Below are 57,671 nucleotides of genomic sequence, written 5' to 3'. Positions count from 1 at the left end.
TCTCCGTTTTTCCTGCACAATCATTGATTGGTGGATGCTTATGTTCTGGACACGTTTGATTTGGGAATAATACTAATTCCTTCGCACAATAATGATTATTATTAATATAAGTGATCAGCTGCAATCCTTGTCTATCTAATTGACCTAACCCAAAGTCCGCCACCTCAATAGCTGCTTGTTCTGATTCACTTAGTATGATTCCTGCCTGATTTAATAATGCAAGAGTACGCCTTTGTACATCTTTATATAAAGTTTTCGTCAACATTTTAACCACCCTTTTCAAAAAGATTGTTATTTGGAGGAGAAATCTCCGCTACCTTTCTTTGCGTGTTGAAGAATTCCTTCTCTTGTAAAATATGGCTCTTCTTTTGTAAATGGTAATTTAACTGCTTTTCCTGTATTTGCCGACTGTTGAACTACTCACCCCTTATCACCTTACGATCTGATTGAAGGGGGAGATTCCTACGAACACCAAAGTATCCTTCGCTTATCTTAGTAGGCTACCCCCGCAGTTCCTGCGGTTAGAAGTCTTAACGCTTCATTTTTGAGATTGATTGCTGCGTTAATTTTGAATCCAACAGCTGCTTCAATTTCATGATTGGATTGGTAAATCGATTTTAGGCAACAACCGATAAAATTCGTTTATTCTTCTTCGCAGCCTCATTCATTGCCTGGCATTCTTCATGAATTCCCCCCTTTTTTATAGAAGAAATTTTCTATCCTACAGACGAAAATATTACCTTTCATTAATATAGTAGGAAATTGGTGCTGCTTTATTGAAAATGAGACAGATTATTTTGTGTAATATCTTGATGGGAATATTAAATGCAACTTATATAAGAGAGGAAAATAATAAGGAATGGATTATATAACTTTAGATAATTTAATGGTTATTCATCTATTCAACACCTTTTCTGAAATGTTCGTAAAACATTTCTAATTTTTACTAACGCTTTAAATGGTAGCGATTACATTCATTAGAAAAAATTTTTCCTATTAATCTGCTAAAATGAATAAACACATTCGAGTCTTTATTATAGGAAGAATTTTCTTTCATTTCAAGCGAAAATGTAAACCTTTTCTCTTTTTACAGCTCTTTTCGTAAAGATTATTGCATATAATGAATACAAGGATAAATTTTCTTTATATGGTATAATTTTTACAGTAGATTATTCAGCAAACAGGCAGGATTGTGAAAGTCTTGAGTTTGGGCTATCTTGCTAAAAACCGTTCCTATATAAAAAGGATTACAAAATTATTATGTTGAATTATGGAAAAGTATGGTTAGTATACTTACTTGGAAGCAGAAGTCCGTTTAATTTATGAAATCCTTATCAAGGGAGTGAGGTAAGTGAAACAAAATATTTACGACAATCCAAATTTCTTCAAAAACTACACAGCCTTGCGTGAAAGTGGTATAAATGCAAATGAATTCATAGAACAACCAGCAATCAAATCATTAATCCCGTGTTTAAAAGGAAAATCGGTATTAGACTTAGGCTGCGGTGATGGTCATTTTTCAAAGTATTGTATAGAAAATGGTGCAAAAAACGTAATAGGTGTAGACATATCCCAAAATATGATTGAACGTGCTAAAAAGTTACATCAGGATGATAACTTAGAATTTATTTGTCTTCCTATGGAGGATATGGTACTAACCAATCAAAAGTTCGATTTGATTATCAGTTCCCTCTCTATACATTACATTGAAGATTACTCGGCAATGATTCAAAAAATTAATGAACTATTAAAAAGCAATGGGGAATTTATTTTTTCAACCGAACATCCAATAGCAACAGCTCGCAAGGGAAACAACCATTGGATAAAAACTAAGGATGGTAATAAATCACATTGGGCATTAGATAATTATCAAGAAGAAGGAATCAGAGTACACAACTGGTTTGTTGACGATAGGGTGGTTATTTATCATCGAACTATTGCCACATTAGTAAATACCTTGATTGAACATGGGCTTTCACTGGATAAAATAATCGAACCACAATCAACTTTGGCAGGTATAGAGAAAATGCCAGATTTAATAAACGAATCGCGAAGTCCATCTTTTATTATAATCAAGTCAAAAAAACAAAAATAGCAACAATCTATATGAAAGAACCTTTTAAATAAAGACAAACGGTTCTCACGCATCTTTTCAGATACATAAGAACCGTCCCTCTAATTACTTAAGCTGGGTTTACTTCTAATTCCACTTTAATTTTGATGTCTTTTCCTACTAGTACGCCACCTGATTCAAGTACTGCGTTCCAAGTAAGGCCAAATTCTTCGCGGTTGATTTTTGCTTCTCCCTCGAAACCGTAAACTTCTACGCCCCATGGGTTTGTGCCTTTTCCACCGTATTCTACGTCAAATGTTACTGGCTTAGTAACGTCCTTAATTGTTAAATCACCTGTTACTTTGTAGTCATCGCCATCTTTTGTAATAGATGTTGATTTAAAATCAATTGTTGGGTATTTTTCTGTATCAAAGAAATCACCTGATTTTAAGTGGTTATCGCGATCTTCGCTATGTGTATTAATACTTGCTACGTCAAATTTGAATGCAATACTAGCTGTTGTTAGGTCTGTTAAATCTGCAGCTTCTACATCTGCTGTGTAAGAACCAAATTGCCCCTTTACTTTTGAAACCATCATATGTTTCACTTCAAAACCTACGCTAGAATGTGATTGATCTACTGTCCATTTTGCCATTTTAAATTCCTCCCATTTCCCTTTTGTTTTTTTACTTTGAATTCAAGATATTTATTAAAAAAATTAGTCTCCTTAATCTTTTAGAAAGATTCAAGGCAAACTGATTAGAGATTGCTGTCGATAAAATACTTTGAAATAAATTATCTCTAATTAAAGATAATTTTAACACATCTATTTTTTTTGTCTATACTTTGGTGAAAAAATTTTTAAATTTTGGGAAGTAATTTTTCCCATTATAAATTCTCCTCTCCTAAAAGGTATCGTTCGTTTCCTTTTTCTCCTTTTCGAAGTCATGGCGGGCTCTGACCATCCACTCTACTTCTACTTAATTTTTTTCATTCAAAAAATAAAAAATTGTCCTTTTGTTAAAATAACTAGCACTTAACAAAAGGACTATTTTACTTGAAAATGTTTTTAAAATTAAGCCTTAGAATACTTCACCTTTCTAAATACAAGGAATGCAATACCTGCTACTAGCAAAATACCACCAACTACAAGCATTGTGTACATACTTGTAGCTGTATTCGGAAGAGCATTTCCACCAGAAATATTGGAAACTGTTTCTTTAGAGCCTTGATTATCATTAACATCCTGCACTAAATCAGTATCATTTCCAATACCAGATTCATCTCCATTATTCGCATTATCATTATCCGATTCTGAACCTGTTTCATCAGTTGAAGTATCTGTATCGTTATTATCGTCTTCATTGCCACCAGTTTCTGGATCATTCACTTCTGGTTCCTCTGTTTCAGGATTTTCTGCTTCGGGTTCCTCTGGTGTACCTTCTCCCTCTTCATCCCCTGGTGCTTCTGAATCTGCCCCAAGTAAATCAGTAATTCTTCCTTCAAGGACAGGATCTACCACTTTACCTAAATCCTCTACCATATATTTGCGCAGTTGTTCCCAATCAATTTCACCAATATCTTGGACTCTACCTTCTTGATATGCTTTAGCGAATACGTCAAATCCATCTCCGCCTTTAGCAGTAAAGTTATTTGTTGTTACAAGATATTTTTGATCTGCTTGGATCTCTTGATATTCCCCATTTACATTTACATACATGGATACAACACGAGAGCCAGACTCTTTTGTACTGTCATACGTAAATTTCATGCCTGCAACATGCAGGAAACCACCGCTTTCTGCTGGAGCTTGACTTACACTATGCTCAAGAATTTGCTTAATTTCCTCACCAGATAGTTCCACAACTACTGGGTCATTTCCAAATGGAAGCACTGCAATGATTTCTCCAATTGTAATTGGACCTTCCTCGATTGCCGCCCGGATTCCGCCACCATTTTGGAATGCAATGACTGTTTCTGGATATCTTTCTTTTGCTTTTGCAAGCATTGCATCTGTTACTAAATTTCCTAATTCAGTTTCATTTGCACGGACACTTACATCACTGTCTGTAAGACGTGGATTTACTAGCGTTTTCTTAGCGATTGCTCCAGATTCCTGTGTAGAAAGCTGGTCAATTGTTTCTTTATATGGAGCTAAAACAGCAGCAGCTTCTGAATCAGCTTCTTTACTAGCAACATCAATTAGCTGCCCAGCTTGCCCAATAACTACGCCATTTTCATCAAATTCCACCTGTAGTTTGCCTAATAATTGCGAATATTGATATGCTTGAACAACAACAGTTGGGTCTTTTTCTGAACCGTTCTCATCTTGTTTTACAACAACTGGCTCGGTCAACTGTGTATGAGAATGCCCTCCAACTACTACATCTATCCCATCTACATAGCTAGCTAACAGTAAGTCATTGCCAAAATCAGGATTGCTATCATAGCCAAGATGCGTTAACGCAACAATTTTGTTAATTCCCATTTCTTGAAATGCTTGTACAGCTCTTTCTGCCTCTTCTACATAATTTAAAAATTTAACATTTACCGGGCTTGAAATATTCGCTGTATCTTCTGTTGTTAAACCAAAAACCCCAATTTTCTCTCCATTTACTTCTTTTACAATACCATCAAAAATTTTTCCATCTTCTGGTGAATCGGTGAACTCATTTTTGAAAAGCGTATTCATAAAAGCGTCACCAGAAAAATCTACATTTGTGCCAAGCAATGGGAATTTTGCAGCTGACACAAACTCTGATAAGGATTTATGACCATTCTCACTAGATCCTAGGTCAAACTCATGATTACCAAAGACCATTGCATCCAAATCCATCATATTTAATAGCGCTAAATCTGCTTGTCCATGATATTCATTGAAATATAGTGTACCGGAAAAAACATCCCCTGCATTAAATAATAATGCTTCAGGATCTTCTATGCGAACGTCCTTTATCGCTGTAATCATATTTGGTAATAGCTCAGTATGTGCATGAGTATCATTCATATGCATAATAGTTAGCTTAAAGCTATCACTATTTTCCTCAGCATATGTACTAACAGGCAAAACAATAGATACTAAAAGTGCAAGTGTTGTAAAAGCGCTTAAAAGAATTGCAAACTGATTCTTCCTCTTCATTAAACAGTTCCCCCCAAATTAGTTCCGTTGACCGCAAATGAAGCTACTCGATTTATCACTGTTTTTGTCAACTATTCTACCTTATTGTAGAAATTCTCTGTTAATCTACTATTAAGTATTTGTAAATCTCTGTTAAACTAGCATTAGCAGCATGATGTAGTCCTAACCATTTTGCTGCGTTCAATTGATAGTGTGCAAATAACAAATACTGAAATCCCCTTGATTCAGTCACACTATCTATCCAATATCCTCCTCCCCTTTTCATTTCTCAAACCATCATATATCTTGTTAACCAAGAAGACTTTTAAAAACTTATGTAATAACAATGAATGGTCTAGCATTCTATTAGAAATACTATCTTTAAAATCTAGTATAAAAAAGATTAAATCCATTATCTACGGTTTCGAGTGAATTTTTTCAAAAATAAAAAAATTCCCACAAATACCAACTATAGTATTTGCAGGAATTTCTCATTTGTTCATATTTTGTAAAAAAACAGGTATGAAACTACTCTTTAATTAACAGAAAGAATCCTTCGACTTTGGTACAGAAAGTCCAAATAATGGACGAAGATACAAGGCTACAAAGGTTCCTGCCAATGCAAGAATTCCCCATACATAACCGTGAACACTAAAGGATGCGATGCCGCCAAAATAAGCACCTACGTTACAGCCAAATGCTAAGCGTGAACCATAGCCCATTAGTAATCCACCAATGATGGAAGCAAGCACGTTACCAAGTGTTACTTTTGAAAATTTGAAAAGACCGCCTGCAGCTGACGCTAAAAAGGCACCAAGAATTACGCCAAAATTTAGAACCGTTGTGGAATCAGCAAATATCGATGCTTCTAGCGTTTGAGCACTAGCTCCTTGCCAGAACCCCCAGCTTGCTACATCCATTCCGAAAAATTGCGCTACTTTTGAACCCCATAAAGCAAAAGCAGATGTAATTCCCCATGGTGTACCACGCGTCATTAAGGTTAAAGCGTTAAGTACAGCTAACACGATTGCTGCTGCAAATAATGGCCATGAACCACGAAAAATTCGCTTCCAGCCTGTTGTTGTTGGCAGTGGAGCCATTTTTGGTGCTTTTCTTTTTCTTTCCACCACTAATGTAATCCATGCAATTAAACCAAATAGAATAATCGATACAAGCCAAGCTCCACCATATCCAAGACCTGTTGATGTCGCTAATGAAATTGGTGCAAAAGATGGTAGTTCTTCTGTCCAAAATGGTAGATGAGCTGCTCCGATTGTTGAACCAATAATAAAGAATAATAACGTCACGAACGCGACAGAACGTCCGCCGCCTACAGCATACAATGTACCAGATGCACATCCACCACCTAGCTGCATTCCGATACCAAACATAAAGGCACCAACAACAAGACTAACACCGACTGGTGATACATAGCCAGTTGCTCCTGTTCCAAAGAAGGAAATGCCGTATGCTAAGATTGGTGCAAATAACGTTACTGCCACCGCTAGCATAAGCATATGTGCACGTAATGCTTGCCCATTGCCAACTGATGCAAGTCGGCGAAATGCTGATGTGAAACCAAAACGAGCATGAAACAATGTATAACCAAGTAATAGACCTAATACTAATAATATAGGCTGCATACTCTTTTGTGTCACCATTAAATAGATTAGCAGAATAGCTGCTACAATAAGTCCACCGATGATTAAAGGCATCTGTGGAGCATTTAAACCTTTTTGTTGCTCATTAAGACTCTTTGCATGTTGAGTCGATTGAATGTTTGCTGAAGTCGCCACCCCAAAACACCCTTTCCCTATTAATATAGTCGGATTTTACTTTTTTCATGATAATGTTATTTTGAGGTAGTGTCAATAATAAAATCTTACCTATTTCTCTTTTCTCATTAAATTCATTCATTAATAGCTGGATTTTTTTCTGCAATAAAATAAGCCAGGAGTAACTCACTCCTGGCTCTTCTTAAATGCTTCTAGGCAATTATTGATTTCCTTTTTTAACCCATTCCGCAACGGTAACAGTACGTTTAGCTTGGTGTTTTACAGCTCCTTGAACGTCTTCAATCATTTTACCATCTTGTCCAACTGTTACGCTTGTTCCATATGGATTTCCACCTGCTCCGAATAGAACTGGATCCGTGTATCCTGGAGTAGCAATAATAGCGCCCCAATGCATCATGGAAGTATATAGTGATAATAATGTTGCTTCTTGTCCACCATGTGGATTTTGTGCAGAAGTCATCGCACTGACTACTTTGTTAACTGTTTTGCCTATTGCCCATAGTCCACCTTGTAAATCAATAAATTGCTTCATTTGAGATGGCATTGTACCAAATCGTGTAGGTACACTGAAAATTATCGCATCTGCCCATTCAATATCTGCTGAAGTTGCTACCGGTACATCTTTCGTTGCATCAACTGTCGCTTTCCACGCTTCATGGCTATCGATAACCGATTGTGGAGCTAATTCTTGTACCTTCACTAATTTTACTTCTGCACCTGCTTCTTTTGCACCATCTGCAGCCCATTGTGCTAATTGATAGTTTGTTCCACCCATACTATAAAAAACTACTGCTACTTTAACATTTGACATATTTTCCATCTCCTTTGATTTTCCAAATAATTTGTTTAAAAATCCCATAAGTACACCTGCTTTATTTAATATGCTCGGAAACTTATAAGAACCACCTCTACTGAAATACCATTCCAATATTAGCTGTTCTTCTTATTCCCTTTTAATAGAAATATATGATTGTTTTTTCCGCTTTTTATCTGAAATTACTTACTTTCTAATGCAGAATACCATTTACCAGCTGCTTCTACTTCTTGTGCTGTTAATTGATGGCCTCTGTTTTCCCAATGCATTTCGACATTAGCATTTGCATTTGCAAGTAATGCCTGTAATTCATTTGATTCTTCTGGTGAACAAATTGGATCATTCGTTCCAGCTGCAATAAATACTGCTTTCCCTGTTAAATCAGGAAGTGCGATTCCTCTTCTTGGAACCATTGGATGATGAAGAATAGCTGCCTTTAACGCGTCCTGATAGTGGAATAATAAGCTTGCTGCAACGTTCGCACCATTGGAGTAGCCAATTGCAATAATATTATCTCGATCAAATTCATATTCTTTCGCTGCTTCATCAAGAAATTCATTTAATTCTTTCGTACGGAAGATTAAGTCCTCCTCATCAAAAATACCTTCAGCTAATCGCTTAAAAAAGCGAGGCATTCCATTTTCTAAAATATTGCCACGGACACTTAACACAGAAGCCTCATCATCTATCATCCCTGCAAGGGGCAATAAATCTAATTCTGTTCCGCCAGTACCGTGTAACAGCAATAAGGTTGGTTTTTTAGGATCTTTCCCTTTATTGAAAATATGTTTCATTCTTTCTCCTCCTCTAAAACTCTAATCTCCACTTTAGGCAATGCAGCTGTTAATTCTTCTCTTCTTTCTTCTAGCCACTCAGGTAACATAAGCTTTTCACCTAGATTGCTTAGTGGCTCATCTACTGCAAATCCAGGTCCATCAGTAGCTATTTCAAAAAGAATGCCACCTTCTTCGTGAAAATATAATGCTTTAAAATAGTTACGATCTTTAATTTCAGTTGGATAATATCCTTTTTCTAAAAGAGAAGCTCTCCATTGCTGAAGTTCTTCCTCATCTTTTGCTCGCCAAGCAATATGATGGACCGTCCCTGCCCCCATTAGACCACGAACAGTTGGAGTTAGTTTTATATCAATCACATTGCCTATCTGCTCTTCAGATGAAAAGCGGAGATAGCCTGCATCTTCGCCAACACATGTAAGACCTAATATATTTTCTAACACTTCTGCTGTTTTATTTGGTTGTGCAGAAAATAACGTTGCACCACCAAAACCTTTAATGGCAACAGATGGATTAATATCCCCCATTTGCCAAGTATTTATCGGTCCTTCCTTTCGTTCAGCCAATTCAATCAGAAGTCCATCTGGGTCAGCAAATTGCAAATAATTTTCGCCAAATCGAGTAGAACCTTCTACTTTCACCCCAAAGCTATGCAGACGCTTCTCCCAAAATTCACTAGATCCATGCGGAATCACATAACTTGTCACACCAACCTGACTTTTACCAATTCTCCCTTTCAGCTGTTTTTCCCATGGAAAGAAAGTAATAACCGTTCCTGGCTCCCCTTTTTCATTCCCAAAATAAAGATGGTATACTTTAGGTCGGTCAAAATTGATTGTTTTTTTCACCAATCGCAAGCCAAGAACACCGGCATAAAAATCGATGTTTCTTTGTGCATCATTAACCATTGCTGAAATATGATGAATTCCTGCCGTTTTTTGCATTCCATCCTCTCCATTCAAAGGAATTATTGTGGCCTTTCTTTCGTAAACATTTCCCCTATTCTGGCATAGTCATTTCCGGCTAATCTGCTGACGGCACTTAGCCCTCTTGGATTAATTCTGCCACTTTCGTAAATATTATTTTCAATGTGGTATTGAACTACTCTTCCAATAAGAAAATCACAGCCAGGCAGCGCATCATTGCCTCCCAATTCTAGTGAATGCTCTAATACACATTCCATGCGAACTTTCGCTTCTTTTACACCTGGTACAGAAATTTTGCTACTATCAATTGGCGTTAGCCCCGCCAGTTCAATCTCACTTTGGCTTGGGGATAGATTTGCTGCTGTTTGATTGATTTTATCAACGTTTTGCTCATCCACAATATGAATAACAAATTCCTTCTTCGTTAAAATGTTTCTCGCTGTATCCTTTTGTTTCCCATTGGAGCGTTGAATCGATAAAGAAACCATTGGTGGATTGGACGACACAATATTAAAGTAACTAAAAGGAGCTCCATTTAAGACGCCTTCTTCAGATAAGCTAGTAACAAAGGCAATGGGCCTTGGAATAATACTTCCGATTAGAAATTTATAATTTTCTCTTTCTGAAATCGTATTTGGATCAATAGAACGCATCGAACCATCCTTTCCAAAATCAATCGAGATTTCTTACTTCAATTGGTACTAATTTACGTTCAAGCTGCGCTCTATATTGCTCATATTGACTTGGCAACTTTAATTCCTCACCCATTGTTTGCTGAGATTCATCAACTGCAAAGCCTGGAGGATCTGTTGCAATTTCAAAGAGAATTTCTCCATATTCTCTAAAATATATTGCGTTAAAATAATTACGATCCTGAACGGGTGTAACCTGGTATCCATTTAACGACACATGCTTCTGCCAATCTAATTGATCTTGATCATCCACTGCTCTAAAAGCAATATGGTGAACAGTTCCAACACCCATTGATCCACTACCACTTGTCGCTAATTTTAAATCAATGATATTTCCAATATCGCTGAAAGAACGGAAACGAGCATATTCTCCTTCTTCCCCAACTTTTTCAAACCCCATCACTTTTTCTAAAACTTCAGCTGTCTTTTCTGGCTGTTTCGAAAACAGAGTAGCACCGCCAAAACCTTTAATCGCGTTTTCTGGCTTCACCTCACCAAACTGCCAGGTATTATTTTTTCCTTCTTCTCTTTCCACAATTTCTAGCTGTAATCCATGAGGATCATTAAATTTCAAGTATACTTCTCCAAACCGTTCTGTTTTGGAAAAAGCTATATTAAATTTAGCTAGTCTATTTTCCCAAAAAGTCATTGCCCCTTTTGGAACCACATAAGAAGTTACCCCAACTTGCCCATCTCCAATAACGCCTTGACGAGCTCCTACCCATGGGAAGAAGGTAATAATCGTTCCTGGATTCCCGCCTTCATCTCCAAAATATAAATGGTAGGTTCCCGGATCATCAAAATTGACTGTTCGTTTTACAAGACGTAACCCTAATACTCCTGCATAAAAATCAACATTCTCTTGCGGATGACCTACGATTGCTGTAATATGATGAATTCCACTTGTTTTTTTAGTCATTCTCTTTCACTCCTATTCCAATTATCAGTTGAACTATATTACTTAATATTAGATACATTGTGTAAAATCATTTATAGATTTCTGTATGATGCATTTTTTATTAAATGCATCATTACATCATCCTCTATACCGCTGCCGGACATTAGTACGAATTAAAATATTATTAATTCGAGATATTATCTCAAAAAAATTTACATGCTTTGTGCATGGAATCCTAATTTTTTGAGCTGCTCAATTAGCATTTCTTTCTCTTTCGTTTCTAATCCACCACATATCTCTTGCATCGCTGCCCTATGTTTTGGAAAGACTTTGTCCATTAGCACGGTTCCCTCTTCGGTTATGGCCGCATACGTTATCCGGCGATCTTTCGGACAAGGTTTTCTTCTGATTAATTTTTTATTCTCTAATTTATCTACAACATAAGTAATGCTACTACTAGCAATCAGCACTTTTTCACCAATTTTTTGAATCGGCTGCTCCCCTTTACTGTAGATCAATTCCAGAACACTAAACTCTGTTGGATTTAATCCAAGACACTTTATATCATCTTCTACTCGTTTCTTAATCGATTGCAAGGCTCTCGACAAAACGACAAAGACCTTTAAAGATAAATCCTCTTCATATTTTAATAATTCTTCATTATCCATGATAATCATCCTTTTTAATTATCTTGAATTCGAGATAATTATATACCATCTCATTTGTACATGTCAACTAGTTTTGTTCATTATGCTTTTTATAGGCAAAAAGTTAAAGTGGAGTAAGCAATTAATTAGCTACTGCAAACCCTATTTAAAATAGGAAGGCAGGAAATATGAGTTTGGATCATATATTGAATTTTTGGATCATATCCTTCTTCTTTTGGATCATATAGTTGGTTTTTGGACCATATCCTTCTTCCTTTCGATCATATAGTTGGTTTTTGGATCATATCTTCCTTTACACCATATTATTGAAACTCAAGATGTGCCAAATCTACACTAAAATACAAAAAACAGGTGGAATTGCTTCCGCCTGTTTGCTCTTTTTAATAATAATTAAGACTTCTTTTGTTTTTTTCGAGAAGAATCTGCTTTAGTTCTTCCTGTTTCCTTTGTAGTTGTTCCTTGTCCTTCAGGTTGAGTGGAGCTTAAACCAATTGTGGATGGATCTGCTTTTCTGTTAGACATGCTATTCACCTCCACTCTCTATTGTTCCTTGAAATAGTGAAGTTATGTATTTGCTAGGCTTGCTGCACATAAATTCATAAAAAAATACAGTCTTTAAATTCAATTCATATTTACATATAGTTAATGACACAGGGAAGTAACTTGAGAGGAGTAGTTAGATGAAAATGGAAGCACCGAAAATTCCAGCTGATTTACCTTCAAAGAATTTTCACGATATATTATATGAGGAGGATTTAGAGCTAGAGATGTGCCAAATTCAGCAATCCGTTTTTAATGATGAAGTGTTAAATAAAGTGCGCTTATCTAAAATGGTGCTTAAAAACTGTAAATTTATCAACACTGATTTTTCTGGTATTGAAATAACAGATGTTGTATTTGAAAACTGCGATTTCTCAAACGCGAAAATGAGCCTTTCTTCTATACACAAATGTACATTTAGCAATTGCAAATTATTAGGGGTCGATTTTACAGATTCTCGTTTTGGCAATGTTCAATTTACTGATTCTCTACTGAATTTAGCGGCATTCGGAAGCTCTAAATTAGAAAAAGTTCGGTTTCAAGACTCGCCAGTAGAATCATCTGATTTTTACGACTGTATCTTTAAAAAGGTTGAATTTAAAACATGCATAATGGACGGGGCGAATTTTGAAAGAACCTCCCTTAACGGTGTAGATATCAGTACATCTACTTTCCAATCGTTAATGGTATCCCCCACAGATTTAAGAGGCTGTAAAGTTTCTACTTACCAAGCCATTCAATTTTCTGCTCTATTAGGATTGGAGATTATTGATTGATTAATCATCAAAAAGCTCTAGCAAGTCAAAAAATGACTTACTAGAGCTTTTTACATTATCCCCAAACCTTCACATAATTCTTTCCTTTTTTCAATGTACTAATTGGTCCGAGCGCACTTTTCTCTTGTCTTTTTTCTCCTAAATAATCGGTATTAACTGCTACTTCGCTTCCATCAGGATTTTCAAAGTTTGCATCGACAATACGCACTCTTTCAAGGGTTTGCGTTGTTTGCACCTCACCAAGAATATTCTCGAAGTTCTCTGGAAGTTTTACTGATAGATATACTTCTGCTCCTTCTTCTACGATGCTTAAATTCGGATTAAATGTATCTTCTACTAATCTTTCCTCTTCTCTTTCAAAAGGTTCTGCACCATTTAAGTAAGTATTACGATTAATATAAACCGGTTGTTCTACTTTATTAAACGCTTCATGATCACCTGAATCGTTGTGAACGGTTTCAATATATTCCTCAAGGGAAGCTGTATAGCCATTGTAATGAGCTGTACCAACATCTTCTAGTGTCTCATCCCCAACAAAGATATTATTGTAAAAACGATCATCACCTCCATAAGTCACGGCAAATCCTGCAACCTCTGTGCTATGCGGATAATGATACGGCGTCGCACGATCAAGCATTTTTCGATGAACCATTTTTCCACGGATTAAATTATTAATGTAGGCACCGCCTTGGGCATGATTATCTAAAGCATAATCTGCTGTTAAAATATTATGATCAACGATATAAGGACCACTACTAACTTCTACAAATAAATCACGATTATTGCGATAGTAGAGATTACTGCTCACTCTTGTTCCTTGTGTCTGCCAATCTAGCCATGTTCCTAGTGAACAATCATGAATACGATTATGGTGGATTTGTACATCAATCGCAGCATGAAGCTTGATACCAGCAATCTCATGGCCGTAAAACTCTCTCTTTAAAGCAATATTATAGATATGATTATTATAAATTTCGCTAAATACACAGCCTAAATGCCCAACAATACCATTTTGACCGCAATCATAGATTGTATTGTTTCGGACGATATGGGAACCAATCTTCTCTTTGCTCCAGCCAGCTTGTCTAGCAAGGAATACAGATTCTAGTTGATATTGATAGCCTGGCTTATCTTTACGCTTGGAACGATAGTTGTTTCCAGTCGAGCCTTCCTTTCCAAGACTAATCCCGCTACATTTAGAGTCGTGGATAATATTGTCTTCAATAATCCAGCCTTTACTCCAATGAGGACCTAATAATCCTGGTTGATCAGCAGTAGGCGGTGTCCATGGAGTTGCTGCTTGGGCCATCTCAAATCCCTTTACTGTTATATAATTTATTCCTGTTTCTTCTGGATAAAAACAAGCTTTTCGAACATTTATTTCTACTAGCTCTTTATTAGGGTTCAAATCATGAAAATTAGCATAGATAGTCGTCGTATTGTCATTAACCACGCTAAACCAAACATATTCTGTTTGCTCAGGATTATGGACAGGAACAATCTTTTTTGTCCAGTGATCTAACACTTCTGTTTGTTTTTTGGGATTTTGAACTTGTTCTAACGTTTCTGCTTCGTAAAAGGAACTTCCATTTACGTATACGTCTCCTAGATGTCTTCCTGGATTATAGACAATCCAATCGCCAAATATTTCTTCTTTATATGGATTATATTCTCCAAAAAATGAATTCGGGAGTTCTGTTTTCCAAACATTACCTTCTACTTGCTCCCAATTTTGAATATGTTCCGAACCTTTGATGACTACTTTTTCACCGTCAGCAGCCTGATAGGTAATCCTTCTCGTATTGCTTAATCCAGCATTCTTTGGCTTTACCCATTCTCGATATTCCCCTTCATGCACAATAACGGTGTCTCCTGCTACAGCAACAGAAGCTGCTTTATTGATTGTTAAAAATGGATTCTGTTTCGTTCCTTCTCCAAGATCTGATCCAGTTTTAGCTACATGATATTCAACAGCCATTTTTTCTTCCTCCTCTATTGTGACTCTGACCTCATTATAGAAACTTTAAAGAGTTGATACTATTCAAAATATAGTATAATTTAAGACAATATTAGTGTTTTTGGATAGGAGGAAAAGAATTGGTTTTTTTTGAAGATCACGGCGTAGAAGAAAAAGAATCCTTTGAAACATTCACCCTCATAAATTTCAACTTTCCTCTCCACTTTCATCGGGCCTATGAATTAATCATTGTCAACGAAGGAGAATTATTCGTCCGAGTGGATCAAAAGGAGTATGTCTTGCAAAAAAATGATGTAGCCTTTATTTTCACGAACCAAATGCATGAATTCAAAACACTCAATCATTCCCATATTAGTGTCATTATTTTTTCACCTGAATTAATAGGACATTTTTTTATGAATTATAAAGGTTCTATCCCTGCAAATAATGTGATTCATTTAAAGGAAACACCTAATTTGCAAGCGCTTCACTCCATTTATCATCAAAAAAGTTTTCTTTATGCTATTTGTGGTAATTTAGTAGAAAATACAAAACTAACACCTGTTGAATACTCGACAAAGATGAAAGTATTTCATAAAATACTGCTTTATGTAGACACTCATTATAGCTATGATTGCACATTAAAAGCTGTTGCCAAGCATCTACAATATGATTATGCTTACCTTTCAAAGCTTTTCGTCCATATTACAAACATGACTTTTACCGAATATCTTACCCAATATCGAATATCACAGGCTTGTTATCAGCTGAAAAATAGTCAGCAGCCAATTGGCGACATCGCGATGAACTGTGGGTACAATAATTTGCGATCCTTTCATCGCAATTTTAAAAAGATCACTAACTTTTCGCCTCGAAAATATAGGGAGCTCTCGTAACGATCATGTATATTATGCTGATTTTATGTACACTTTATAGATACAATGTTTAAAGGTGGGATTTCTATGGAAAGCGCCTCAAGCAGATTGGAAATATTAATGGGCGACACACTTCAAATACTTGATCATATGATAGTAGATTCTGACAAAGAGGATATGCTTCAGCAAGTAAAAAACGAATTACAAGAACAATATAATAAGATAGACGGGCTTACAAAATCGGATGAGGAAATCATTAATACTGCGCTTTCTATGACACAAAACTTAGATAGAATAAGCAATATTGTCCAACAATTGGAAGTAAGCTTAATGGCTGATTATGAGAACTCAACTGGAAGTATCGATGAATATCAACATATGTCTATTGATGAGCAAAGAGAGCAGCCGGAAAGTTACCATGATAAAATTGATTATTTAAGCGCAGTAAAGATTCGCGAAAACTTGCATAAAATGAATGAAGTGCTAGTTAGCATAAGATCTTAATTAGAAAGGGGAGATTTTAATGCCTTTCGTTATAACGTCTCCATGTATGCATGAAAAAGCTGGTGATTGTGTAGATGTTTGTCCTGTTGATTGTATCGCAAAGGGAGAAGATCAATTTTATATTGACCCAGATATCTGCATTGACTGTGGAGCTTGTGAAGCAGTATGCCCTGTTACAGCTATTTATCATGAAGAAGAAGTGCCTCCTGAAGAGCAAGCCTATATTCAGAAGGCGATTGATTTTTACAAAACATATGAAGGATAAAGAGAGACAAATCAACTTTGTTTTGGTTGATTTGTTTTTTATTAGACTTCTTTACATACAGAAATGTACGAACTATTCTATTCACAATATAAAAACCTTGCCAGAAATATTCTGACAAGGTTCTTCATTAAATCTTTATAATTAGGTCAAGCACCTAAAATTACCGGATTAAAGAGCTTAAGCTCCCTCTTGTTCCACGTTAGCATCTATCTCTTCTTTTAACTTATTTACTTCATCTTCGATTTCAGCTGGAATATATTTTGATTTATTTAAGTATGTTTGGCTTAATGAATAATCAGGAACTGCTTTAAAAGCATTTGCTAGAAAATAAAAATTCACTTGTGCATCGCTGCCAAGGCCAATTGTTTCATCAATAATTGCTTGATAGTCGCCTTTTTCTAATAAGCTAATGAATTTCTTATCTTCCTCTGTTAATTCTTTTGCTTTTGTTTCTTGATTTGCATTACTCTCTTCTTTTACTACTTCTTCTTTTTTCTCTTCCGCTGCATTTCCACATCCTGCAAGTAAGAATAGGAACGCTACCATAAATAGAGAAAGATATCTCATTTTAACCTCTCCTTATACGCATATAATATAATTACTATTCCAAAAAGCGCTAGCACTTATGTAACCTATGTAGACACTTGGATAAAAAATAGAATCATAACATTTCTTAGACTGTTATGTATTATTAGAAAACTTAGAATATTATTCATTTTCAGCTGAATAATAGAGCGAATACTCACTATCAAAGATGCTTGACTGGAACATTTTAGCACATAGATTTTATTATATCAATATATTAAGATTTGTTTTTTAATTCTCAAAAATCAATTAATTATTCTTTTAAACTTGCTGTTATTTTCCAGAAAATAAAAACAGTACTCCTTCATGAAAAGAAGAAGTACTGTTTGGAATCTCCAATACTATAACCCTTGACCGTTAGTAGCAATCACCTGTTTGTACCAGTCAAACGATTTTTTCTTTGTTCTTTTTAATGTCCCATTTCCATAATCATCTTGGTCTACATAGATAAAGCCGTATCGTTTAGACATTTCAGAAGTACCTGCAGAAATTAGGTCAATACATCCCCAGCTTGTATAGCCGATTAAATCAACCCCATCTTTGATTGCCTCTTTCATCTGCTCAATATGTGCTCGCATGTATGCAATGCGATAATCATCATTAATAGAGCCATCCTCTTCTACCTTATCATATGCTCCTAATCCATTTTCCACAATAAACAATGGCACTTGATAGCGATCATACATTTTCTTCAATGTAATTCGTAATCCTTTCGGATCGATTTGCCATCCCCAATCAGATGATTCTAAATACGGATTTTTCACTCCAGAGAAGAAGTTTCCTTTTTCCTTTAGCTTATCTGGTGATCCACTCGCAACCATAGACATATAGTAGCTAAATGATAGGAAGTCTACTGTGTGTTGTAAAAGCAGTTCCTCATCTCCTGGCAGCATATCTATCTGAATATCATTTTCCTCAAAGTAGCTTAGCATAAAGCTTGGATAGTATCCGCGCACTTGAACATCTGTGAAAAATAAATTTTTCTGATCCTCTTCTAATGCTGCTAACACATCATCTGGATTACATGTTTCTGGATAGACTTCCATTCGTGCTAGCATACAACCAATCTGTGCATCTGGAATAATCTCATGACATGCTTTTACCGCTCTTGAACTCGCTACAAATTGATGATGCAAGGCTTGATAAATAGCTTGTTCCTTATTCTCTACTTCGTCAATTAAAATACCACTACCGATATATGGAGAAAGTGTCGAAATATTAATTTCATTAAAAGTTAGCCAGTATTTCACCTTGTCTTTATAACGATTAAAGACTGTTTCGGCATAATGGACAAAGAAATCAACTAAGCTTCGATCCATCCACCCATTATATTTTTGAACTAAGTGCAGTGGAATTTCATAATGAGATAGAGTCACTAATGGCTCTATTCCATATTTCGCTAACTCGTCAAATACTTTATCATAAAAAGCTAAGCCTTCTTCATTTGGCACCAAGTCGTCCCCATTTGGAAAAATACGTGGCCAAGAAATAGACATACGGAAAGTTTTAAAGCCCATCTCTGCAAAAAGAGCGATGTCTTCTTTATAGCGATGATAAAAATCAATCCCGCGACGTTTTGGAAAGTTATCTCCCTCTTCACCAGCTAATAGTGCTTCTAATTCAGCTTTGCTTTTGACATCCATCTCGATATCATTGCCGCGTTCTTCTTTTGGAACGAATGTAACCATATCAAAGATAGATAAACCTTTTCCACCTTCGTTATAAGCACCTTCTAATTGATTGGCAGCTGTAGCTCCCCCCCATAAAAACCCTTCTGGAAATCCATTTTTCTTCATTTATAATATCCTCCCTTTTCTTATCTCTATAGATAATGATACGCTTACAAAAGGGAAAAAACTGGTCTCTTTTAGACCAGCTTTAAGCAGGATATTGCTTTTGATATTGATAAACGAGCACATCAAATAACCGTAATAACGTATAGCTGCTAACTTCACTATTTTCGATTTCTCCACAGCGTAAGACCTCATCAAAAACATATTTATATCGCTCTGAATCCGAAAATGTAATCAATAATTTCTTTCCGTTTGCTTCCTTTATTTTATCATTTATAGCCAACTCTTCTGTGAGGATATTCCCTTGGATAGAAATCGTGATAATCATATCCTCCTCTGTTAAATGAGCCAATGCCTCCAGCTGTTTAAAGAAATTGGTATTGCATTCACATAGCTTTCCAAGAAGAAATAATTGTTTTTGAAGCTCCATCGCTTGAATTTGATGTTTTTCAAAGCCTAAAATAACAATCCTTTTAGATTCATGAATTTTTTGGATAATCCGTTCTAGTTGATCCTTTGGAATACCTTCAATAATCTCCACATTTTCCTTGAGCTTTGATTCAAATGAATCTGCATTCAACTGTTTTTCTCTCGCCTCGTACATTCCACCTTGAAAAGCAACACTGTTTCGGAGATTAGAAAAATTACGAAACCCTATTCGCTTACAAAAACGATTTATCGTAGAAGGGGCAACATTACATACTTCCGCAGCCATCTCTAAAGAATATCCTTCGATATGATGGATATTTTCAAGAAAACTATTGGCAATAGAATAATTGATATCTTTTTCCAGAGAATTATTTATATATGCTAAAAGTGTATAAATTAATTGTTCCAAAATTTCCACCTCAGGATGATCGTATCATATTTTTGTCAGAGAGGTTAAGAATTTGGAGAATAGATACCTATTTGTTAGATTCTCTAGTGATAAAAAGTCAAAATAATCAAGTTTGTGTATATTTTGTGTATATTTTGTGTATATTCATTGTTATCCATTTACTATTTTTTCTAATTATACTAAATTAACAATAACTTAAAATACCTATTGCCTTGGAAAAATCCTCTTGGAAGGTGAATATATTGATAAAAAGTATTAATAAAAAATGGATAATCATATTTATCCTTCTACTACCATTTGCTGCATTTGAAAATACCTTTAAAGCATTTGTTTTTAAAGAAGTTTTCGATTATTTTGAAGCAGCGAATAAACTTCCTCTTGTAAATTTAATCATCTTTACCATTAGCGGCTATTTTTTGATTATGATTAGTCAAACATTATATAACTTTACTGTACATCAAATAATTTTTATGAATATTACAGGCTTAAAACAAAGAATTTTCAAAGTTTTTATTCATTCAGATGATTTACTTCAAGAAAAGAATACTGCATCCTATGTTTCCTTTTTATTAAACGATTTAAAATTGGTTCAAACTAACTATTATGACTCCATATTAAAAATTATCTTAAACCTAATTATTTTTTTAATATCTATTAGCGCTATTTTTTTTCCTTAATAGTACGATGGCTATTCTATTAATAGTAGTATTTATCATTCCTAGTCTAGTACCACAATTATTAAAAAAAAGAATTGTTGACCAAACAGAAGACTGGACAAATAAAAATGAAATTTATACTGGAAAAGTGAAGGATGCTTTTACAGGTATAGATACTATTCGAGGATACGGTATGGAAAAGCGAATGACTGATGATCATTTTACATATAATTCAACGGTAGAAAGAAGTTTTGCGACATTAAACAATTGGCGTGTACTCTCAGATAATATTGTAGGTTTTTTTGGGCTTTGTGGCTTTTTCTTTGTTAATCTATATGGAATAATCCTCGCCACTCGAGGAGATATCACTATTGGAACAGTTCTTGCCATTATTCAGCTTTCTAATACGGTTATTGCTCCAGCACTTGATTCATTGGAGGAGTATAATAAGATATTAACTACCAAAAAAATTCGCGATAGAATACAAAAATTCATGACAAAAACACCCGATATAACTACTAATCATCAAGCAATCCCTTTTAAAGATTCATTAACATGCGAGAGTCTTACCTACAAAATAGGAGATAAAATGATTCTTTCTGATTTAAACCTTGAAATAAAAAAAGGGCAAAAAATTCTTATTACTGGTCCTTCTGGTTCAGGGAAAAGTACCTTATTGAAAATACTTCAAAAGAGAATTCAAAATTATCAAGGTACTATACAACTTGATGGTGTAAACTTTCTAGATGTTGATGCAATTTCTTTTTATAAAACCGTATCCATGATTAATCAAAAGCCGTTCTTATTTGATGATACGCTTCGAAATAATATAATACTTGGAGAGAAATACAGTGAAGCAGATATTTTGAATGCCTGTTATCGGGCTGGACTAACCGAAGTGGTTTTTGATAAAGGGTTAGATTATAGAGTTGGAGAAGATGGGAATAATTTATCTGGTGGACAGAGACAACGCATTGAAATAGCTCGAGCCTTTTTAAGAAATCGTGAAATCCTTCTTATGGATGAAGCGACATCCTCTTTAGATAGGGAAACTGCTAAGGAAATCGAACAAATAATCTTACTAGATAAAGAATTAACTGTTGTTTCTGTTTCTCATCATTTGGAAAAAGAAAACTTATCCGTTTATGACGAAATTATTGTTTTGATAGACGGGAATATAGTAGAATTCGGCTCTTTCGAACAACTTATGCACAGACCACATTCCTATGTGCATTTCTTAGCATGATTAGGAAGAAAATCAGAAACAAATATTTATTTAATGAAGGAAAAAGAGAAAGGGCAATAATTTGCTCTTTTTTTATTGATTTTACGAGCCCCCTCATTTGACTACTTGACTTAAACCGTAGTTTAAGTCGTATACTAGTTCTGTCGACAATGAATGGAGGTCTCCGAATGAAATTTTGTCATATCAGTGATGCATCAGCTAAATTTAATATTCCTGAATCAACGATAAGATATTATGAAAAGCAAGGACTGCTTCCATTAATAGAACGTGATGAAGCTGGAAGGCGGTTATTTTCAGAAAATCAAATGGAACTCCTCGGAACAGTTATCTGTTTAAAGAATACGCATATGCCTATAAAAAAGATTAAACAATATATTGATTGGATTATAGAAGGAGATAGCACCATTCAGCTACGACTTGCAATGATGGAAAATCATAAGCAAGATGTAGTTGCTGAAATATCGTTAATGGAGGAATCCCTAAAAGGAATTGATGTAAAAATAGCACGGTATACGAAAAAGATAGAGGAAAGTATATAGGAAGAAATTTGGTAGCTATATAAAGAGTATAAAATAATTCGAAAAGAGGAATCCAAATGAAACTCTCAACCAATACTATTCTAATCACAGGTGGAAGCGCCGGGATCGGATTAGCTTTTGCAGAACGGTTTATCAAAGCAGGAAATACAGTTATTGTTTGTGGTCGCCGAGAAGATGTACTTCAACAGGCGAAAGAAAAATTTCCTAGCCTCATTACATATGTGAGCGATCTAGCAGTAGAAGCTGACCGTATCGCACTATTCGATTGGGTAACAGCGAACTATCCAGAAATAAATGTGTTAGTCAACAACGCAGGAATTCAACAACGTTTTAATGTGTTAAAAGCAGACGCTAAGAATGATTGGAGCTATTTTAACAAAGAAATCACTATTAATATGGAAGCTTCTATCCATCTGTCTATGTTGTTTGCGCCATATTTTTCAGAAAAAGAAAATGCGACCATTGTTAATGTAACATCAGGCTTAGCCTTTACACCGATGGTAATTGCTCCAATTTATTCAGCAACCAAAGCGGCAATGCATTCTTTCACCATGAGTTTAAGACACCAGCTTTCTGACACTTCTGTAGAAGTAATCGAAGTTGCACCTCCAGCGGTGAATACAGATTTAGGCGGTGCCGGCTTACATACTAGCGGTGAACCATTAGATGCCTTTGCCAATGGAATTTTCCAAGGATTAGAAGAAGGAAAGCTGGAGATTGGATATGGTAGTTCTGTCAATCGCTTGCGCATGTCACGTGATGATTCAGATAAGCATGTTGAAAATATGTACAATGCTATGAAAAAGACAATCGAGTAAATTATTCATTACTGTTCAGAGAAAAAAACTCACCACGATTGGTGAGTTTTTTTCTCTCAATTTATATTCAACTTCTACTTTCTTCTCTTTCCAATAAAAAACATCACTAAACCAAATAAGACTGCTCCAATTATCCAAACCCATATTGGAATGCCATTATCTACTTTCACTTGAGTAGCTTGTGTTTTCTCTGCATATTCCGTTACATCTTTGTTATTAATGGTAAAGGGTTTAGCTGTGGATACCTCTTTCCCATCAACTGTCCCTTTTATATTTAATGTATAGTCGCCATCTTCAAGTGTTTCATCATTCCATTGGATTGGATATCTTATTTTTGTCTTAGGGGCCATTTTAAAAGGTCCATATTCCCCTTTAAACAACTCGTTTCCATCCTTATCTGAAACCGAATAAGTACCAGCTATTTTTTCTTGGATTTTTTTTGCATCGTTGCTCATTTCCATAAACACAAAACCAGTTTCGCCAATAAAACCTGCTTCTCCATATTGGAAGTTATCAGGCACTTCATTTGGTATATTTAGTTGAAGTGCAATGGCATAGACGGTCTCTGTTTTCAAAATAAAATTCGCAGTGCCCTCTTCCGCTTCTTGTTGTGTTTCCGTTTCCTCTCCTTGCGTTGTAAATAGAATACCTCCTAAAATATGCTGTCCATCTAATTCTGGAACTGTTAACTCAATGGGTACCTCCACAGATGTTGATGGAGGTACCTTTACAGTCTCTTCTACTTTAATAAATTCAGCCAATCGAACAGCATCCTCCAAAAGAACGGTATCGGCAGAGTCTAGCTCATCCTCATAGAGCATTCCACCATTTGGATTAGTATAAGCATTTGCTGGCTTAATACTTATCGTTACCTCTTTGTCCTCATTGTTGGTAATGCGCACTTGAAGTGTTTGTGCTTCGCTAGAATTTACAGACAGATCAAAGTACCCTTTTGTTTGAGGATTTTGATTTTCTGGATAGATTGACTCAATGGTTAAAGGAACGCTAGCTTCCTCTGCCTTCACATATATACTAACTAATGGAGATGCCATTCCAAATATGAGTATTAAAAATAAAATTCGAAACACTTTCATGCTTGTACCTCCCTATCGTTGGCTTATTTTAACCAAGTTAGAGAATTTTCATTAGAGCAGAAAAAGAAAAAACAATATCGATTGAACATGTCCTCCTTATCTTTGAATATTTAATGCTAAAAAGGGATTAATAATAAACAAAAAAACCATGCCTTATTAGACATGGTGATTCAGAATTCCTTTATATCATGGTCCAGTTGTAACAGTTACAGTAACAGTTGAAGTGTAATTTCCTTCTTTTACATCTTTCGGTAAAAGGTTTAATGTTAAAGTGTTTGCATCTACATTATACGTACCCATACCGCCACCTTCAGCAGCAGAAAGAATTTTTACGCCAGTAGCATTGTCGATTTTACCATCTGCTTTTGTTATAGTTGTTACATCACTAGCTCCAGCCTGCGCAGATACTGTTGGAAGAGCGATATCTATTGAATTGGTTGGTAATGTTAATCCATTAGCTGAATCCGAAAATTGATCAGCTTTCACCACAACGTTCCATCCATCTCCAGTTCCTGTTGCGTCAATTACAGTAAATGCACTGAGAGCAGCAGTACTATTTTGAACTTGTCCATTAAGAGTTACAGAGCCAAAGTTATCAACACTTGGTTGAGTACCAAATGATAATGGACCACCTTCGATTGCTGTTTCAGAAGCAAACGCTGATTGTCCACCCACAAACGCTGAACCCATAATTGCTAAAGTAGAAATTGTAGCAAATAATTTTTTAACCATTGAATTTCCCCCTTTAGACTGAGTGTTTAATTTATTTGAAAATAGCACGTTATTTTTATCCATTAAAAAATCCCTCCAACACAAATTTTTTGAATCGGAAGAAGCTTGAATTTCAACTCATAACACGAGTATCATTCTCCATTCTTCAGCAGCCCAGCCACCATCGTGAATCTCACGTTAAGGTCTGTAGCTTTGCGTCCCAATTTTTCAACTGGTTTGCCTTTGTTGCAGAATGAGAACGATTTTGACTCTCTGTATTTATTGTCGAATATCGTCGTCCATCACTCTCTGAAACTAACTATACTCTGGAATAAAAAAAAGAGATAGATATAAAATTTTTCCAGCATAGTTTTTAATGAGTTGTCACGAAGATAGTTTAGATAAAAATACAATAATTAAATATATTAATATAACTTCACTTCCTAATCAAACTTCCATTCTTCCCCAAAACACTTGGATTGGCAACAAACTTTGGTTCCTCTCCATTTAAGAAATTAATGACATTCTGTGCAACAGTAGTCGCCATACTATAATTACTTTCCTTCGTTGTTCCTCCTACATGCGGGGTGAGAAGGACATTCGATAAGCTTAATAATTTGCTGGCCTTTGGTATTGGTTCCACTTCAAACACATCAAGTGCAGCACCTGCGATTTTATTTGAGGATAAAATCGTATATAAATCATCTTGATTAATAACAGCTCCTCTTGCCGTATTGATTAAATATGATGTTGGTTTCATTAAAGATAGTAATTTATAATCAATCGAGTATTTCGTTTCTTCATTTAATGGAATATGAATGGATAAAAAGTCAGACTCAGCGAATACCTTTTTGATATCATTTGTCATTTCAACCTTTAACTCTTCTGCTTTTTTATGTTTATCAGGACTGTATTCTCTTACCCATGCGGACACTTTCATATCTAACCCATACACTAATCGTTTTGCTACCTCTTGTGCAATGCTGCCAAATCCTATTAGCCCGACTTTCTTCCCTTTTAATTCTTGGGTGCTTATTTGATTCCTCGAATCAAAGTTCCCTTTTTCCATTTCTTTATGATAGCTTAGCAGTGACTTACTCAATGCCATAATAAACATCACGGTATGCTCTGCAGTGGAAACCTTATTTACGGAAGGTGCATGCAATACTGGAATTCCCATCTTTGTAGCATAGGCAACATCAATATTATCAAGCCCGACTCCTGCTCCAGAAATCACTTTTAAATGAGGATTCGCATCGATTATCTCCTTTTCTATTCTTGCAGGCGCTCTTAAAACTACCGCATCCACCTCTTTGACTAGTTCACATAAATTTTCCATACTATAATCATCTGTTCTGATAACCTCTGCCTTACTGTTTAAGATTTCCTCTGCTGCTTCATGATACATGGGTAAAATTTGTAGCACTTTGGGTTTTTTCATATATAATGCCTCCTCATTTATCACTAATTAAATACAAAGTATTCAATATTTTCTGAATTTTATTACTAGTATCAAGTTTCTTTACCTATACTAGATAATTTTATCAATATTTATCTCTCTCGAACATAATTACATCCTTTTCCTTTTTTCTCTCAAAAAACAGGCGCCTTCTTTTGGGAAGCGCCTGAATTACAAATTAATTATGAGTCACATGCTTTGGTGTATTTACCTTTAAAGAACCTTTGCGAACTAGTACAAAATAGGATAAGGAAGCTAATAAGCTTGATACGAAGATGATAACTCCCATTGGAAGAGCTGTATGTTCTCCCCCAATTCCTACTAATGGTGCCGTTAATGATCCAAGTAAGAATGGTAATAACCCTAATAAAGCAGATGCACTTCCTGCCACATGTCCCTTTGTTTCCATTGCTAAAGAGAATGAGGATGTACCAATAATACTGATGGAAGTTACGAATAAGAAAATAGGTATCGCAACTGCTAATAACGGTGCATGTATTAGAATAGCAATTACTAGCAAAATAGAAGCAGACAAGGAAAGAACTAAACCGCTCTTCAAGAAAGTTTTCTCAGAAAATTTGGATAGTCGACCAACAATTTGTGTTCCTATAATTAAGCCAATACCATTTATCCCAAACAATAAACTAAAGACTTGAGGAGAAACGCCATAAATATTTTGATATACAAAAGAAATACCAGATACATAGGCAAAGATTCCTGCAGTAGTAAAGCCTTGTGTAAATGCGTAACCTGCAAATTCACGGTCTTTTAATAAAGAACCGAAATTCATAACTACTTGTTTCATATTACTCGGAACCCGCTTTTCAGTTGGTAATGTTTCTTCCAGTTTGAATGAAACGACTACCGTCAAAATGACACCAACTAAAGTTAATACAAGGAAAACAACTTTCCAGTTTGCAAAAGAAAGAATAGCCCCTCCAATGATTGGCGCCACAATCGGACCTAGATTTCCAATCAACATCAACGTAGCAAAAAACTTCGTTAGTTCTCTTCCACTATAAAGATCTCGAACTACAGCTCTTGATATAACAAGACCACCTGCTGCCGCAAACCCTTGTATGAAACGAGCAACAATCAACATAGAGATATTTGGTGCTATCGCACATATTAACGAAGATAGTAAATACAAACCAAGAAAAATAATCAATGGTTTACGACGGCCCTGTACATCACTCATCGGCCCGATTATCAATTGCCCCAAGCCCAGTCCTAACAAGCAAGTCGTTAAACTAACTTGCACAAGGGATGCAGTCGTATGAAATTCTTCGACAATCGTTGGAAATGCAGGCAAATATGTATCGATGGTAAATGGACCTAATAGGGAAAGTGATCCCAATAGAAAAGCAATTTGTAACCTTTTAGTCTTTGTTAAAGTATTCAATATTCTATCGCCTTCCTACAGTAAATTTTCTATATCCTTTCGAATATGAACCTTAAAAAAAATGCTTCTTTCAAAGAAGGAAGCATTCGTGCTTTACATATTGTATTACGAATCTTGAAATATTTCACCCATTACGCACTTATTTTTTTATTAAATTTTTTTATGGCTGGGACAAGGGGACAGCTCCCTTTTTCCCCTCACATATTAAAGAACACCCACAAATCCTTGATAACAACATTTGTGAGTGTCCCATCTTTTCTCTCATTCACTAGCAAAGGAATAAATGGACTATCTTATTCCTATAATTGACCAGTCTTAGCCAGCATTTCATTAAATAGTTCCTGCGCATCTTCTGGTTTAATGGTACTTAGCAAAGGATCCTGCACAAAGGCCTGGAATGCTAAATCCTTATCCTTTTGGAGGGCTGCTTGCAGAACAGTTTCTTGATTTGTCACATGGCGCATTACCATGTTTTGCACGGGCTTTGGCAGTTCGCCTGCAAGTACTGGTCGCACACTGTCATAGCTAAAAACAGCATTCGTTTCTACTACCACATCATTCGGAATCCCACTTATTTGGCCTTTGTTCGGTATATTTACATTCGTCATAAATTCGCCTAGACCTAGGAGGCCTTTCATAATATCGATTCCTTCTTCCCCAGTCATTTTTTGTTCAAACGGCTCAGTACCATCCGCTAACCGTTTACTTTTTTCCACTAGCGCTTGTTTATTTTGCTTTCGCCAAGCAACTGGTGTTAAACCAAATTTCCATTCTCTTACCATTTCTGGACTTTTTAAATACCATGTATTGGGCATAAATTCAGCCAAATGACGATCTCCTGCTGCTGCAATTACCCCAAATCGTTTAAATAAATCAAATTTCACTCTCTCCGCAGATACAAAATGATTATTCATCCAATGACCTCTTTCAGACCCTTCAAACCCATTCTCAGCATATTTATCTACAAACTTTTCATACAATGGCATTAAATCTACTCCCTTGTAGGAAGCTTGATCAATCCACGTAAAGTGATTAATTCCTAACACATTGACTTTTATCTCCTGACGCTTTACTCCCTCTATTCCCAAAGACTCTTGAACCATAGAAGCAAGTAATTTTTGTGTTCCAAATACTTCATGACAGCAGCCAATCGCTTTAATTTCCGGGAAAGTCGCATACAAAGTTCTCGTACATAGACTCATTGGATTCGTATAATTTATCACCCAGGCTTTAGGCGCATACTCACGAATCTGAGTCGCAATATCCACGAAGATTGGAATCGACCGTAGTGCTCTAACCAACCCTCCTGGTCCAACCGTATCTCCAACCGATTGATACACCCCGTACTTTTCCGGGAAATGGACATCCGACTCCATGTCATCAAACGATCCAGGAAGAATAGAGATGATGACAAAGTCAGCTCCCGTTAAGGCTTCGTCGATTGTTTTTACTGCTTCATACTCCCATTTTCCAGCTACATCTGAACGTTCCAATAATCGATTCCCAATTAATTCATTTTGATAGGCAGCCTGATAGTTAATGTCATATAATTTCACCTTACCCGAAATTGCTTCCTCATTCGCAAGATCACTCATCAATCCCCACGCCCATCCTTGTGAGCCTCCACCAATATAAGCAATTTGGATATCTTTTGTTTTGATCGTATTCATTTTTTCCAATCTCCCTTTTATAATAATTTTTTGTTTAGCCCTTTAACCCACTTGTGCTAATACCTGAAACAAAATACTTTTGGCAAACAAAGAAGACAAGTATACACGGTAAAATGGTTATTACCGACATCGCCATAATTTCATTCCAAGTAACAGCCCCCTCTGCATCTAAAAACATACGCAAACCAAGGGAAACAGGATATTTTTCCACACTGTTGATGTATATAAGAGAATTAAAGAAGTCATTCCAAGTCCACATAAATTGAAAGATTCCGACGGAAATTAAAGCTGGTTTTAATAAAGGCAAATGAATTTTCGTTAAAATCATAAAGGAATTACAACCATCCAAAATAGCAGATTCATCTAGTTCCTTCGGCAAGCCGCGAATGAACTGAATGAGCATAAATGTAAAGAATGGAAAAGTAGCTAGTAATGCCGGTACATAAAATGGTAGGTACGTATCTAACCATCCCAGCTTATGAAACAATAAGTACCTCGGTACAATAACAACAGCTTGTGGAAGCATAAGCGTTGCTACCATAACTCCAAAAAGGATTTTTTTAAAGGGAAATTCAAATCTGGCAAATCCGTAAGCCACAATGACACTCGATACAATCGTAAATAGAACAGTCGGAACAACTAGTTTAATAGAATTCATTAAAAACATTCCGTACGTAGTTTCCCCAATCCCCTTCCAACCGTTCCGAAAAGCCTCGAAGGAAAAATTGTCGGGGATTAGGCCAATCCCTGTAAAAATTTCCTCATTCGTTTTAAAGGTTGCAGAAACCATAAATAAAAAGGGATAAATCAGCACGAGACCAAAAATGATTAAAAACAGGTATAAAAGAATGTTATTTCTTTTCGTCATACTAGATCACCTCTCATCTTGATAAAACACCCATTGTTTGGACGTTTTGAAAAGTATTAATGTAAAAATAAGGATAATGATAAACAGAATCCAAGAAAGAGCAGATGCATAACCCATTTTTAAATAAGTGAATGCGTTTTCATAAAGCATTACACCATATAAATACGTAGACTTTAATGGTCCTCCATTCGTAATGACAAAAGCAGCAGTAAACTCTTGGAATGCATTAATTGTCTGCATAATAATGTTAAATAATAGAATAGGTGTTAGCATCGGCAATGTAACGGAAAAAAACGTCCGAATTTTCGAAGCACCATCGACCTTAGCTGCTTCATATAATTCAGCTGGAACCTGCTTCAATCCTGCCAGGAATAAAACCATCGAAGAACCAAACTGCCAAACCGTTAACAAGCTAATCGTCAATAAGGAGGTGTCAGGATTACCCAACCAGTTTTCCGTTGGTAAATGGAAGAATGCCAGCACATCATTAATTAACCCGTCCTCTGAGAACATAAACCTCCATAAAATCGCTACTGCAATCCCTCCACCTAAAATCGAAGGTAAATAATATGCTGTTCGAAAGATGCCCATCCCTTTGATATTAAAATTAAGAAGAACTGCTACTAGCAAGGCAAAGGCAATTTTTAATGGCACAGCTATTAAAACATAATAAAAGGTTACCTTTAGAGAGGTATAAAAATCAGGATCATCTGTGAACATCTTGACATAGTTTGATAGTCCAATAAATTTTGGTTCGCTAATAATATTGAAATCTGTAAAGGAGAGATAAAAAGAATAGATCAATGGATAAAGCTCAAATACGGAAATACCAATCAACCAAGGTAAAATATATACAAGACCGATATATTGGTATTTCCTTTTCTTCTTGGTCTTTACGCTTAGTTGAATTTCACTCTGAGGCAAACTAATTTCTTTTTTTGAATACATCCAAAACTCCCCTTTCTATACCGCTGTTAATGATTGTCATTTCCAGCCTCCTCATGTAATATATTCATAGTAGTTACTTTATTAATTATTATTTTATAGAAGGAATGCGGGAATAAAAAGGTATCCCAATTTTTATAATCCACCAAAAGTTAAGCGTTTTCATAAAAAGGTATCATTTTTTCGCTTATATGTATCTTTTCTTCAGAGCTAAATATTTAGCCAAAAGGATCCTTTCATAGGAGGAGGTCTATATGTATAAAGTGTTATTGGTCGATGATGAACCTGAAATCCGCCATGGTCTTATCCATTACTTTCCTTGGAATGAAATTGGATTTGAAGTGGTATCAGAATGCCAGAATGGGAAAAAGGCATTAGAATATATCACAAACAATGAAATTGATGTATTATTCAGTGATATTCAAATGCCAGTCATGAATGGATTAGAGCTGGCCGAAGAAGTGGTAAAGCGGGGATTACCAATCAAAATCGTGTTGCTAAGTGGCTATCGAGACTTTGAATATGCAAAAAAAGCCATCAGATACGGCGTTTACGATTATATCATCAAGCCTAGTAAATACGATGAATTATACAGCGTCCTTTCGAATTTGAAAAAAGAATTAGATCCACGCCAAACAAGACCGACAGAAAATACATCAGAACAAATGACCTATAGTGATCATATCATTGAAACAATAAAAAAATATGTGAATGAACATTATAGCAGTGCGACGCTTGAAGATGCTGCTTTGCTAGTCCATATGAGTGCCAATTATGTTAGTACCTATTTTAAAAACAAAACAGGAGAAAATTTTTCCACCTATGTACATACTGTTCGAATGCAAAAAGCGGCAGCATTTATCTTAGACAGCCAATACAAAATCTATGATGTCAGTACAATGGTTGGGTATAGCAACCCGAAAAATTTCACTAGGATGTTTATTAAATTTTTCGGAAAAAGTCCAAGAGAATATCGGAAAAAACCTAGCCTGGACGGATTATGAGTCAAAAATATTTTATTAAAAACATCCTCTTTTTCCTATGCCCCATGTTAATTCCATTAACACTGCTTGGGGCCTTGTCCTATACCATTGTCGAGCATCAGTTTAAACAATCTATTACGATGAATAATAACAATCTATTAAACCAAATGGAGCAGCATATCGACTTAATCTTCAATGAGATGAATTCGTTATACTTAGATAATAGCGCGAATTCCGAAAATATTATGAACTTCAAAGACTTCCTACGGGCAGAAACACTAAATTATGAGCAAACAAGAGCATTAAGTTTTAGCTTAAGCACCCTGACAACACAGGCCCTTGCTCGACCCTATATTTATTCCATTTATGTGTACTATGATAACCAATACAAACGTGTCCTTACTTCAAGCGATGGATTAGTAACGTTAGAACAATTTTATGATCAAGAATGGTTTAGTCAGTTTAATAAAAAAAATACGAACAGCAAAGTTTGGGTTCAAAATCGAACGATCAAAAACTATAACTTTCATGCACCACATGATGTGATTAGCCTTTACCGGAATATCTATTGGTCTAACTCAACAAAGGCCCAAGGAATCATTGTCTTAAATATGAAAAAAAGCTATTTCAAAACAATTTTAAACAACTTAAAAACCTATCAAAATCAAACCATTTTTGTCCTTGATGAAAACAATCAGTTTCTCTTTGGGAACAAAAATAGCCCTTCCAAAAAAAAAATTGACCTTAACCAGATTGGAGATAAAAAACAAGATTCCTTTTCGCTCCAAGTAAATGGGGAATCATATTTAGTCACGAAACACCATTCTAGTACAAGCGGCTGGAAATATGTCTCGATTGTCCAAACAAATATACTCTATAAAGTCCCAATTATGTTAAAGCGCATAACCATCGCCTTAAGTATTATTTCTTTCATTCTAGGTATTTTAATCGTCATTTACTTTTCCCATAAAAATATCAGTCATCTTCGCAATGTCATTTCGATTATTCATTCTGCCAAAAATGGACAACAGCATTTGCCCGAAACGAAGCAATTTAAAGATGCGGAATATCAATATATAGTGGAGAATATCATCAAATCCTATGTGGAACAAAATCAGCTAAAAATTGAACTGACGGAAAAGAAATATCAATTACAATCTGCAGAAATACTAGCCTTGCAAAGCCAAATGAATCCACATTTTTTAACAAATACGCTTACGACAATTTATTGGAAAATACTCGCTTTAACTGGTAAGCCAAATGAGGCTGTACGAATGCTTGAATATTTATCCGATTTATTAAACTTCTCGTTAAGAATTGGCGGGAGAACCGTCAATATTGAAGAAGAAATTCGTAATACGAATAATTATATTAACATTCTTCAAATCAGGTTCAAGGACCAGCTATCGGTTCAATGGGACTATGATGATACGATTTTACATGAAAGTATTTTGAAGCTCCTTTTCCAGCCTTTTATAGAAAACAGCATTTCACATGGTTTAAATAAAGAGGAAGAGTCTAACTCTATTAAAATAAAGATCAAAATCAAACAAAAGCAAGCTGGCATTGAAATTATTATTATTGATAATGGAAAAGGAATTTCGAAAGAAAGAATAAAAGAACTATACGAGAGTTTTTCTCGGGATGACTTTTCCACTGAACATATTGGCTTGAGCAATACAGTGAGACGACTGCAGCTTACCTATCATCATAAGAGTACCTTTCGCCTTTTAAGCAAACCTGGCTGGGGAACCGCCATCATCATTTATTATCCATTTGATTAAAATCAGGTCATAGAAAACGGGAAGCAGACAAATTGTTTGCTTCCCGTTTCCCTTTCTCCCTATTATTCTGGTTTAACATCTTCTATTATCTTATTAATCTGAGCAATTAAATGATCCGCTGCTTTATCGGCCGATAATTTTCCATAGCCTAGTTGTTCAATGGTATCGATGAATTCATTATCGATCTCTGTATTAATGGAAATCGAATTCACTGGTTTTCCACTATTCTCTAAGCCTAAATCCACACTTTCTGCAATTAAAGGATCTAACTGGTCACTTTCAGCCAGCAGGTTTCTTCCTTTTTCTGTCGGCTGAGCACCACGCACAGAGCCAAGAATCTCAATCGCTTCCTCATCTGTTAAAAACCAATTCATAAATTTCACTGCTTCCTCAGGATTTTTTGATTTCTTGCTGACAGAAAAGACCTGAGACGGCTGTGTTCGAATCGCCGTATCTACCGCATCATCGCTGATTGGCAATAATAATGCTGTTAAATCATTTTTACTAGTTTTAAATGTTTCAATGGCAGAGGCACTCATCATAACAGCTGCTAAGTTGCCATTAATCCATTTCGGAGCCTCTTGAATTTTGTGTACGATCGTCGAGTAATCGCTAATTTCTGGCGCTACTTTTTTATCCCATAATTCTTCCACATAGTTTAAGCCATCCACTAAATCTTCCTTCTCAAATCCTAAGGTATAGTCATCATTAATTAAATTATTTCCTGTTTTTTGCTTCATATAAGTAGATACCAAATCTGCCATCTCACCTGGACCCATATTAAAGAAATATTGATCGGGATTATTCTTATTTACCTTTTCTCCCTCTTCAATCAGCTGCTCCCAATCATACTTCCCAGTTAAATCAATATTATTTTGGGTAAGCAGATTTTTATCGGCAAATAGCATAACTGCGTTTACACCAGTTGGAAGACCAATTAGCTTCCCATCAACCACACTGAAATCCTGCAGAAAATCATCACTAAATTCAGATAAAGATATAAGATCTTGATAGTCATCTAGATTGACAAAAGCATCCCCTTTACTTGCATACTCCGCCATATAATAGTAATCCATCTGCATAATGTCAGGAGCCGTTCCTCCAGCTATTTGCGTACTAAGCTTTTGATTATAGCCATCAAACCCACCATATTCTCCTTTGATTTCTACATTTGGATTCAATTCCATATATCTTTTTATTGCCTTTAATGTTGCATCATGTCGATCCTCTCCACCCCACCACGCAAACCTCAGTTGGACTTTCCCAGAATTACTCTTATCAGCTGCATCACTCCCACATCCAGAAAGCGCTAACAAAATCATCATCACTGTTAAAAAGCCTGCAAAAAACTTCCTCTTTGAGCCCTTCATATTGCATCTCCCCCTATTCTGTTCGTGTACTTGTATTGTAATTCAAAAGGTCAATAACACGAAAGGTATCTCGTTTGATAATTTGTATTCAAAAATAAAGCGTTTTCATAAAAAGGTATCTTTTTTTCTTTTTTTGGCTATATTTGATTAAGTTGGATAGAAGCACTAAACTTACGCTGTTTTCTTCTAGCTTACTAAAAGTCTAATTTAAAAGCCCTCCGTCATTAAGATGGATGGGCTCTCTAACGAAAGAATTATGCTCTTTGCTTTGGAATAACCACATAATCAAGTTCTTCATTATTAAGTAGTTTCTTCATATTTGAGATGGATAAATCACCTATTCTCTTTATTGATTCAAAGGTTGCTCCTCCAATATGTGGTGTTGCCACAATCTCCTTCCTTCTTGGAAAATCATTGATAGGTGGCTCTACCTCAAATACATCTAAAGCTGCACCTTTAATTTTTTTCTCCTCTAATGCCTTAGCTAAATCTAGTTCGTTAACTAATGGACCACGGGATATATTGATGATATAAGCTGTGGATTTCATTAAACTTAATGTTTCGTTATTAATGAGGTGTCTATTTTTTTCGTTTAAAGAAGTAGCAATAATAATATAGTCTGCCGTTTTAAATAGTTCATCTTTTTCTACAAATGTTACATTTAGTGTGTCTGCTGCAGGTTGATCGGGATAATTCGTGCAAACGATTGTTTCCATATCAAATCCGATTGCGCGTTTTGCGATTGCCTTGGCAATGGAACCGAATCCTATGATTCCCAGCTTCTTCTGGTAAATTTCATTCCCCATCGACAATTCCCAGTGTCCTGATTTTATTTCTTGATCCTTTTTAGGGATATTTCTTGCTGCTGATAGCATCAAACCGAAGGCTAGATCAGCTGCAGATTGAGCATTCACCCCTGGGGCATTTGTTACCTGAATCCCTTTCTCATACGCATACTCTACATCAATATTGTCATAGCCTGCTCCATATTTAATAATGTATTTTAAATGAGGTGCCGCCTCTATCACGTCACTATCAATTTTCACTACTGCGACAATAATAATGTCTACATCTTTTACTTCTCTTTTCAATTCTTCCTTCCCTATTCCATGATCCGTATATAATACTTTTACTTCCCCAAGTTGTTTTGCATCTTCTATAAATTTTGGATTTGCTTCATAGAAAGCATCTCTTAACATGATTAAAAGCTTCAAGTTTTTGACCTCCAAACGAACATATAGTGACTCTCATAGTAGTTGTTATGATTAAATAGGATTTGTACTTCTATCTAAATCCACTCTAGCTTTTTACTCTTACTTTTTTCAAAGCAATTGCTAATCGATCCATTGCCTCCTCAATTTGCTTATACTCTGTTGAATATGCCATTCGGAGATAGCCTTCTCCATAGTTTCCAAATGCAGACCCAGGAACACAAGCAATTTGAGCTTCTCTTAAAAGAAATGTCGCCAATTCTTTTGATGTCATTCCAATTCCTTTGAAAGAAGGAAAGACGTAAAATGCACCTTTAGGTACTACACAACTGACATGCTCTAACTCTCTTAATCTTTTAACTAATAGCTGACGCCGTTCATCAAAAGCTTTTACCATTTCTCCAACAGGCTCCTGAGTCCCCATATATGCTGCTACCGCTCCATATTGCGCAAAAGAAGTAGCACTTGAAGTGTTATATTGATGCACTTTCATAATAGGTTTCATTAACTTTTCAGGACCAGCTGCATACCCTAATCTCCAGCCATCCATCGCATATGCTTTTGAAAAACCGTTAATCGTAATGGTTCGCTCAAACATACCTGGTAAGGAAGCAATACTTATATGTTCTGCATCTTCATACATTAATTTTTCATAGATTTCATCGGATAGAACTAGTAAGTTATGATTAATCGCAATATCAGCCAATTCTTTTAAGTAAGCCTCTGGCAATACTGCTCCAGTTGGATTATGAGGGGAATTTAAAAGAATCATTTTTGTTCGGTTGGTTAATCTAGCTCGTACATCGTCTGGATTAAGAATGAAATCCTCTTCTTCACGTAGAGGAATCGAGATGACCACCCCTCCTGCAAGTTCAACAATGTATTGATATTCAAGCCATGCAGGATCAGGTATTAACACTTCATCACCTGGGTTTATAAATGCAAAAATCATGCTGATAATCGCTTCTTTACATCCAACAGTCACAACTATTTCTTTATTAGGATCCACATTAATTTTGTTTTCCCTTTTTAACTTATCAGCAATGGCTTCTCTTAGTTCTTGGATTCCATTATTTGCTGTATAGTGAACATGGCCCTTTTGCAAGGCTGCATTTGCAGCTTCTTTAATATGTATAGGGGTATCAAAATCTGGTCTTCCTATTTCCATATGTGTAATGTTAATCCCACTTTTTTGCATCGCATTTGCTTCATCAAAGATTTCTCTAATACTAGAAAAAGGAATATTGGCTAAACGATGGGCACTATCCATTGACAATATAAGCTCCTCCAAACATTCTATGATTTTATTTTCACAGGAAAATTTTAAAAAAGGGAGTAACCTGAGAGATATACAAGATGGAGGTATTACAAATAACAACAGCGGAAAAGAATGTTAACAAATTATTCTCCTATTTAACAATCTTCCATATCTACTGTCTCAGGGTTCGTTTTATGCTAATCCAAAGAGGTTTAATTTGAAGTTTCCACTAAGATGTTATTTTTCCTAACATCATTTTCCTTTATATGGGTTATAATATACCACTAGTTATTGTTTGTAAATGAGAATTTAATTAATTTTTAAAATATTCAAACTAATAGTCTTTGGAACATTTCTTATAATTTCTGCTATCTAATTAATTAAAAAACATAAATAATGCGTACAAGAAACTCTTGTACGCATTATAATCCAAGCATTTTTAGTGGGTATTTATTTTACTTCTTCTTGCTAAAAGCTCTTTTTCTACCTGTGGATAGATTTTATCTAATTTATAAAACAAGAGTAAGATCGATTGTAAAACATAGGTTGCAAGTGGCAGGTAAAGGAAAAGAGCATTAATACCGAACAGCGCTTCATCTGGCTGAACTGCTGCTCCACCAATATATCCAGTCCATCCTAACATCCATCCAACTAATGCTGCCCCGAGCCCGACTCCAATTTTCTGTCCCATACTGCCGGCGCTATAGACCAAACCTTCATTTCTAATCCCTGTTTTATATTCACCATATTCTATCGTATCAGGTAAAAACGCCCATAGCGCTCCCGTAAACGGGGATTTTCCTAATCCTCTTATAATTTGGCCAATTATGACGAAATAGATATTGGTTATATCAATCATAATGATCAGTGTACCTATAATAGAAATGATGGAACCAGCTAACACGATATTTCTTTTCCCAAATCGCTTAAATAGTGCTGGCATAAAGAAGAATCCAACGATAACGGGGATGGTAATGGCCATTGTTAATATACCTGTTAATGTTTGATTATCCAGTAGATATTGAGCATAATAAATGGTACTTCCTTGCCATAGAGCCGTTCCCATGCTGTATATGATAAAGAAGCCGAATATCATCGCCCAATATTTATTTTGTAATAAAGCCTTTAAACTAACTTTTAATGGTATCTTTTCCTCTGTTTTTTCTTGTGTAAATTGTACCCTTTCTTTAGTTGCTTTAAAGGTAAATAAAAATAAGAAAATCGCGATAATCCCATAAACAATGTATGTCATGACCCATCCAGTTTGTTTTCCTCCAAAGAAATCCACCAATGGAAGCGTCAAACTACTAACAAGAATGACCCCTATTTGTGCAAGAAACATTCTAAAAATATTTAATATAGAACGTTGATGTTGATCTTGCGTAATCAACGAATTTAGTGTCCCATACGGAATAACAACCGATGTAAATGCTAAAGTCAGAATGTTATAGGTTATAAAAGCATAAATGATTTTTCCTGTCGCGCCAACATCAGGAACTGTAAATAACAAAACGGTCATGGCAGCAAATGGTACACACATCCATAAAATCCACGGTCGCGCTTTACCATGTTTCGATTTCGTTCGATCCACTACTACTCCCATTGCAACATCTGAAATTCCATCTAAAAATCGGGAAACAAGCATAATGGTACCTACAACTGCAGCCGAAATACCCACTACGTCTGTATAGAAAAACACAATAAACATTCCCATCGATGCCCATACAAAGTTGACAGCTAAATCGCCAACACCAAATCCCAGTCTCTCACCAAATCCAATCTTTTTCCCTATCGTCGTATCCACTGATTGTAAATTTTCATTTGCATTACTCTCACTACCATGCTTCATATTCTACCTCCCCAAAATATGTAAAACTTCTATACAAAGACGTAAATAATTCATTGTTTAAAAGGCTTTCCATATGAAACAAGTTATTCTTAAAAGTTATGTTGGTTGGCTTACGATATGTATAATTGAAAGATATTTAAGAAATGAATCATTTCAGCGATTTGCTTTATATGTTTTTTATAACCCTCAAAGCTTCTAATCTGATATTCTAATTGTTTTCAAAATCCTATTTCATTGCAAAATGGTTAATTCTTCATTATTTACAATAGCACTATCAACATTCGCTACGTCTTTTGTATCATATACTCCATTCACTCCCCTTTAGAAATCGTTTTCAGGTTCTATTGTATGTATTATATCTTGTGCATATGATGGTTAATTGCATTTTTGAATAATGCTGCTAAAGATAGATAAAGAAAGATATTACTTGACGCACAAGCAAGCATTTATTCTCATAGCGTTTAAAACTACTACAAAAAAGCACACACAAATGCTGATTTAACAACATTTTTGCGTGCTTTTAAAATTTAGGATTAAGTAAGAACCATCTCTCCATTTAATGATAAATCCTCTTTCCATCCCAATTTACAGGTGCTTTTTGCCCCTCTGTTTTATATGCTAACGCAATATCTCCTGTTTCCTCTGGATATTTAACCTTATTCAATTTATCGTAATCTTCTAAGGTTAAATCCTTTAGTAGCGTCTCTGTGAAATAGATGGTGATATTGTTTTGTTGAAATTGGCTAATCCAAAGGTCAATTTCATCCGGGTTTTTTAAAAGAAATTTTTTCAAAACCATTTTTCCATCTAGCGTTAGTCCCTTCATGGCTAATTCAATACAATGCCAATAGGTCCCAGGACTGTATTTTCTTCCGTTGACCACATAAAGAAAGCGCCCCATCGTTACACTTTCCATTTTTTCAAAAGGAAGATATAGTTCCTGTATTTCAGTCGTTTTTTGATTTTTTATCGTTTGGGTAAAGCCCATTGGCTGGAGTTCAATAACCACTTCATGATGGTGGATTTTCCGAGTGGTTGTCGCTATGATAACACCTATAAATGCCGGTAGCATCGCTCCTAATCCAATGAGAAATATCGGCCAAACTACCTTTTCCAATGAATACACATAGACAGCCAACCCAATTAAAGCAGCTACCATGGAAAAAAACAAAATACAACTGAAAATATTTCCCCATTTCTCCTTTTTTGTATAGCGATTGGAATAGATTAAATCCTTTTCCCTTGTATAGAAAGTATCGAAATCATAATGTTCATTGATATCGAATGCCATATGAATCTCCCTTTTTTATAAATTCGATTAACCAAAATTTCATAGGATTGTTTCTCCATCATTCACTGACTATTTGTTGGACCATTTTATATTTATTTGGACTATCTCCATAGGCATCTTTTAGCCCTTTTTCATATGGAGGTACATTCACATATTTAGGAATTCCCTTTGCCCTAATCCTATCATCTATTTGCTTTAACTCTTCTATATTCATCCTTGTATTTCCCCATATATCTATATTGGTACCATCTTTAAAGTTAACATAATAATCAAATCTTTTATTTCGGGATGTTGCCTTATCAATAACAACCGATTCAATATCCTCCCAGGCATATGTCTTTTTCTCTCCTGACAAAAATGGATCATAGGTAATCGAATGCTCTCCTACCTCCAAATAACTAAAAAAGGATAAATACATCACTGGTATACATGGAATAATGAACAGCAAGATTCTTTTCAAGAATTTTTTCCCAGTCAGTTTTGAACGATTTATTAAGATAAATTCTAAAATAGAAGGAATGATTAGAAACGCTATTAAGATAATCATCAATTGGAATAGCGGATTCGAATTAGGAGTTGTCAGAAAGGAATCAGCAGTTGAAAAGGTTTTAATTTGTAAATGCTCCATTCCCTCGATTATTCCCCAAGCAATACCTAGTCCAGGCACAAGATAAAAGATAGCCAGAAAAAAATCCTTCTTTGTACGCTTCGCCGCTTCCTTCTCCACTTGTTCTAAAGTTGTCTTTTCCATCTATATTTTCCTTTCCATTGATTTTCTTTAGTAATAGTACGATTTCTTTGGGTGTAGGTTTCTAGGTAATTGGTTCTGTTTATCGAAACTTAATGTTTCTAAAGGGGAATTCTCCTTCTTTCGTCAAATAACCATTGTTCCATTAAATACAAAAAAGACAAAGCATAATATCCTTGTCTCCTTTTTCACTATAAAATAATAGGTAGCTTTTTGCTTCTTATATATTTAATGCATTCAACACTTAGAATTAATAAACAGTCATGATTCTTTGTATTTATTTAGATTACTAATATGTTTACTTAAATACTCTTCTATTTGCATATACCTTAATATCGGGGATTGCAATGCTTTCGTTTCTTTTCTTGCATACGCTCTTAATGCTGTTAAACAATCTTGATAGCTTTCATTTATAATAAGTTCAAGATTTATTTTATACTTATCATAAAGCATTCCTTTTACCACATTTAGTTGATATATTTGGCTATTGTCACGGGTTGTTTTATTATCCTTCACAATTGGCGACCACAGCATATAATGTTTTTGATAGTCTGGTAGATACTTTTCAGCATAATCAATGTCTTTACTAAATTTATCAACTAATTTCTGGATGTTATTGTTCTTATAATCTCTTCCTACATATAGTAACCCTGTAGTTAAATGGGTTGTCGATTCACAAACGTAGGCTTCATTTGTTTTTAGATTAATACCTACCACATCAATTTCACCTTGAACGTCTTTTGTATAAAGATTTTTTTGAACAAAATCACATTCCTTTATGTATTCCAAATAGGACGCGACAATTTCTTCTCCTATATTCACAGATACCCTCCATAATATTCCTTCGTTTTCTATGACACCGAAAATTTTTTAAATGTATATGGAATACTTTTATTCTCCTAAACTATATTTATATTTCTTATTGATTTTTTCAGCAATGCTCTTTAAGAATGCTTCTACCGTCACATGTTCCACATCCCTTGTATACCATGCTAGTTTTGCATCTTTATGTTGTCCATCATAGCTCACTTCTAGTGGCCAAAAGGTATTTGTTGCATAGGTATAATCGAAATGGATATAAAGTTCCTTTCCTTTTGGGCATTCTAAAATAACCTTATAAACTGGATTTTTTCCTTCTGTATTAAATTTTACCTTTTTGATTTTTGCTAGCATACTGACCACCCTTTAAGTTGAAAATTAATGAAAAAACTTTTATTCATTACTAGTTCTTTAGTGATATGGATAAATTAACCTAGTCATATTATACCATTATACTTATTCGAATTTGTTGGTGTAGGCTCATTGTGGCTCACAACAAAATAAGGACAAGGTATCCCTTGCCCCCACATACTCTTATTCTGTACCTTTTAATCTCTATTCATTTCCCTAGTCTTTTCAAAAAAAGTATTCACCCGTTTCCCAATAGCCTCCTCCGAAACGGTCAATAACTTCCCATCTCCGACAATCTGCTTCCCTTCCACAAATACATCCTTAATGGCATTTGGCTGCATCGAATAAACAATATTGGCAATTAAGTTTGTTTTTGGGAGCAACGACAAATCATTGGTATCGATCGCTACGAAGTCGGCCTGCATTCCTTGTTCTAATTTTCCGATTGGTAAACGCAAGATTTCCCCGGCATTTTTCGTTCCCATATCAAATACTTGCTGGGCATTTACAGCGGTTCCATCGAGTCTATCAACTTTTTGTAAAATCGAGCACATTCTCATTTCCTCAAAAACGGAAATTCGATTATTGCTACACGCACCATCTGAGCCCAGTGTAATATTTACACCTGACTTCACTAAATCTGGAATTTTCGTAATCCCGTCAGCGAGAAACATATTGCTAGAAGGACAATAAGCAAGAGATGTATTTCGCGAACCAAGAAGATCTATTTCCGCTTGCTCCAGCCAAACCAAATGAATCGCGATCATGCGCTCATCGACTACACCTAATGAATCTAAGTAATGAACTGGTCGGAGTCCATATTTCTCTAATGTCTCTTCTACCTCAAAGGGTTCTTCTGCTACATGAATGTGGAACGGTGTGTCAATCTCACAAGCAAGACGATGCCCAGCTTTGATCATTTCTGGAGATGCGGCATGTGGACTATGTGGAGCTGGTTGGATATGCACCATCGAATTGCCTTGGTATTTTTTCGCAAGCTCATACGTTCTAGAAACAGCTTGGTCAATGGTCTCAATATACGCTTTCGGAGCTCCATCCCAATCGTACATCGTCCGTGCTAACACAAGTCTAATTCCAACATCCTTTGCTGCTTGAATGACTGCTTCATCATACGCTATTCCATTGTTATGAACATAGAAAAAATCACTGACCGTTGTCGCTCCATAGCGGAGCATTTCCCCGAACGCAAACAAAGCACCAGTGTAAATCGCCTCTTCATCTAAGTAAGGGGTATATTTATATAATGCCTCATCCCTCCATTCCAAAAATGGTCGATCGACAGCAATACCTCTCAGTAAGCTTTGAAAGGAATGGTTGTGGGAATTTACCGTGCCTGGAATAATCGTTTTTCCTTCTAATGAATGAACATTGACCCCTTTATACTTTTCTTTTAGCTTCATTATTGGACCAATTTCCTTAATCACTCCCTCTTCCACATACAAACTATATTGCTCTTTAAAATTCTCGTTCGTATAAACACTATCCGCTATAAATAAATTCCCCACCTATTCTCCTCCTTATTGACTGTTATCCAGTGCCAAAATAGTATGTAATAATACGTTTCCAGCTTTTTCAATATCAGCAATCCGACTCTCTTCTTCTGGACAATGACTTTTCCCTGCTAAGCTTGGAACAAATAGCATGCCAGCTTGGGTGACCGATGCCATATGGGCAGCATCATGACCTGCCATGCTGCCTAACCGGTAAGAAGGATAGCTAAGTTTATTCGCTTGCTCCTCACAACATGCCAGTATCTTTTCACTCATTGGTGATGGTACTTGATCAAGCTTTACTTCTCGTTCCACCTTCACCTTTCTATGCCTATGAATGCTTTCGACCCTCTCTTCCCATTTCGATACTATATCCCTGATTTTCTCCCTCGCTTGCCCTCTAATTTCTATGGAGAAAGTCACTTCACCTGGTACAATATTCGTCGCATTCGGCTTTACAAAGACCTGGCCAATCGTTCCAACAACCTCTTCATCAGGATAGTTTAATAAAATATCTTCTAATGCGATTGCCATGCTTGCCGCTGCTAAAAAGGCGTCCGCTCTATCCTTCATTAATGTCGTCCCTGAATGATTCGCATCCCCTCTAATAATTACTTCTTCACGGTAGATGCCAGTAATGCCTGTTACAATTCCAATCGGAATTTCTCGTTTCAGTAACCTTTTTCCCTGTTCAATATGTACCTCCAAATAGGCAGCAAATTCAAAGGGGCTTCTTATAGCACTTACAAAATCATTCGGATCACCGCCTGCTTCCTGTAATGCTTCTGTTAACAATTGTCCGTCTGGATTTGTGACACCAGCTATATCTTCAGCCGTTACTTTTCCAGTTATTACTCTACTACCAAATGTCGAGAAACCAAATGGATTAGGCTCTTCTGCACTGAATGAGACAAGCTCTAATGGATGGATTGTTTTCACGTTATTTTCTTCCAGCACCTGCATTACTTCCAATGCGAGAATCACACCAAGCGCTCCATCATAGATTCCGCCATTTGGAACAGAATCAATATGGGAACCAAATGCTATAACTGGTAATTCCGAATTAGCCCCTTCTCGTCTCCCCCAAATGTTTGCCGCTGCATCCACATGGACAGCTAGGTTCAATAGATGAAGCTCCTGCTTCAACCAGTTTCTCGCCTCGATTTCTGCTGGAGTAAACGTTGTCCTGTCCAAGCCTCCATTCGCATTGCAACCAATCTTTCCTAATGCAAATAGCTTCTGTTCTATTCGTTGTTTATTTACATTAATCTTATTCAACCTCATGCCCCCTTATAATTCTCCTAGTCTATAATTAACAACCAAACTCCCCTAACCAACCTTGGTTAGGAGAGCATAAATTTATGAAAAACAAACTATAATAGCAAAAAGGCAATTGGCGTTACAATAATCAGTGTCAAGATTGTTCGCTCAATCCAGATAACAAGCAATTTAGGAATACTCACTGGAATATCCGTTGATAGAATGCAAGGAACGAGAGAAGAGAAAAAGATAACTGCTGAGACTGATAACGTTCCGATGACAAATCTAGTAATTAATTCTGCTTCCGCTACAAGCCCTGCTGGTAAAAACATCTCTGCAACCTCAACCGCTGAAGCCTTTGCAGCTAGCATCGGATCTGGAATTTGCAGAATCCATGTGAATGGATAGAAAATCATCCCGATAATATCAAAAACCGGTGTATATTCCGCTAATACTAAGCCAAGTAACCCAACAGATAATATAGATGGTAAAATTGCCATTGTCATGATAAATCCATCTTTTAAATTGCTAACGATATTTTTATAGATTGGTAACGAGTCATCAACAGCATCCATTGCTTGTTTCCATGCATGATGTAATCTTTTCTCTTTAATCACCTCTTCTGGATTCGCATTTCCTTGGTAATACTCCTCACTCATTCTATTAAGTGGCCATATTCGAACAGTGATGGCTGTTACAGCAAACGTTACAACTAAAGTAACCCAAAAGTAAATATTCCAAATGTCCATTAAACCCAGTGTTTTCGCTACCACAATCATAAAAGTAGTCGAAACAGTGGAAAACCCTGTTGCAATAATCGTTGCTTCTTTGATGTTGTATTTTCCTTCTTTAAACACTTTATTCGTAATCAATAGCCCAATAGAATAGCTTCCTACAAAGGAGGCAACGGCATCAATTGCAGAACGACCTGGCGTTTTCCAAATAGGGCGCATAACTGGCTGCAGAAAGACTCCAATGAATTCTAATAATCCATATCCTGCTAATAATGCCAAGAATACTGCGCCAATTGGGACAAGCACTCCAACAGGAACAACTAGCTTGTCAAATAAGAAAGGCCCCATTCCTGGTGCAAAAAACCATGCTGGTCCAATTTTAAAGACATAAAAGACGGCAAATACAAGCCCGATGACTTTGAAAAAAGATAACACGATATTAACTGCATTTTTATTCCATGATTTATTTACAAATGGATAAATGGCGCCAAATAATATGACAAGTAACGCATAGTACGGTAAGACGACTGGGACGGATTGTTGAACAAAGGTGACTAGATGATCGAGTGGGATTGTAGAGTTTCCATTGATGGTAATAGGGATGAAAAAAGTAAAAATACCGATTAAGCTATAAACAACAAACTTAAAAACTTTTAGACTACTATTTGGACTTTTTCCTTGTTCTAAAGGGATTTGTCTTTCGGTATTTTCCATGCGCGTTCCTCCAATTTATAATACTTAAAAAATGTTTTCTTTGGGAATGAGGCCCGTTGATTTCCGCTCCTGACACTTGCTTTCCGCGGGGAGGAAGCTGAGCCTCCTCGGCTTCGCCTGTGGGGTCTCAGCCTTTCCTCTTTTTCCCGCAGGAGTCAAGTGTCCTTCGCTCCAATCAACTCAGGATGTTAAAGTTTATTCATAAAAAAACAACCTTCGATGAAACTTTTTAATACTATACCTAGAGATGATAATGTAATATCTCCAAATTCAATCATGTCTACCTTTATTGAAGCTGTTTTTCTATGACGACTGGTATTCCTTTTTTTATGACCGTATCCACATGGTTCATTCCATATTGATAGGATAGAGTTAGATAATTGGGTACATCGAAAATGGTGATGTCTGCTTGCTTTCCTTTTTCTAAGCTACCTATCGTGTTAGCACGGCCAATGGCATGAGCTGCATTTATGGTTGTGGCGGTGAGAACTTCTTCTGGTGTCATTCCCATTTTCAAGCAACCTAAATTCATAATGAACGGGAGTGATAGGGTTGGCGAGGACCCTGGATTGGCATCTGTTGATAGGGCTACAGCAACGCCATAATCAATCATTTTTCTCGCTTCCGCAAATTCTGCCATCAAGAAAAATGCAGTACCTGGTAATAGAACAGCCATGACATCACGCTCTGCCAACTTTTCGATCCCTTGATTCGAAGCTCTTAATAAGTGATCTGCAGAAATTGCACCTACTTCTGCCGCTAGTTCTGCACCACCGTATGGTTCAATTTCATCGGCATGGATTTTTGGAATTAATCCATATTCCTTCCCAGCTTCTAATATCCGTCGTGATTGTTCTGGCGTAAACACACCTCGTTCACAAAAGACGTCATTAAACGTTGCTAAGCCTCTACTTGCCACTTCCGGAATCATCTCGTTAATCACTTGATCAACGAAACGTTCTGGATCGCCTTTATCTACCAATGGGATGGCATGTGCCCCCATAAAAGTAGAAACGATATCCATGTGGTGATCTTCCTGTAGTTTTTTTGCAACCTCGAGCTGTTTTATTTCATGCTCTAAGGACAAGCCATAGCCACTTTTCGCTTCTACTGTTGTCACACCATGGAGTAAAAATTGATCTAATCTTGCTTTTGACTCCGTGTATAATTGCTCAAAAGACGCTCCCTGTGTCGCACGAGTGGTCGCATGAATTCCTCCACCGGCATTCATAATATCCATATAGGTTTTTCCTTGGAGGCGCATCGCATATTCCTTTTCTCTTGTACCGGCGTGGACCAAATGTGTATGTGGATCGATTAAACCTGGTGTTACCGTCTTATTCGTCGCATCTATATGGTTTGCATCCGCAATTAATTCTGAATATTTTGCTTCGATTGCACTTGTTTTCCCAACATCAAGAATCCTGCCATCCTTAACGAGCACTGCTCCATTTTCAATCACAGTAATCTCGCTCATCGCTTGTTTTTTAGCTGGCTTTTCAGAATGACCTTCCATCGTAATTAGCTGTGCTGCATGTTTAATAAACAGTAAATCCGTCAAGCATCACACCTCCGCATTTTTTAGCATCGGAATATGGATTCCTTTTTCTTTCGCTGTTTTCACAGCAGCCTCGTAACCTGCATCGACATGTCTAACTACCCCCATGCCTGGGTCTGTCGTCAATACTCGTTCCATCCGCTTTTCCGCATCCTTTGTTCCATCCGCTACAATGACCATGCCCGCATGAAGAGAGTAACCCATACCAACACCGCCACCATGGTGTACACTCACCCAGCTTGCGCCACCAACACTATTGATTAACGCATTTAAAATTGGCCAATCTGCAACAGCATCACTGCCATCCTTCATCCCTTCAGTCTCACGGTTTGGCGATGCAACAGAGCCAGAATCTAAATGGTCACGCCCGATGACGATTGGTGCTTTCAATTCTCCACTTGCAACCATGTCATTAATAATTTTTCCAAACCTTGCCCGTTCCCCATAACCAAGCCAGCAAATCCGGGATGGCAAGCCTTGAAAGCTGATTTTATCCTGTGCCATTTTAATCCACTTACACAAAGACTCATTGTCGCTAAATTCCCTTAGAATGACCTCATCTGTTTTATAAATATCTTCCGGATCACCTGATAATGCTACCCAACGGAATGGTCCTTTTCCTTCGCAGAATTGAGGACGGATATATGCTGGGACAAAACCAGGAAAATCAAAAGCATTTGCTACTCCTTCATCTTTTGCAACCTGACGAATATTGTTACCATAGTCAAAGGTAACAGCTCCTTTTGCTTGCATATCTAACATCGCCTGCACATGTGCGGCAATACTCTTTTTCGCTAATATGGTGTACGTTTCTGGGTTGGAAGTTCTTAGTTCTGCCGCTTCATCGAGCGTCATTTGTGCAGGCACATAGCCGTTCAGTGGATCATGGGAAGAGGTTTGATCTGTCAGTACATCTGGTATAAAGCCTCTTTCAATCATTTGAGGTAAAATTTCAGCTGCATTTCCGAGTAAGCCAATCGATAGAGCACGCCCTTCTTGCTTTGCCTCCTTTGCCAAACGGATTGCCTCTTCTAGACTATCTGTGGAGGTATCCAAATATTTCGTTTCTAGCCTGCGGTCAATACGATGTTGGTCGACCTCTATCGCGATACACACCCCTTCATTTAAAGTTACAGCTAACGGCTGTGCTCCACCCATTCCGCCAAGACCGGCAGTTAGTGTGATTGTTCCTTTCAGGCTGGCTCCAAAATGTTGACGGGCACATTCTGCAAAGGTTTCATAGGTACCTTGGACAATTCCTTGGCTACCAATATAAATCCAGCTTCCAGCAGTCATTTGCCCATACATCATCAAGCCTTTTCTATCTAATTCATTAAAGTGATCCCAATTAGCCCATGCCGGAACGAGATTGGAATTGGCAATTAACACTTTTGGTGCATCCTTATGTGTTTTAAACACAGCAACTGGCTTTCCTGACTGGACGAGCAATGTTTCGTCCTCCTCCAATTGCTTTAATTCCTTCACAATCGCTTCATAGCATTCCCAGTTCCGTGCCGCTTTCCCTATACCGCCGTACACAACTAATTGATCGGGATTTTCCGCTACTTCTGGGTTCAGGTTATTGTTTAACATCCGTAAGGCTGCTTCAGATATCCAATTTTTCGCGTGTAACGTAGTACCTGTATATTGTTCGACTTGTCTTTTTATCTTTGTCACATATACCAACCCCTAAATAATTAAATTTTCTTATAATTTAAACTTTATCAAAATTTATAAATTATAATAGGTAATTAACTTATGAAAAAGAATAATTATTTACGTGTTGTATCTGACAAGCTGGTTGTAAACGTTTAAATTAATGATAATTATTTTGGATAGGGTAAAAATATTAGATAATAAGGGTATATACGTAGTTAAACTTAAGAAGCCTCTGGGAATGGTTTTCAAAAAGAGGCCTCTTCAAAATTAAAGAATTTGCTGTCTGATAAACTCTCTTGGAGATAGTCCTGTTTGTTTTCTAAAAATGCGGCTAAAGTAGTTTGGGTTATTAAAGCCGACTAATTTTGCTGTGTTTTGGATTGGTGTGTCGGAGGTGCTTAAGATATTCTTTGCTTTTTGAATGCGGATAGTTGTTAGGATTTCTCGAAAGCTTCTGTTGTTTTTGTTGGTTAATAAATAGCTGAAGTAAGATGGGCTTCGGCCAATGTGATTCGCCACTTCGACTAATGATAAATCGGAGCGATAATAATTTTTTTCCATATAAGTAATCGCTGCTTCCATGATATCCAGCTTTGGTTTTTCTACTTGTTTATTTTGCACATCAAATAAGTAATCAATAAACAAAATGATTTCCTGGACAATTCGATAGAGAACACTATAATTTAAGATTTTATTAAAAACATCCTTATAATAATTCTCACTGCTGCTGTCTTGCAGTCCGCTTTTAATCATATAGCGACGAACTTGTGCGAGAATACTCGTTAACCTCGTTCGAAGCATACTAGGAGAAGGATAAGGACTTTTCATGCTGAAAAATTCGCCGTACATCCATGCCTTTATTTCACTAATTTCCTTTTCATCAAGCATATAGACCCAATCCCGTTGCTGCTCCATCGTTAAAAAAGGATCTCTTTCTACCCATTCGTGAAAATCATTGGCCAAAATAACTTGACGGTATCCTGTATAAAACGTTACGTTTATCGCTTTTCTTAAGTGATTATACGTCTGATAGAGGGAATGCCGATCGCGACGACTGATGGCAATCGCAAGCGGCGCATCATGGTCAATTTCCCATTCTCTTAAGAACCGTTTGGCTTCATTGATTTCATCCTGTAGTTCATGTTGAAAGGCAAGGACCAAATGATCACTCGTCGAAAAAATAACGGGTTTGTAATAAAAATCAAATTCATTACTAAATGCTCTTATTTCATCCAATGCTTCATTCCATTCACTTTCTATGAGGAATACTGGGTATTCATACGGTATCAGGTCATCAATAAAAAGTGCTTCATATTTCGAGTCATATGCTGTTCTTGTGGTATTTTTTTCATCGGTCATGGGGGTTAATTGCATTCGCATTAATTCTTGAAAGGCTTTCTTGACGAGATTTGGCGTTAATGGTTTTACAAGTAGATCGACTGCTTTGATTGACATCGCCTGCATCGCACGCTCAAACGTAGTTTCAGCTGTAAGGGTAACGACATTCTTTGCATATCTATTAATATAGGATTGAACCATCCTCCAATGCGTATCCGGGATCATGTCTAATTCAATGAACAAAATATCCGGTAAATTTGTTTCGAGCACGGTTAATACATCAGCCAGCTCATTTCTTTTCTCGATGATAAAATCCGGTGATGAATATTTCGAAACAAGCCATTCGATTCCATTCACTTCTTGCCTGTCACGGTCTGCAATCAAGATTTTAAACATTAAAACCTGCTCCCTTATATAATGACTTTGACACTATTATAACAGTAGGCAGGCCATAGAATGATGCTATATTTTTTTATCATTAATTCCCCCTAAATCCATTTCACCTGATTCCTTCAATGCTTTATTTAACTTCTCGATATCCTCCGAGAAAATCCGATCCTCATCCATTGAAGCAACATATTTTCTTACTTGTTCCACTAACTTTTTCGTAAGAGCTGCCATCTTTTCTTTTCCGCGGATTTCTGCAGCCTGTGATGCACAGATCAATTCAATCGCCAATACTTTTCGTGTATGTTCAATAATGTGATACGCATGCCTCGCACCAATCGTGCCCATACTGACATGATCCTCCTGATTTGCAGAAGACGGAATCGAATCCACACTAGCCGGATGTGCCAATATTTTATTTTCCGAAACCAATGAAGCTGCGACATACTGCATAATCATCGCCCCAGATTGCAAGCCAGGCTTTGAGCTCAAAAATGCTGGCAAATCATTTAATTGAGGATTAACTAACCGTTCAATCCGCCGCTCCGAAATATTCGCCAGCTCCGCCATCGCAATCCCCATAAAGTCCATCGCAAGCGCAATCGGCTGACCATGAAAATTCCCACCAGAAATAACCTTTTCCCCATTGTTAAAAATCAAAGGATTATCTGTCGCTGCATTAATCTCTATTTCCAATTTATCTTTAACATATTGCAACGTCTGCCAAGTAGCACCATGTACTTGGGGAATACACCGAAGCGAATAGGCATCTTGGACACGTAGTTCTCCTTGCTTCGTTATTAGCTTACTTCCAGCAAGATAGGCTCGCATCCGCTGAGCTACGTCTATTTGCTCTTGATATCCTCTTGCCTGATGGATGTCATCATCAAAAGCATCGATAATCGCCCTTAGCCCTTCCATCGTAACGGCAGCAATTTGTTCCGCTTGATAGGCCAGTTTCTCCGCTTCTAAGTAGGCTACAACCCCCATCGCCGTCATCGCCTGCGTTCCATTAATCAGTGCTAGCCCTTCCTTTGCGGAAAGCCTGATTGGTTCAACGTCCTCAGCCTGTAACGCTTCTAGTGCAGGTATTCTTTTTCCTTTATAAAATACCTCTCCTTCTCCGAGAAGTGCCAAGGCAAGATGGGATAAAGGCGCAAGATCGCCGCTTGCACCAAGGGATCCTTGCTGCGGGATGACGGGATGAATTGCTTTATTCAGAAGTGCTAGTAATCTATCAATTATAAGAGGGCGAACTCCTGAATATCCCTTTAGTAAAGCATTCGCACGAAGAAGCAACATGGCTCTTGAAACCACTTCTGGAAAAGGTTCACCTACTCCACAGGCATGAGAATGGATTAAATTGAGCTGCAGTGTTTCCACATCTTCCTTATCAATGCGGACGTCGCTTAATTTACCGAAGCCTGTATTAATACCGTAGACCGTTTTTTCTTGGTTTACGATTTCTTCAACAGCCTTTCTGCTGCTTATTACTTTTGTTAGGCTTTCTTTTGAAGGTTGGACGGGTTCGTTGGTGTAGAGGATTTTTTTTAGTTGGGATAAGGTTAGGTTGTTGCCGGTTAGGGTGATCATGGTGGGGTTCCTCCTTTTTGAATAATTAGAGATATTCCTATAACTTTTAAAATCGGATATGTTCAGGTTTAATAAAAAAATTGGTAATTTAATTCGCATAATCTTTTCCTGTGTTTTAGTTACGTTCTTAAATAGGAAAATAATCATCAAAATAATATATAGTTTTAAAAGGGCTTAAATTCCTTAACTCTCCAATTAGTAAAATTTTTTCTACTCTAGCTTGCCTACATATCAATAGCTTTCTTTGTTAATACAGGATAAATCATAATGATTCCTTCCTATTGCCAAATAAGTTTCTCTTTCTCTATACAACGAACAGGAAGGATAAGAATAATTAGAGGAACTTTGATTTGTGTATGGTAAATACTAAAAACAACACAAAAAACGCCTCTAGCTAGTTGTAGAGACGAAATAAAATGTTTATTTAATACTATTCTCAAATACCTAATATTAAAAGTTAAGAAATCTTTAAAAGTCTAATTAATTAAACTCTACCTTATAAATCTGTATATTTCTTACTCGATCCAAAAGACTTATCAACTGGATATTTCTGATTATTTTTACGAAGTTTCTCTTTAATAGCATGTTCCAAATTTATTCCAATCTCATTAGACATCAACAATGCGTATATAACCACATCTGCTATTTCATCTTTAATATTCTCCATATTGGCAACTATACCTTCTTCACTAGTTTTCCACTGAAAGTTTTCCAATAATTCGCTTGCTTCCAAAGAAAGGGATATAGCTAAATCCTTAAGATTATGGAATTGTCTCCAATTTCTTTCGTCTCGAAAGCTTACAATTTCCTTAATTAATGGATCAAAAATTGATGCTTCAAAATTATATCCTTGCTCTTTGAGTTTTTCATAAATTTGTTCAGCTTTTTCATATTGAAAAGATGGGACAATTAACGAAATATCAACATTTTCACGCATATCCGTTTGCCAATCTATTTCAGGATAGTTAGCTTTTAGCTTTGATAAAACTTTATCTATTTTTTTACTGTCATCTATATAAAATGAATCCAAATACTTCAAAGTCAACATACCTTCTTCACTTACTTATTCTTGTCTACCTATTATTAATGATATTCACTCTTATCCTCTGCAACCTTCAGAATTTCATAGTTCTCCGTCCGATTCTCATAAAGTCTCATTAAATGTCCTCTTAGTTCTGGGTCACTTGCATATATATATAACCCTTTTATTCCCCTCTTCAATAGAACATTTATTGAATTTAGAATTATTCTTTCCTTTATATATTTAGGGTCATCGAATGCATCTTTTCCTTTGAACGCCTCTGTATCCTTATAATTTTCTGTAATTATTTTTAATTCATCCTTTTCCTGGTCATACGTAACCGATGGTCCCAAAATTACACCAACATAATTCAAATCAAATCCCTGAATTGTGTAGATAGAGCCAACTTCCTTTATAGTATCTTCCCTTTCAGCCCAGGTTGTATCTCTATTAGTAGTAGTATTCCAAGGTAATTTAAATTGATTTTCTTTTATATAATAAGTTTCACCATCTTTTTTATGAACATAATCGAAAGTTGATACCACTCTTGCTAAGCCAAAGTTTTTATTTTTCTCACATATTTTTTTATACATCTGAACTGCTGAATCAAAAATTTGAAAATCAAACTCTTCCTCTTTAGGAATAGGTAGTATCTTTTTTTCTACAAACTGATCAATCCAATTAATTATTTCAAGACTTGCCTGCATACGAAATTGATTTTTTAGTATGTATTCTTCTGAGTGATGATTATCTACAAGATGTAGTAGCTTATTTTTATCCCAATAGCTTTTCATTTTTAATACTTGCTTATCATCATATACCAATATGACAATTCTGCTATGTTTCATTATCTCTTCTAGATGGTTATTCTCATTAAAATTATTAAAGCTATCTGCTCGGGTTAATAATAAATGTGCTTCATCCACAAAAACTATATCCGCTTTTTCATTAGCCTTTTTCCTTTTGTTTATAAAAGGTGTAGGCTTGTCAAAATTATTCTTTTTTAGCGCTTTTACTTTTCCTGCAATTTTTTGATATGTTTTTAACATCTCACCATGATTAACTAATAAAAAATTATTACTATTATAAAGTGCTGATGATTTCTCCTTTGCTAGCTCTTGTATCCGATTAAAAACAGCGCTTAAGACAACACTCTTTCCAGTACCGGCTTCACCTTTAACAAGGAAAACAAAGGGCCTTTCATCATTAATATGTTTTTCACATACATCAATAATTTTCTCTTTCAATTCAATTTGTTCAATCGATAATTCTTTGAAAGGAGATAGCTTGAATATATCTTTATTTTCAATAACTTCTCTCGAGTGAGTAACGTAATCCTTTTCCTTTAACTGATCCCATAGTTCATTAAATAACTTTTCATTATAAAATGGCTTATCATAATAATTGTGACTAACACTATCAACTGTCTGACTCTTATTTTGAAGCTTATAGCGCTCATCTGCTAAAAAGTAATTAATCAGTTTTGTTTCAATATTATAGGTTGCTGAACGATTAAATTTTTCATGAATAATAACCGTCATCTTATCAAGAGATTTTCTTTCTGGATTTTTCAAATGATTTTTCATACGGTTTCGTACAGCTACCGTTTCTCCGATATAAACCATAGTATTATTGTTTAAGAAATACACAACTGGATAGTCAGAATAGGACTTACCATACAAAGAATCTATTGAAGAATGAGTAAATGGCATAGAGATTATTTCTAACATATTCATTGAGTTATTACCTTTCATATACAGATATATAAATATTTTACCACATTCAATTATAATGAGTTAAACTCCTTCTCCTTCCTTTTTTAAGTTGAGATTTTTCAATTCTGACATCCTATTTTTTTCAAATTTTATTCTTCTATTCTACAGGTAGCATCATTTTAACTAGGATAATAACGATAATTTTCATTTTCATACTAAACCCAAAAAAAATGGATGACATGAGTACAGTTTAATACCTACTCATAACATCCATTTATAATATCAGCTCTATCTTTTATCAGTTTTTTGCCCCTAATCCCATCAACATTTCCTCACTCGACAATCTCAAAACCATCAAGCATCGCACGCACTTCATCCGTAGACTTCGTACTCATCAATTGATTCCTTAATTCACTCGCTCCTCTAAATCCTTTCACATATATCTTAAAAAAGCGATGAAGAGCTTGGAATGGACGCGGCTCTAATTCACTTGAATATTTATCATGGAGATCCAGCTGCAATCTTAAGAGATCAAGGTATTCCTTGCTGCTATGCTCTCTCGGTTCTTTTTCAAAGGCAAATGGATTTTTAAAAATACCACGGCCAATCATAATCCCATCAACACCATATTGTTCAGCTAGCTTCAAGCCAGTTTGACGATCAGGAATATCCCCATTGATTGTCAAAAGCGTATCTGGTGCAATGCGATCACGGAGCTTCTTGATTTCCGGGATTAGCTCCCAATGCGCATCCACTTGGCTCATTTCTTTTCTTGTCCGTAAATGAATAGAAAGATTGGCAATATCTTGTTCTAATATATGTGTTAGCCAATCCTGCCACTCATCAAGCTCCGTGTAACCAAGTCTTGTCTTTACACTTACCGGTAATCCCCCCGCTTTCGCCGCTTGGATTAATTCTGCAGCGACTTCTGGACGTAGGATAAGCCCGCTTCCCTTCCCTTTGGCTGCCACATTTGGGACAGGACAGCCCATGTTAAGGTCAATCCCTTTAAATCCAAGCTCCGCCATACCAATACTCATTTGGCGAAAATATTCGGGCTTGTCTCCCCATATATGTGCAACCATTGGCTGTTCATCTTCGGTAAAAGTTAGTCGTCCACGGACACTTTGTTTTCCCTCTGGATGACAATAGCTCTCTGTGTTTGTAAACTCGGTAAAAAACACATCTGGTCTACCTGCTTTACTCACCACATGGCG

The 57,671-nt window shown here is 36.2% G+C and carries 52 protein-coding genes and 1 riboswitch (1 of these 53 only partly in view); of the genes, 11 read left to right on the top strand and 41 right to left on the bottom strand.

The window, feature by feature from the left end:
* On the bottom strand, positions 1-265 hold the 5' end (the start) of the coding sequence (locus RTL21_RS12225) for a D-lyxose/D-mannose family sugar isomerase (protein ID WP_312096163.1). The gene continues 278 nt to the left of window position 1, outside the view; only the first 265 of its 543 coding nucleotides appear in the window; its start codon is at positions 263-265; the stop codon falls past the left edge of the window.
* Between the two features lie 1,086 nt (positions 266-1,351).
* Between RTL21_RS12225 and RTL21_RS12220 the strand changes: the two genes are divergently transcribed.
* Entirely contained in the window at positions 1,352-2,095 is a 744-nt protein-coding gene (locus tag RTL21_RS12220) for a class I SAM-dependent methyltransferase (RefSeq protein WP_312096162.1), read from the top strand.
* An 88-nt stretch (positions 2,096-2,183) separates the two neighbouring features.
* On the opposite strand, the gene RTL21_RS12215 is transcribed toward RTL21_RS12220, so the two are convergent.
* From RTL21_RS12215 to RTL21_RS12165, 11 genes are all read right to left on the bottom strand, one after another.
* Positions 2,184-2,708 (bottom strand): YceI family protein, encoded by a 525-nt coding sequence (locus RTL21_RS12215; RefSeq protein WP_312096161.1) that lies wholly within the window; start codon positions 2,706-2,708, stop codon positions 2,184-2,186.
* A 420-nt stretch (positions 2,709-3,128) separates the two neighbouring features.
* A complete protein-coding gene (locus RTL21_RS12210; protein ID WP_312096160.1) occupies positions 3,129-5,192 on the bottom strand; it encodes a 5'-nucleotidase C-terminal domain-containing protein in 2,064 nt (687 codons plus the stop codon).
* A gap of 100 nt (positions 5,193-5,292) precedes the next feature.
* On the bottom strand, positions 5,293-5,424 hold the full coding sequence (locus RTL21_RS12205; protein WP_312096159.1) for a hypothetical protein: 132 nt from the start codon (positions 5,422-5,424) through the stop codon (positions 5,293-5,295).
* A gap of 286 nt (positions 5,425-5,710) precedes the next feature.
* Positions 5,711-6,949, bottom strand: a complete 1,239-nt coding sequence (locus RTL21_RS12200; protein ID WP_312096169.1) for a YeeE/YedE family protein — start codon at positions 6,947-6,949, stop codon at positions 5,711-5,713.
* A 217-nt stretch (positions 6,950-7,166) separates the two neighbouring features.
* Positions 7,167-7,778: an NAD(P)H:quinone oxidoreductase gene (wrbA, locus tag RTL21_RS12195; protein WP_312096158.1), complete on the bottom strand. Its 612-nt coding sequence runs from the start codon at positions 7,776-7,778 to the stop codon at positions 7,167-7,169.
* Positions 7,779-7,963: 185 nt separating this feature from the next.
* Positions 7,964-8,575 (bottom strand): alpha/beta hydrolase, encoded by a 612-nt coding sequence (locus RTL21_RS12190; protein WP_312096157.1) that lies wholly within the window; start codon positions 8,573-8,575, stop codon positions 7,964-7,966.
* Positions 8,572-9,519 carry a ring-cleaving dioxygenase gene (locus tag RTL21_RS12185; RefSeq protein WP_312096156.1) on the bottom strand — a complete coding sequence of 316 codons (948 nt, stop codon included), beginning with the start codon at positions 9,517-9,519 and terminating at the stop codon, positions 8,572-8,574. The genes RTL21_RS12190 and RTL21_RS12185 overlap by 4 nt, the downstream gene beginning before the upstream one ends.
* 23 nt (positions 9,520-9,542) lie before the next feature.
* Positions 9,543-10,154 (bottom strand): flavin reductase family protein, encoded by a 612-nt coding sequence (locus RTL21_RS12180; protein ID WP_312096155.1) that lies wholly within the window; start codon positions 10,152-10,154, stop codon positions 9,543-9,545.
* Between the two features lie 19 nt (positions 10,155-10,173).
* Positions 10,174-11,112 (bottom strand): ring-cleaving dioxygenase, encoded by a 939-nt coding sequence (locus RTL21_RS12175; protein ID WP_312096154.1) that lies wholly within the window; start codon positions 11,110-11,112, stop codon positions 10,174-10,176.
* 191 nt (positions 11,113-11,303) lie between these two features.
* Positions 11,304-11,759 carry a MarR family winged helix-turn-helix transcriptional regulator gene (locus RTL21_RS12170; RefSeq protein WP_312096153.1) on the bottom strand — a complete coding sequence of 152 codons (456 nt, stop codon included), beginning with the start codon at positions 11,757-11,759 and terminating at the stop codon, positions 11,304-11,306.
* A 390-nt stretch (positions 11,760-12,149) separates the two neighbouring features.
* A complete protein-coding gene (locus RTL21_RS12165; protein WP_312096152.1) occupies positions 12,150-12,281 on the bottom strand; it encodes a YuzL family protein in 132 nt (43 codons plus the stop codon).
* Positions 12,282-12,439: 158 nt separating this feature from the next.
* Between RTL21_RS12165 and RTL21_RS12160 the strand changes: the two genes are divergently transcribed.
* Entirely contained in the window at positions 12,440-13,075 is a 636-nt protein-coding gene (locus RTL21_RS12160) for a pentapeptide repeat-containing protein (RefSeq protein ID WP_312096151.1), read from the top strand.
* A 55-nt stretch (positions 13,076-13,130) separates the two neighbouring features.
* On the opposite strand, the gene RTL21_RS12155 is transcribed toward RTL21_RS12160, so the two are convergent.
* Positions 13,131-15,053 (bottom strand): DUF1565 domain-containing protein, encoded by a 1,923-nt coding sequence (locus RTL21_RS12155; RefSeq protein ID WP_312096150.1) that lies wholly within the window; start codon positions 15,051-15,053, stop codon positions 13,131-13,133.
* A 119-nt stretch (positions 15,054-15,172) separates the two neighbouring features.
* Here RTL21_RS12155 and RTL21_RS12150 point away from each other — a divergent pair, with 119 nt between their 5' ends.
* The 3 genes from RTL21_RS12150 to RTL21_RS12140 all read left to right on the top strand — a co-directional run bounded on the left by RTL21_RS12150 (position 15,173) and on the right by RTL21_RS12140 (position 16,676).
* Positions 15,173-15,928: a helix-turn-helix transcriptional regulator gene (locus tag RTL21_RS12150; RefSeq protein ID WP_312096149.1), complete on the top strand. Its 756-nt coding sequence runs from the start codon at positions 15,173-15,175 to the stop codon at positions 15,926-15,928.
* A 66-nt stretch (positions 15,929-15,994) separates the two neighbouring features.
* On the top strand, positions 15,995-16,411 hold the full coding sequence (locus RTL21_RS12145; RefSeq protein WP_312096148.1) for a hypothetical protein: 417 nt from the start codon (positions 15,995-15,997) through the stop codon (positions 16,409-16,411).
* Positions 16,412-16,430: 19 nt separating this feature from the next.
* Complete coding sequence (locus RTL21_RS12140; protein ID WP_312096147.1) at positions 16,431-16,676, top strand: ferredoxin family protein; 246 nt, start codon at positions 16,431-16,433, stop codon at positions 16,674-16,676.
* Between the two features lie 177 nt (positions 16,677-16,853).
* Here RTL21_RS12140 and RTL21_RS12135 read toward each other — a convergent pair whose 3' ends face one another.
* From RTL21_RS12135 to RTL21_RS12125, 3 genes are all read right to left on the bottom strand, one after another.
* Positions 16,854-17,243 carry a hypothetical protein gene (locus RTL21_RS12135; RefSeq protein ID WP_312096146.1) on the bottom strand — a complete coding sequence of 130 codons (390 nt, stop codon included), beginning with the start codon at positions 17,241-17,243 and terminating at the stop codon, positions 16,854-16,856.
* Positions 17,244-17,602: 359 nt separating this feature from the next.
* Positions 17,603-19,057, bottom strand: coding sequence for a glycoside hydrolase family 1 protein (locus tag RTL21_RS12130; RefSeq protein WP_312096145.1), 1,455 nt, complete (start codon positions 19,055-19,057; stop codon positions 17,603-17,605).
* 82 nt (positions 19,058-19,139) lie between these two features.
* On the bottom strand, positions 19,140-19,892 hold the full coding sequence (locus RTL21_RS12125) for a MurR/RpiR family transcriptional regulator (protein ID WP_312096144.1): 753 nt from the start codon (positions 19,890-19,892) through the stop codon (positions 19,140-19,142).
* Positions 19,893-20,134: 242 nt separating this feature from the next.
* Here RTL21_RS12125 and RTL21_RS12120 point away from each other — a divergent pair, with 242 nt between their 5' ends.
* The 4 genes from RTL21_RS12120 (at position 20,135) to RTL21_RS12105 (ending at position 23,151) form a co-directional block, all read left to right on the top strand.
* Positions 20,135-20,569 (top strand): hypothetical protein, encoded by a 435-nt coding sequence (locus tag RTL21_RS12120; protein WP_312096143.1) that lies wholly within the window; start codon positions 20,135-20,137, stop codon positions 20,567-20,569.
* Positions 20,570-20,576: 7 nt separating this feature from the next.
* Complete coding sequence (locus tag RTL21_RS12115; protein WP_312096142.1) at positions 20,577-21,794, top strand: ABC transporter ATP-binding protein; 1,218 nt, start codon at positions 20,577-20,579, stop codon at positions 21,792-21,794.
* A gap of 167 nt (positions 21,795-21,961) precedes the next feature.
* Positions 21,962-22,333: a MerR family transcriptional regulator gene (locus tag RTL21_RS12110; RefSeq protein ID WP_312096141.1), complete on the top strand. Its 372-nt coding sequence runs from the start codon at positions 21,962-21,964 to the stop codon at positions 22,331-22,333.
* A 56-nt stretch (positions 22,334-22,389) separates the two neighbouring features.
* Positions 22,390-23,151, top strand: a complete 762-nt coding sequence (locus tag RTL21_RS12105) for an SDR family oxidoreductase (protein ID WP_312096140.1) — start codon at positions 22,390-22,392, stop codon at positions 23,149-23,151.
* Between the two features lie 74 nt (positions 23,152-23,225).
* Here RTL21_RS12105 and RTL21_RS12100 read toward each other — a convergent pair whose 3' ends face one another.
* The 7 genes from RTL21_RS12100 to RTL21_RS12070 all read right to left on the bottom strand — a co-directional run bounded on the left by RTL21_RS12100 (position 23,226) and on the right by RTL21_RS12070 (position 31,303).
* Positions 23,226-24,245, bottom strand: coding sequence for a DUF916 domain-containing protein (locus RTL21_RS12100; RefSeq protein ID WP_312096139.1), 1,020 nt, complete (start codon positions 24,243-24,245; stop codon positions 23,226-23,228).
* Positions 24,246-24,431: 186 nt separating this feature from the next.
* Positions 24,432-24,977 carry a WxL domain-containing protein gene (locus RTL21_RS12095; protein ID WP_312096138.1) on the bottom strand — a complete coding sequence of 182 codons (546 nt, stop codon included), beginning with the start codon at positions 24,975-24,977 and terminating at the stop codon, positions 24,432-24,434.
* 144 nt (positions 24,978-25,121) lie between these two features.
* Positions 25,122-25,208, bottom strand: a riboswitch (cyclic di-GMP riboswitch).
* Between the two features lie 184 nt (positions 25,209-25,392).
* A complete protein-coding gene (locus tag RTL21_RS12090; RefSeq protein ID WP_312096137.1) occupies positions 25,393-26,397 on the bottom strand; it encodes a hydroxyacid dehydrogenase in 1,005 nt (334 codons plus the stop codon).
* Positions 26,398-26,593: 196 nt separating this feature from the next.
* Complete coding sequence (locus RTL21_RS12085; RefSeq protein WP_312096136.1) at positions 26,594-27,817, bottom strand: Bcr/CflA family multidrug efflux MFS transporter; 1,224 nt, start codon at positions 27,815-27,817, stop codon at positions 26,594-26,596.
* Between the two features lie 299 nt (positions 27,818-28,116).
* Positions 28,117-29,487, bottom strand: a complete 1,371-nt coding sequence (locus RTL21_RS12080) for a family 4 glycosyl hydrolase (protein WP_312096135.1) — start codon at positions 29,485-29,487, stop codon at positions 28,117-28,119.
* A 34-nt stretch (positions 29,488-29,521) separates the two neighbouring features.
* The gene (locus tag RTL21_RS12075) at positions 29,522-30,355 is read right to left on the bottom strand and encodes a carbohydrate ABC transporter permease (protein WP_312096134.1); all 834 of its coding nucleotides are present in this window, start codon (positions 30,353-30,355) and stop codon (positions 29,522-29,524) included.
* Between the two features lie 6 nt (positions 30,356-30,361).
* Entirely contained in the window at positions 30,362-31,303 is a 942-nt protein-coding gene (locus tag RTL21_RS12070; RefSeq protein WP_312096133.1) for a carbohydrate ABC transporter permease, read from the bottom strand.
* A 251-nt stretch (positions 31,304-31,554) separates the two neighbouring features.
* Here RTL21_RS12070 and RTL21_RS12065 point away from each other — a divergent pair, with 251 nt between their 5' ends.
* Positions 31,555-32,304 (top strand): response regulator transcription factor, encoded by a 750-nt coding sequence (locus tag RTL21_RS12065; RefSeq protein ID WP_312096132.1) that lies wholly within the window; start codon positions 31,555-31,557, stop codon positions 32,302-32,304.
* Positions 32,301-34,067 carry a sensor histidine kinase gene (locus RTL21_RS12060; RefSeq protein ID WP_312096131.1) on the top strand — a complete coding sequence of 589 codons (1,767 nt, stop codon included), beginning with the start codon at positions 32,301-32,303 and terminating at the stop codon, positions 34,065-34,067. The genes RTL21_RS12065 and RTL21_RS12060 overlap by 4 nt, the downstream gene beginning before the upstream one ends.
* Positions 34,068-34,129: 62 nt before the next feature.
* Here the strand turns inward: RTL21_RS12060 and RTL21_RS12055 are convergent, their stop codons facing one another.
* The 18 genes from RTL21_RS12055 to RTL21_RS11970 all read right to left on the bottom strand — a co-directional run.
* Entirely contained in the window at positions 34,130-35,437 is a 1,308-nt protein-coding gene (locus RTL21_RS12055; RefSeq protein WP_312096130.1) for an ABC transporter substrate-binding protein, read from the bottom strand.
* A gap of 254 nt (positions 35,438-35,691) precedes the next feature.
* Positions 35,692-36,651: a phosphoglycerate dehydrogenase gene (locus tag RTL21_RS12050; protein ID WP_312096129.1), complete on the bottom strand. Its 960-nt coding sequence runs from the start codon at positions 36,649-36,651 to the stop codon at positions 35,692-35,694.
* An 85-nt stretch (positions 36,652-36,736) separates the two neighbouring features.
* Positions 36,737-37,918 carry a pyridoxal phosphate-dependent aminotransferase gene (locus tag RTL21_RS12045; RefSeq protein ID WP_312096168.1) on the bottom strand — a complete coding sequence of 394 codons (1,182 nt, stop codon included), beginning with the start codon at positions 37,916-37,918 and terminating at the stop codon, positions 36,737-36,739.
* A 427-nt stretch (positions 37,919-38,345) separates the two neighbouring features.
* Complete coding sequence (locus tag RTL21_RS12040) at positions 38,346-39,755, bottom strand: MFS transporter (RefSeq protein WP_312096128.1); 1,410 nt, start codon at positions 39,753-39,755, stop codon at positions 38,346-38,348.
* A gap of 556 nt (positions 39,756-40,311) precedes the next feature.
* A complete protein-coding gene (locus RTL21_RS12035; RefSeq protein ID WP_312096127.1) occupies positions 40,312-41,046 on the bottom strand; it encodes a hypothetical protein in 735 nt (244 codons plus the stop codon).
* 58 nt (positions 41,047-41,104) lie between these two features.
* On the bottom strand, positions 41,105-41,797 hold the full coding sequence (locus tag RTL21_RS12030) for a hypothetical protein (protein ID WP_312096126.1): 693 nt from the start codon (positions 41,795-41,797) through the stop codon (positions 41,105-41,107).
* 258 nt (positions 41,798-42,055) lie between these two features.
* Positions 42,056-42,616, bottom strand: coding sequence for a hypothetical protein (locus tag RTL21_RS12025; protein ID WP_312096125.1), 561 nt, complete (start codon positions 42,614-42,616; stop codon positions 42,056-42,058).
* 69 nt (positions 42,617-42,685) lie between these two features.
* Positions 42,686-42,967: a hypothetical protein gene (locus RTL21_RS12020; protein WP_312096124.1), complete on the bottom strand. Its 282-nt coding sequence runs from the start codon at positions 42,965-42,967 to the stop codon at positions 42,686-42,688.
* Between the two features lie 194 nt (positions 42,968-43,161).
* A complete protein-coding gene (locus RTL21_RS12015) occupies positions 43,162-44,490 on the bottom strand; it encodes an amidohydrolase family protein (RefSeq protein ID WP_312096123.1) in 1,329 nt (442 codons plus the stop codon).
* Positions 44,491-44,502: 12 nt separating this feature from the next.
* Positions 44,503-45,753 (bottom strand): Zn-dependent hydrolase, encoded by a 1,251-nt coding sequence (locus RTL21_RS12010; RefSeq protein WP_312096122.1) that lies wholly within the window; start codon positions 45,751-45,753, stop codon positions 44,503-44,505.
* Between the two features lie 95 nt (positions 45,754-45,848).
* Positions 45,849-47,183, bottom strand: coding sequence for a YjiH family protein (locus RTL21_RS12005; RefSeq protein WP_312096121.1), 1,335 nt, complete (start codon positions 47,181-47,183; stop codon positions 45,849-45,851).
* A gap of 286 nt (positions 47,184-47,469) precedes the next feature.
* Positions 47,470-48,699 carry an imidazolonepropionase gene (hutI, locus tag RTL21_RS12000; RefSeq protein WP_312096167.1) on the bottom strand — a complete coding sequence of 410 codons (1,230 nt, stop codon included), beginning with the start codon at positions 48,697-48,699 and terminating at the stop codon, positions 47,470-47,472.
* A gap of 48 nt (positions 48,700-48,747) precedes the next feature.
* Entirely contained in the window at positions 48,748-50,418 is a 1,671-nt protein-coding gene (gene hutU / locus RTL21_RS11995; RefSeq protein WP_312096120.1) for a urocanate hydratase, read from the bottom strand.
* 249 nt (positions 50,419-50,667) lie between these two features.
* Complete coding sequence (locus RTL21_RS11990) at positions 50,668-52,134, bottom strand: helix-turn-helix domain-containing protein (protein ID WP_312096119.1); 1,467 nt, start codon at positions 52,132-52,134, stop codon at positions 50,668-50,670.
* Positions 52,135-52,200: 66 nt separating this feature from the next.
* Positions 52,201-53,718, bottom strand: coding sequence for a histidine ammonia-lyase (gene hutH, locus RTL21_RS11985; protein WP_312096118.1), 1,518 nt, complete (start codon positions 53,716-53,718; stop codon positions 52,201-52,203).
* Positions 53,719-54,214: 496 nt separating this feature from the next.
* Positions 54,215-54,547, bottom strand: a complete 333-nt coding sequence (locus RTL21_RS11980; protein WP_312096166.1) for a nucleotide pyrophosphohydrolase — start codon at positions 54,545-54,547, stop codon at positions 54,215-54,217.
* A gap of 254 nt (positions 54,548-54,801) precedes the next feature.
* The gene (locus RTL21_RS11975; protein WP_312096117.1) at positions 54,802-56,475 is read right to left on the bottom strand and encodes a DUF2075 domain-containing protein; all 1,674 of its coding nucleotides are present in this window, start codon (positions 56,473-56,475) and stop codon (positions 54,802-54,804) included.
* A gap of 311 nt (positions 56,476-56,786) precedes the next feature.
* On the bottom strand, positions 56,787-57,671 hold an 885-nt coding region (locus RTL21_RS11970; RefSeq protein ID WP_312096116.1), incomplete at its 5' end, for a tRNA dihydrouridine synthase.

It is taken from the genome of Niallia sp. (genome assembly GCF_031978665.1).
Taxonomy (GTDB): domain Bacteria; phylum Bacillota; class Bacilli; order Bacillales; family Cytobacillaceae; genus Niallia.
The sequence above is the reverse complement of the archived record's forward strand: the minus strand, read 5'-3'. Positions and strand labels throughout refer to the sequence as shown.

Excerpts from the sequence above, each read along its gene's own strand:
- RTL21_RS12215 (WP_312096161.1), bottom strand. The coding sequence starts at position 2,708 with ATGGCAAAATGGACAGTAGATCAATCACATTCTAGCGTAGGTTTTGAA.
- RTL21_RS12210 (WP_312096160.1), bottom strand. The coding sequence starts at position 5,192 with ATGAAGAGGAAGAATCAGTTTGCAATTCTTTTAAGCGCTTTTACAACA.
- wrbA (WP_312096158.1), bottom strand. The coding sequence starts at position 7,778 with ATGTCAAATGTTAAAGTAGCAGTAGTTTTTTATAGTATGGGTGGAACA.
- RTL21_RS12190 (WP_312096157.1), bottom strand. The coding sequence starts at position 8,575 with ATGAAACATATTTTCAATAAAGGGAAAGATCCTAAAAAACCAACCTTA.
- RTL21_RS12185 (WP_312096156.1), bottom strand. The coding sequence starts at position 9,519 with ATGCAAAAAACGGCAGGAATTCATCATATTTCAGCAATGGTTAATGAT.
- RTL21_RS12180 (WP_312096155.1), bottom strand. The coding sequence starts at position 10,154 with ATGCGTTCTATTGATCCAAATACGATTTCAGAAAGAGAAAATTATAAA.
- RTL21_RS12175 (WP_312096154.1), bottom strand. The coding sequence starts at position 11,112 with ATGACTAAAAAAACAAGTGGAATTCATCATATTACAGCAATCGTAGGT.
- RTL21_RS12170 (WP_312096153.1), bottom strand. The coding sequence starts at position 11,759 with ATGGATAATGAAGAATTATTAAAATATGAAGAGGATTTATCTTTAAAG.
- RTL21_RS12165 (WP_312096152.1), bottom strand. The coding sequence starts at position 12,281 with ATGTCTAACAGAAAAGCAGATCCATCCACAATTGGTTTAAGCTCCACT.
- RTL21_RS12160 (WP_312096151.1), top strand. The coding sequence starts at position 12,440 with ATGAAAATGGAAGCACCGAAAATTCCAGCTGATTTACCTTCAAAGAAT.
- RTL21_RS12155 (WP_312096150.1), bottom strand. The coding sequence starts at position 15,053 with ATGGCTGTTGAATATCATGTAGCTAAAACTGGATCAGATCTTGGAGAA.
- RTL21_RS12145 (WP_312096148.1), top strand. The coding sequence starts at position 15,995 with ATGGAAAGCGCCTCAAGCAGATTGGAAATATTAATGGGCGACACACTT.
- RTL21_RS12140 (WP_312096147.1), top strand. The coding sequence starts at position 16,431 with ATGCCTTTCGTTATAACGTCTCCATGTATGCATGAAAAAGCTGGTGAT.
- RTL21_RS12135 (WP_312096146.1), bottom strand. The coding sequence starts at position 17,243 with ATGAGATATCTTTCTCTATTTATGGTAGCGTTCCTATTCTTACTTGCA.
- RTL21_RS12130 (WP_312096145.1), bottom strand. The coding sequence starts at position 19,057 with ATGAAGAAAAATGGATTTCCAGAAGGGTTTTTATGGGGGGGAGCTACA.
- RTL21_RS12115 (WP_312096142.1), top strand. The coding sequence starts at position 20,577 with ATGGCTATTCTATTAATAGTAGTATTTATCATTCCTAGTCTAGTACCA.
- RTL21_RS12110 (WP_312096141.1), top strand. The coding sequence starts at position 21,962 with ATGAAATTTTGTCATATCAGTGATGCATCAGCTAAATTTAATATTCCT.
- RTL21_RS12105 (WP_312096140.1), top strand. The coding sequence starts at position 22,390 with ATGAAACTCTCAACCAATACTATTCTAATCACAGGTGGAAGCGCCGGG.
- RTL21_RS12100 (WP_312096139.1), bottom strand. The coding sequence starts at position 24,245 with ATGAAAGTGTTTCGAATTTTATTTTTAATACTCATATTTGGAATGGCA.
- RTL21_RS12095 (WP_312096138.1), bottom strand. The coding sequence starts at position 24,977 with ATGGTTAAAAAATTATTTGCTACAATTTCTACTTTAGCAATTATGGGT.
- RTL21_RS12090 (WP_312096137.1), bottom strand. The coding sequence starts at position 26,397 with ATGAAAAAACCCAAAGTGCTACAAATTTTACCCATGTATCATGAAGCA.
- RTL21_RS12080 (WP_312096135.1), bottom strand. The coding sequence starts at position 29,487 with ATGAATACGATCAAAACAAAAGATATCCAAATTGCTTATATTGGTGGA.
- RTL21_RS12075 (WP_312096134.1), bottom strand. The coding sequence starts at position 30,355 with ATGACGAAAAGAAATAACATTCTTTTATACCTGTTTTTAATCATTTTT.
- RTL21_RS12070 (WP_312096133.1), bottom strand. The coding sequence starts at position 31,303 with ATGTATTCAAAAAAAGAAATTAGTTTGCCTCAGAGTGAAATTCAACTA.
- RTL21_RS12065 (WP_312096132.1), top strand. The coding sequence starts at position 31,555 with ATGTATAAAGTGTTATTGGTCGATGATGAACCTGAAATCCGCCATGGT.
- RTL21_RS12060 (WP_312096131.1), top strand. The coding sequence starts at position 32,301 with ATGAGTCAAAAATATTTTATTAAAAACATCCTCTTTTTCCTATGCCCC.
- RTL21_RS12055 (WP_312096130.1), bottom strand. The coding sequence starts at position 35,437 with ATGAAGGGCTCAAAGAGGAAGTTTTTTGCAGGCTTTTTAACAGTGATG.
- RTL21_RS12045 (WP_312096168.1), bottom strand. The coding sequence starts at position 37,918 with ATGGATAGTGCCCATCGTTTAGCCAATATTCCTTTTTCTAGTATTAGA.
- RTL21_RS12040 (WP_312096128.1), bottom strand. The coding sequence starts at position 39,755 with ATGAAGCATGGTAGTGAGAGTAATGCAAATGAAAATTTACAATCAGTG.
- RTL21_RS12035 (WP_312096127.1), bottom strand. The coding sequence starts at position 41,046 with ATGGCATTCGATATCAATGAACATTATGATTTCGATACTTTCTATACA.
- RTL21_RS12030 (WP_312096126.1), bottom strand. The coding sequence starts at position 41,797 with ATGGAAAAGACAACTTTAGAACAAGTGGAGAAGGAAGCGGCGAAGCGT.
- RTL21_RS12020 (WP_312096124.1), bottom strand. The coding sequence starts at position 42,967 with ATGCTAGCAAAAATCAAAAAGGTAAAATTTAATACAGAAGGAAAAAAT.
- RTL21_RS12005 (WP_312096121.1), bottom strand. The coding sequence starts at position 47,183 with ATGGAAAATACCGAAAGACAAATCCCTTTAGAACAAGGAAAAAGTCCA.
- hutI (WP_312096167.1), bottom strand. The coding sequence starts at position 48,699 with ATGGAAGGTCATTCTGAAAAGCCAGCTAAAAAACAAGCGATGAGCGAG.
- RTL21_RS11990 (WP_312096119.1), bottom strand. The coding sequence starts at position 52,134 with ATGTTTAAAATCTTGATTGCAGACCGTGACAGGCAAGAAGTGAATGGA.
- hutH (WP_312096118.1), bottom strand. The coding sequence starts at position 53,718 with ATGATCACCCTAACCGGCAACAACCTAACCTTATCCCAACTAAAAAAA.
- RTL21_RS11975 (WP_312096117.1), bottom strand. The coding sequence starts at position 56,475 with ATGAATATGTTAGAAATAATCTCTATGCCATTTACTCATTCTTCAATA.